The sequence below is a fragment of the Fervidicoccaceae archaeon genome, assembly GCA_038734945.1.
Classification (GTDB): domain Archaea; phylum Thermoproteota; class Thermoprotei_A; order Sulfolobales; family Fervidicoccaceae; genus ARK-14.
The window spans coordinates 173,015-230,685 of the sequence record JAVYOA010000009.1 but is presented as its reverse complement, the minus strand read 5'-3'; the positions used below and the strand labels follow the sequence as shown (position 1 = coordinate 230,685).

Below are 57,671 nucleotides of genomic sequence, written 5' to 3'. Positions count from 1 at the left end.
TTCCCATTTCTCCGAGAAGTGAAAGGATTTCTCCATAGTTGCCCTTCACAACGCTGATATTTCCGCTGCTTAGCAGCATAAGAGATATTTCTGTTCTAAGCTTTGTGGCACCTGCTCCAACTGGATCTAGAATTACAGGCTTCTTGTTCTCGCTAGCTATTCTAGCTGCCTTGAGCATAGAGTAGATCCATCTTTCATCAAGTGTTCCAATATTGATAACTATAGCATCGGCCATGGAAACTATATCATTGAGCTCCTCCGGAGAATGGGCCATTATGGGAGAAGCCCCTATTGCTAGAAGCGCATTTGCTGTAGTATTCATTACAACGTAATTTGTTATGTTGTGAACGAGAGGCCTCTTTTCTCTGAGCTTCTCGAGAGATTCGCCTACCCAGCTCATTAAAATCACCTATAATCAATTAATCAAGAATAATATAAATAAATTATTAGTATTAATATCTGAAAATCGTTGATTAATCTGAGTGCTAAGTTATTTTTATTATGTGCTTGAAACAAGCGTAGTAGTTCTAGTTACATTCTCCATCTTTCTCAGAGCTGAGACGAACTTCTCTACTGATTCTATTCTCTCAGCACTTATAACAACAATTAGGTCATATTCTCCAAATAAAGAATAAGCCTTTCCTTCCTTGAGATCATGTGAATTCTTAATAAGTTCATTTATTTCCTGAGAGACTATATCCTCCTTTCCGATTTTTGTGTTTATTAATATGAAGGCAGTCAGGGGAGCCATCTCGATCATCTTGCTCCAGCTCTTTGTTCTAAGCAAAGCTTTATAATTTTTTTGATTCTCTAAGAGAAAAGAGGAATTAATTGATCTGTCTGCCGCCGTAGCTCAGCCCGGTAGAGCACCGGCCTCGTACGGTGAAGTAGTAAAATAGAAAGGAGGTCGCCAGAGAAAGCCGGGGGCCGCGGGTTCGATCCCCGCCGGCGGCTTCTCTTTATTTTAGAGAACATGCTGAATTATTTTATGATTGCCCTTTCTCCTGCTCTTCCTTCTTGCTTTCTTCATCGAGCTTTTTGAGCTCATTCTCTATTTCCTTCTCTATCTCTTCAATTGGCTTTGGAGGTGGAGTTGTAGCTAGGGTATATCCGATCCAAGCGAGAATTCCAAATATTCCAGCAATAGCAAGAAATCCTGTCAATTTTAGAAGTAAAATGTCATAAGTGGTAAGGAATACAAGGTATGCATAAAGAACTATAACTAGGGCAGAAATGGCAAGCAATGATATACCAATTGCTTTGTCTCTAACCATCAATTTTTACCTCCTTATGGACAATCAGTATAGATATTATTATTTTTTTCTCCATATAGTATTCTAACGCTAGTGAATTTAAATTTTCAAGCTAAAAGAAAAATGGTTCTCGCAATAAAATGAATATGTGAAAAAATATTTCAAAAATTTTTGAGAACTTATTCTATTAGATCAATAAACCGCTTTGCCAGGAAAATTAACTTATGTTTGATCTATCTCACAGGAAAAAATAACTTAAAGTGATCTCAGAATTCCTCCATCTACTGGGATGAAGGCACCTGTTATGTAGGAGGCAAAGGGGCTTATCAAAAATGCTACTGCATAGCCTACTTCCTCTGGTCTTCCTAGCCTACCGAGCGGAATTTCCTTGCTCATTTCAGCTAGAACTTCATCTATTTTTCTTCCCTCTCTCCTGGCTCTATCGGCTGCAAGTTGAATAGATCTTTCCGTTTCTATGTGACCTGGAAGGACAGCATTGACCCTTATCCCATATTGAGCAAGCTCTCTGGATAGGGTCTTCACAAGACCATGAACAGTTATCCTCAGAACGTTTGAAAGGGCAATGTTGGGTATGGGTTCCTTCACTGCTATACTGCTTAAAAATACCATGGAGGGATTACTTGATTTTTTCAGATATGGTATAGTCTCCCTTGCCAAGAAAATTGCCGAAGTAACAAGTAGCTTTATCCCCTCTTCCCAGTCTTCATAGCTTAGATCGCTGAAGTATCCCGGCCTTGGAGGTCCTGTGACGTAAACTAATGAATCAAGTCCATCTAAGTTCTGAGCAGTTTCTCTAACGAGCCTACTGATTTCTTCCTTCTTTGTTATATCAGCTACTACTCCAATCGCTCTGCTCCTGTGTGTTTCTGGCAATCTATCAAGTGCCTTGGAAACCCCTTCTTTTGTTCTTCCGTTTATAACAACTCTAGCTCCATTTTCCAATAGTACCTTTGAAATCCCAAAGCCTATCCCTCTTGTCGAAGCTGTAACGAGAACTCTTGTGCCGTTTATATTGAAGTTTGACATTCTGTTCCCACCTTTCTCACAAAATAGATGATAGGTTATTATGACTTATTAAATTAACAACGAAAAGATAATTAGGAAGCAAAGAAATTCATAACCGAAAGTGCCGCGGTAGCTCAGCCCTGGTGGAGCGCTGCCCTGGTAAGGCAGAGGTCCCGGGTTCAAATCCCGGCCGCGGCTTTCTTATTAAAATATTTTTCTTATACTGAAAATTTAAACCCTAAATGATTTTCTAAATTAGGTTAAAAATAAAAATTAGAATAAAAATTATAGGTATATTAGGTATATAATGATAGAATTTTATTTGAAATATTATTAAAAAATTTGAGATAACTTTATATATTTAAATTTTTTTAATAATATTTTATCTTAACTTGAAAAATAGGGGGTGAAGTGCTGTTTGGGATTGAAGAATATACTAGGAATGATAATGACTTTTCTGGGGGCAGTGCTTCTCCTTCATGGCCTCTACATAGGATTGACCCACAATCCGAGAGGAATTTTTGGGGAGGACTCTCTAACCTTCATTGTTGGAACTTATTTGCTCATAGCAGGCCCAGGATATTGGCTCGGTGAGGTTCCAAAGGAAGTACTTTCAAGAGTGAGGAAAGAGGCACTTGGAGCTAAGGAAGGGGAGCAAAAATGAATGTCTTGCTTCTTTTATTGGTAGCTGTTGTTTGGTATATTGCTTTTTATTTTACGTATGGTCGTTTTCTACAAAAAAGAGTAGTAAATGCTGACGACAAAAACATAACACCTGCTCATAGGCTTTTTGATGGTATTGATTACGTTCCTGCCAACAAATATGTGCTCTACGGACATCATGTAGGAGCAATAGCAGGAACTGGGCCCATTGCGGGACCCACTATGGCAATGGCTTGGGGATGGTTGCCGGCTTTCCTGTGGATCCTTCTTGCTAATGCAGTTATAGGAGCTGTTCATGACTATCTTGCTTTGATGTCCTCGATTAGATATGAATCTAAGACCATAGGAACTGTTGCTGGAAAGGTTCTCTCAGACAGAGTTAAGTACATATTCCTTTGGTTTATGCTGTTCTCGTTAATTCTTATTATTGCTGCTTTCGTCATCTTTGATGTTAATGTTTTTATGACTAGGCCTCAGGTTGCTACAGCGATTATGCTTTTCATGCCAATAGCCATAATTGTTGGAGTGCTAATTTATAAGCTGAACTTTCCCCTGCCCTATGCTGTTGCAGTAGGACTTCTGCTAATTATTGGAGCTATTTACGTTGGATACCACATTCCGTTGGTCATTACAAACTACAATGTATGGGTAACTCTCCTGCTTATATTTGGATGGCTAGCTGGGTGGCTTCCACTTTGGTATCTGCTGCAACCGAGGGACTTCCTGAACGTATACATAATGTGGGGAGGGATAATAATTGGAGCCGTTGCATTGATTGTATCAATGGCTAGTATACAAATACCTGCAGTAACATCACTAACTCAACCTCTTGTAGGATACAAGCCATCTCCAGTATGGCCTGTAATTGTCCTCGTTATAGCATGTGGAGCTCTCTCAGGTTTCCATAGTTTAGTAGCTTCTGGAACCACAGCAAGACAGTTGAGCAGCGAACTCGATGCCCTCATGATAGGATATGGGGGGATGTTCACTGAGGGTCTAGTAGCTCTGGTAGTCGCTTTTTCCGTTGCCAGCACTCTTCCCCAAAGTTTTCAAATGCTCTCGTCAACAACATCTTGGCCAGCTGGAGTTGATAAAAATCCATTCACGTTTGTTGTTGCTAATACTCTAGGAGCATTCACCCAAGGATACGGAATTGTTGTTCACAATGCCTTCGGTATTGACATAATATACGGAGCAATATTTGCTGGTCTATGGTTTGCAACTTTTGATTTCGCTGTGCTTGATACCGCTAATAGATTAGCAAGGTTCACATGGATGGAGATCATTGAGCCTCTTAGAAATAGAACACCGACGCTGCATTCTATATTGAACAATCGATATATAGCATCTCTGATTCCACTGGCAATAGGGGGTAGCCTCGCATATACAGGATCGATCTCATATGTTTGGCCAGCTTTCTCGGGAGCAAACCAGCTATTAGCTGCTCTTGCTCTAATTACTACATCCTCGTGGGTCTTTTACGTATTGAAAAAGCCTATGAAGGTAGCACTAGCAATATTCATACCAGCATTCTTCCTCTGGGGAACTGTGACAACGGCTTTAGTTTGGTATCTGCTGAATGTAGCATATCCAACTTTCACAAAGGGATTAGCTGCTGGCAATATGTCAACGATGTACATGGGATTAGCTCTGACTGTTATAGTGATTATACTAGTAGCTCTCGACCTAATGCTGATGGCAGAATTCCTAAATGTTGCTGCAAAAAGGAGGAAAAATAAAAATGCTACTGCTTAAAAAAATTAAGCTCTTTTTTTCCTCTTTAGTTAGTTTTTTTAGAATTTATTCAGGACAACAAGCGATCTCCTCTCTAGAAGGAATGTATTCAGAGCTTGTGAATATTTTTTCCGTTATTGCTATTGGAAGCTTCGTGGGTCTTCCTGTTCCTGCTTCAATAACAATCAGATTGATCCCACTGCTGAATGAAGATATAAAACACATGATAGCGAAGGCAAATCGCCTGGATGATGAGTTTGGAGATTTGTTCGGTATACTGAATATGGAGGCTTGAGATTTTGCTGCTGAGCTCGAAGGAGGGCTTGAGCAGGGTAATATTGGTAACAGGAAAGGGGGGTGTGGGAAAAACAACATTTTCTGCCCTTCTTTCCCTTGCAATAGCACCATATGAAAAAGATGTTCGTGTTGTTTCAATAGATCCCTCTCATCACTTGGGAGACGTTCTTGAGACAGAGCTCAGTCACGAAGAAAGGAAAATTCTCGATAATTTAAGAGCTGCCGAGTTGAATATGGATATTCTGGTTGAAAATTACTTAAGAAAGGAAAGCGAGTTTCTCAAAAGAACTTACAAAGCAACCAGTGCGTTGAATCTGGAGAAGTTCTTTGATGTTTTGAAGTATGCACCTGGGATTGAGGAGGAGGCAGTTGCTGAGCACTTGTTTTCCTATTTCAAGGAAGATGTGGTTACAATTGTGGATACTCCACCAACGGGACCTACCCTAAGGATTTTGAGCTTTCCGTGGATCCAGGAAATGTGGTTACAGAAGCTCATTGAGCTTAGAGCCAAAATAGTTGGGTTGAAGGAGTCCATCGACTCTATAAAGATGGGAAAAAAAGTAGAGATTGACGATAAAATATTGTATGAGCTATTGAAAATGAGGGAAGAAGTCTCCACAAAAATAAATTTGCTGAGAGACTCAAAAGAGTTTGGAGTTTTTGTAGTGACAATTCCTGAAAGGTTACCTCTTTTGGATATGGAAAGATTAATTGTAGAGCTAAAAAAGAAAATGGTGAAAATTATCGGAATCGTGCTAAACAAGTATAATGAAAGCAGAGACAGAGATGTTTTAGAGAGAATTAGAAGTCAATATCAAGGTATCCCAATAGTCTTGATTCCGTCTCATGATAGCTCGAATATTATTGGTAAGGAGAGATTACTTCACCTCTTGAGAGAAGTGAAGGTGATAGAATGAACATAGAATATGTACTTCTTGCTATCATAGTAATTTTGGCCATTCTCATGCCGATTGTTTTCTTTAGAGAGCACAATAGGAACGTTAGGAAAATGAAGGAGATAAGTGAAGGACTAGAGAAAATGCTAAAGCCTAAAGATAAGATATACACTTTGCTGGGAACTTCTCTCGGGTTCCGAGCACTTTATAGGCTGGATAGAGATGGAATAAAGAGAGCAGAAGCCGTTCTCCTCCTCTTGCCCAGGCACTCTCTGGTCTACTATCCGATTTCCAAAATTACTTCGAGATACGATAAGCTTATTCTTAAAGTGGAGTATGTGGAGAACTTGGATTTGAAGCCAAGCACAATAGAGAGAAAAAAGAAGTTCTGTAAGGAGGGAGAAAAAATTAGATATGCGGGAAAGAACTTCACGATGTGCGGGAAAGATGCTGGAAAGCTTTTCAATATGCTGGGATTTCTGAGGAATCAGAAGGACTTTTTACGAATAAGCTATGAGAATAAAATACTATTTGTTGAATTCAAATCCTCATCTATAAGCGTTCTCAACGATCTCGATAGCATTTTGAGAGAAGCAGCAAAATTCGTGATCTCTAAACCATAAAGTAAACTGATTTAAAGTACTTCGATCAGCTATTTTTAACCTTGCTAAAAAGCTTATTAGGAATACCGTTCAAGTGAGCTCCATGAATGTGAGCGTGCATAGCAATGATAAGTGCTCGCATTAAAAATGAAATTTCAGCAAAAAATGCTCATCTATTATTCATAGGAAGAGGTGCATTCCAATGCCCAGATGGACAGTAATAGAAGTAATAAGAAGCTCTCCGGAAAAATACATGGAAATGGTCAGAAAAAGAGGAATGGATGTTTCAATAGTTCATGAAGCTATCGATATAGATAGTAAGCGAAGAGAATTCATGAAAGAAATAGAGCAATTAAGGAAAGAGCATAATCTCCTCAGCAGGGAGATCTCCAAGAGCAAAGATGAAAGTACAAGAAAGGATCTTTTGCAGAGGGCCAAAAGTATTGAGGAAAAAGTTGCCATGAAGGAAAGAGAGCTGGCAGAGATAGAGAGCAAGTGGATGGAGACAATGAAGAAACTCCCCAATATATTAGCAGATGATGTTCCAGTAGGTTTTTCCGATGAAGAAAATGTGCCTGTTAGGTTCTGGGGAAAGCCAAAAGTTATGAGAGAAAGCCTAGAGGAATTCTTAAATCAGACAAAAAGGTGGGGTTTTGAAATTGAGTATGAATTAATTGAGAATAGGAAAATAGTAGGACATGCAGATATGCTAGAAAAAGTTCTGAAGATGGGGGATACTCTTCAGGCAGCAAAGGTTGCTGGATCCAGATTCTATTATCTTATTGGGGATATAGTTTGGCTGGATTTCGCTATAAGCATGTATGCTCTTGATTTGCTTACAAGAAAGGGCTTCACTCCCGTTATTCCTCCATACATGCTTAGAACCGAGGTGCTTGAGGGAGCAATTGACTATTCCTCATTCAAGGATATGATATATAAGATTGAGGGAGAAGATCTTAACCTGATAGGAACTGCAGAGCATCCTCTCATGGCCCTCGCCTTTGAAAATCCTCTGAAGGAACAGGAGCTTCCTTTAAAGCTTGTTGGTTGGAGCCCTTGCTTCAGAAAAGAGGCAGGAGCTGGAAATAGAGATATAAAGGGGATATTCAGAGTTCATCAGTTTCACAAGATAGAGCAATTCATATTTGCCCATCCAGAAAACAGCTGGAAGCATCTGGATGAAATGGTTGAAAATACTGAGGAAATATTGAGAGGACTCGAACTTCCCTATAGGGTTGTGAATGTTGTGAGTGGTGAACTTGGGCTTCCAGCTGCAAAGAAATATGATATTGAAGTCTGGTATCCATCTCAGGGAAAGTACAGGGAAATAGCAAGTATTAGCCAAGTGCTGGACTGGCAAGCCTTCAGGGCTAATTTGACGTATCTAAGAGCTGCTGATGGAAGGAGAGAGTATCTCCATACGCTTAATGGTACGGGAATACCAACATCAAGGGCAATAACTGCCATCCTTGAGAACTTCCAGGAAGCAGATGGGAGAGTGATAATACCAAAGGTCCTGAGAAAGTACTTGGAACCTATTGAGAAGGCGCCTGTGGATGAGCTCAGGCCGAAAGAGAAATAAAGCAAATTGGGGAGAAAGAGCCGTAATAGTTGGAATAGATCTCTCACTTCGTAGAGAAACTTATTTATGCATATATCATTGGGGAGGGAGGAAGTTCATTTTTAGAAAGGCAATGAGCAACGATGATATAATTCAATATTCAATTGCAAAGTCCAAAAGGTATAGAATAATCGTGGTTATTGACGCTCCCTTATCAGTTGAGAAGAAATATAGAGATCTAGATAGGCTGGTTACCATGATTGGAGGAAAAGTTCTTCCTGTATCGTTTCCAAGCATTAGGGAACTGGCAAAGAGGGGGATCGAAATTTCCAAAGTAATGAAAAAATTACGAAAAGATGCAATAGTTGTTGAAACTCATCCCAGAAGTGCAGCCAGAGCTATGGGGTTTCACGATGCAAGAGAAATGGCGGAGAAGATATTGACCCTTAAGCTGAGCAAGGACTATGCAGATGCAGCTGCTTGCTGCATTGTGGGAATCATGCTGCTATTTGGAAAGGTTATTGAAATTGTTTCGAGCGATGGGAAAGATGTTTTTGTTTTGCCGGTGTTGCTATGATGGATGAGTGCCTCTATATATTTGATGTGGATGGGGTTCTTCTAGGGAAAGAAAAAGAAAAGGATCCTGTTCAGGGAATGCTATTGCTCAAGGAGAGAGCGAAGAAAGGAAAAATAGTTGTAATAACTGGGAGGCCTCTCAAGGAGAGAAGAAGAATCATGGATGAACTGAAAAGCAGAGGTCTCAGTCCAGGTGATGTTTATCAGTTCATTTTCAGAACAGAAGATGAGGATCCAAGAAGTTGGAAGCTAAGGACTCTGAGAAATCTGGCAGAGGAAGAGCATATTTGTGAAGTTCACGACGATGATGAATTATTACTCTGGTCTCTTAAGAAAGATCCCCTCTTTAAGGGCACAAGGCTATTCGTGTATGTAGAGGGAAATCCTTCTCCTTTCTAGGATATGAGTTTCCATCTTCTCTCCTTAGCATCGAAATATATTACTCCAGTTCTCTGCATCTCTAGGAAAAGATCCCTTAGCTCTTTCATTTTTTCCGACGCCAAAATTGGATCGCTCTCATCGATGCTCTCTATCTGCTTCAAGAGCTCTTCGAATTTCCTTGGATGAATCAGATACGTCTCACTGCTTCCCTTTAGCTCGATTGCTCCAAGAGCTCTGAGCCTCTCGCTTATCCTTCTGCCCTGCTTTGTTTTAGCTAAGTCGACGCTCTCTCTCACGAACCCCCTTTCTTTAAGTAGCTTTAGAGCTTCATCCATTTCATCAGTAATTTTAGAGGAAAATGGTGATTTCATTTCCTTTATAGTTCCTTCCAATCCTTCTAGTCTTTTCTCAATTGCAAAGATACTTTGCTCAATTTCTTCAAGCTTTTTCAGAACTTCGCGGCAGCATTCATCTTCCTCACTTTTCACATCCGTGAATTCCTTCAGCGTTTTCCTTACCATGTTCTCTCACCCTCCGGAGCACTTTAGAAAATAGTAAAAGAGAGTTAAAGCAACCAGATCTGAGATCGATCCGAGGGACTCATTTGCCGAATTGCTATAGCAGCAATCTCTTGAGGCGATTTCGGCTCTTTCTATCCCCTTTCTCCTATAAGTTAGGTAATCTGTGAAAATGCAGCAAAGGCTGGAAAATAGAGAATCCAGAGCAGACGAACTTGGTATTCGACAAGATAGTTTTTTTACTAAGCTAGCTGAGAGAGATCGCGTATATGGAAATCCTCTCGATGTCTCAAATGATACAGGATCAAATGGATTGAGCCTCAAGATATCAACCAATCTCATTCTTCTTTCCTTTGCTTCAAACATCTGTAGGACAGAGGGAATAATAGAAGATGAGAATCTTCCAATAAAGCTTGGGGATGAGATTCTTATTGCCTTGATATAGTTCTCAGGGTCCATTGTATATAGAAGGCTTGTCCCACCTTCTGCTGCTGTATCCGGACTCAGGCTGCTATTGAATAGAGCTCCATAGGAATTCAGGTAGAGCAAAAAGATCTCTCCAAAAGCTAAGTTTGTACCAAACATTTTGCTCTGCTCTTCAACAATTTCTGTGAACCCTTTTCCGCTGCCATCCTCGGAGTAGAGCTTCTCCATAATCATGCTTCCCAGATCATATCCGAAAACCACGAAATCCTGGAGCTTCTTGTCGTCATGATCTCTTTTCCTCGAAACGTTCAAGGCTACACCCCAACCTGTAGGTTCCAGCATGACTGCTAGAGCAATTGCCCTCTCAATCTTTCTCTCGATGTTCTTCATTTTTTCTTGCTCTCCCTTCGATTTTCTCAAGTGCTGAAAGCAAGGTCTCATCTTCGGCAACCCTCTTCAATCTATCGATGAAGAAAAGGAAATTTCTTATCCTCTCTTCTCTTCTTCCTATGTCGAATCTGCTTGCTTCTATTAGAGCTTCAATCATTAACCCAGTAGCTCTCGTGAGGGGAAAAACGCTGTTTTCATCTATCCACTCTTCTTCTAGAGACAAGATGATTTTAGCAGGATCCCCCATTGCAGCTGATTCTACGACAGCTCTGACAATCATATATGCTCCTTCTATCCTTGGAGGATATTCTTCCCAATGGATCTTCACTCTGCTGCCCTCAAAAGCATTTAGCAGAAGCCCTGGAGAGCTGGTGAAGTTGAGGAAAATTTCTTTCTCTACTAAACCGAAATTCGAAAGGAGCAAAGAATAAATTCTGCTTCCTGGATAGACGTTTGCTTCTCCTTCTTTCTCAGATAGGATTTTTACTCCAAGAAAGGCAGGCCTGTTTCCCAATGCCCTATGCAGAGCAAGAGATTCCACATAGAATCCCTTCAGTTCGTTTCTCCATTTTCCTGGAGAAGATAGCTGCTTCATTTCAAACAACCTTCCTAAATGGAATCATGAAGTGCTCCTTCCTCCATAAATATATCGAGAGCTCATTCTTGTTCTCCTCACTGACAACTTCAAGCTCGCCTTTAACTAGTGCTATCTCATCCTCTTCGAACAGCTCGCAGAATCTTCCTCTATCGGATTGTATTGATATCCTAGCACCAGTTGAGATTTCCTCGGCAATATATTTGCATGGATATAGATAATTTGCTCTGGCATCAAGAATTTTTACCTTTCTTTCAACCTCCCCAATCTTTCTCACTTTTCTTTGGCATTCAAGGGGCTTCTCTGGTATTGCTGGAATGAGCCTTATGTAGACATCAATTCCCCTGTACTTGCCCTGAAGTCTCTTTCTAGCTTCTCTATCTATAAGTTCCATTGTTATTGGCTTTTGTCCTCTCTTAATAAGGAGCTCAAAAGCTTCTCTCTCAGAATATTTTTCCAGTAAATTTTCTCTTTCCAAGATGCCGTATATTTGCTCGCAGGTTCTTCTTCCATAGACTACGATATCTATATCTTCTGTCCTTTTTCCCACCAATAGGCCTCCAGTAACACCAATATCCTCACTTCCGCTTAAATCCCTCAGCCTTTTCATGAGCTCAAGGGCTCTCATAGCAACCTTGTCGCTTTTTATTTTCGGTCCTGATCTAGGATCCAGGATTTCATCGAATGAAGAGGGAAATAGCAGGGGGACTAGCCTTCCAAAACACTCAGAAAGCTCCAGTCCAGTTGGAAGAATTTTCTCTGCGATAGAAATTGATTCCTCTGCTTCCTTAATAGCGGTAAGAGAGCCCATCTTCTCAAGATATCTTGGGATAACTAATCTCTTGCCAGATATATCATAGTAAGTTCTTGCAATCCAATAGCTGCTCTTCAATCTACCTATAAAACCCTCTATCATTTTAGATCCTTATGGATAAGCTCTTAAGCTCGGGGAAAAAAGCTTTCCTTAGGTGCTCGGGATGAGGATCCTTTATGCATATAGCGAGCAGGACATAGCTGGAGTTGGAATTGCCAAGAGCTTGAAGGGAATGGTAGGTGATGAAGCTGTTAGAGGGTTTGCGGAAAGCGTTGTTGAGTTCAGCTTTCTGGAGAATTTCAAGGAATTTGATTCTTTCCTCATTCTATCGAGACACAGAAGTGAGTCGAAGATTCCATGTCTGACTGTACACTCTACAGGAAATCTCCTGAAGACTGCAATTCTTGGAGGAAGGGGGGAAGAGCTCTCAATGAGCTTCCCCAGACTCAATGGCTTTCTTCTGAAGGGGTTGAGAAGGAGGGCTGAGAAGGCTGGACTGCTGGGAGAGCTGAGAGTTACATATGAAGCTACGCATCATGGTCCAAGCAACCTAAACAAACCAATAACATTCATTGAGATTGGAAGCGATGAAAGTATGTGGAAAAGGGAAGATCTCCATTTTCTTGTAGCCGAAACAGTCTATGAGGCTCACGAGCTGCTCACAGAGAATAGCCTGCCTGAATGTGAGAAGGCAATTGGATTTGGGGGTGGCCACTACAGTGAAAGGCATACTGAGCTCACTTTGACAAGGGGGGTATGTTTTGGCCATATAGCGCCTAAGCATGCGATTAGGGAGGGGTTGAGCGAGAAGGTCCTTTCAGAAATGTTCGACAAAAACTATGAGGGAATAGAGAGCGCATATGTGGAGAAGAAGGCTGGAAACAGGATATTCAGAGAACAGATAGAGAAAGCTGCAATGCTGAGAAAAGTTAGGGTAAACTACTTTTAACCGCTCCTATGTCCTCCTCCATGATTTCTCAGTTTCCCAGCTATTTCCCTCCAATAGTGACAAGCAACTTTTCTGCTTCCATTAACTGCTTCGAATTCAGGTTCAATTTCTCTGCATTTTTCACTAGCAAATGGACATCTTGTGTTGAACCGGCATCCCTTCGGTGGATCAACAGCACTTGGTATCTCTCCTTTCGATTCAATCCCTGGTGGCTTGAGTTTCTCCTCCTCCTCAGACAGAGTTGGAATTGAGGAAATCAGCATCATTGTATATGGATGCAGAGGCCTCTCGAAGAACTCTCTTGTTTCTGAAAGCTCGTATATTTTCCCTAGGTACATTATAGCAACCTCATCAGCTACGTTTCTCATCAGGCTTAAATCATGAGTTATGAATATATATGTCAGCCCCATTTCCTTCTGGAGCTTCATGAGAGTTGTGATTATTTTTGCCTGCACGCTAACATCCAGAGCACTGGTAGGTTCATCGAGAATTATCAGCCTTGGCTCACTAGCGAGGGCTCTCGCTATAGCTACTAGCTGTCTCTCTCCCCCTCCAAGATCTCTTGGATATCTGCTCACATAATCTGATGGGAGCTGAACTTTCTCCAGTAGTTCCTTTGTTGCCTTTCTCAATTCCTCATATCTTGTTATCTTCATGTGAACTTTCAGGGGAAGCGATAGAATTTCCTCAATAGTTTGCTTTGGATTAAGACTTGTACTGGGATCCTGAAATACCATTCCTATTTGCTTCTTAATGAAAAGAGGCCTCCTTCTTGCATCAGTGCTTATATCAACTCCATTGAAAATCACTTTTCCTCTTGTTGGGGGGTATATGCCCGCTATAACATGTCCAGTAGTGCTTTTTCCGCTACCACTTTCTCCCACCAATCCAAGTGTCCTTCCCTCCTTCACCGAGAAAGTGATGTCATCTACAGCATGAACTATACCTTTTGGGGTCTTGAAGTGCTTTGTAAGAGATATAACGCTGAGAATTTCGCTCATGCTATTTCATCTCCAAATCATATAAATAGCACGCTACTCTGTGATCATTTTCAACTTCCACCATTCTGGGAGGCTTATATCTACAGGCAGGCATAACATGGGGACACCTGGGATTGAACCTGCAGCCAAAAGGAGGAGAGGCATAGTCAGGAACTCTTCCAGGAATTCCCTCTGAAATCCCTCCTCCACTCAGCTTTGGAGCGCTAGCCAGCAGCATTCTAGTGTAAGGATGCTGAGGATTTCCAAAGACCTTCTCAGTTTTTCCCTCCTCAACAATAGTCCCCGCATACATAACATATACTCTGTCCACCATTCTTCTCACTGCTCCGAGAGCATGAGAGACTAGAACAATTGAGAGCTTTTTTTCAGTTACAATCTTGTGAATTAGCTTGAGAATCTGGTCCTGAATTGTGACATCTAGATTGGTTGTTGGCTCATCTGCCAGAAGAAGATCTTTTCCTGAAGCAAGTGCCATTGCTATCATAACCCTCTGCCTCATTCCTCCGCTGAGCTGAAAAGGATAGCTGCGAAGTATTCTCTCTGGCTCTGGGAGCATAACCTGCCTAATGAGTTCCTCTGATTCTTGCTGTAGCTCCTTCTTGTTTATCCGCCTCCCCTCTTCTTCATACTTTGCTCTTATTATATCGGAAAGCTGCTCCCCTATCCTGAAAACTGGGTTGAGAGCAGCTGTAGGATCCTGAAATATCATTGAGATTCTTGTTCTCCTGATTTTCCTCAGTTCATCTCTACTCATCTTCAAGATGCTCCTTGAATTGAAGAGAATGTCTCCACCTTCAATTACAGCATTTTGGGGAAGAATTCTCAATATGGACTTCAATGTTGTTGTTTTTCCACATCCGCTTTCTCCAATTATTCCAACTTTTTCTCCCCTTTCAACTCTGAGTCCTATCCCGTTCAGAACATGATATCTGCGACCATACACTGTGTATGAGACGTGAAGCCCCTTGATCTCCAGAAGGGTTTCTCCCATTTTCCAACAACCTCACTCGCTGAAAAATGCATCCTTCAGACCGTCTCCTAGCAGATTGAAACCCAGGATTATGTAGACTATAGCACCTGCTGGGAATAGAGAGATCCACCAGTAATATGGAAGATACTTTGCTCCCTCTGCAACCATTGTTCCCAAATCTGGTGTTGGGGGCTGAGCTCCAAGACCAAGGAAACTCAAGCTGGCTCCAATCAGAATTACCCATCCAACATCCAGAGTGACTTTGGTTAGTATGCTTCCCATTATGTTCGGAGCTATCTCTCTGAACAGTATGTGCTTTAGACCTGCTCCTATCAATTGTGCTGCTTTCACAAATGGTTCGTTTATAACTGCACTAGTTGAGCTGTATGCTAGTCTTGTGTACCATGGCCACCACATGAGAGTAATTGCTAACATTGAGTTCACTAAATTTGGAGAGAGAACACTAGCTATTGCCAATGCTAATATCAATGGGGGTACTCCGAGAAATATGTCTGTTATTCTCATAATTGCCAGCTCAATCTTTGTATCTCTGAAATATCCAGCAATCATCCCAAGCAAAGTTCCGGGAACAACGACTATGCTTAGAACAACAGCAGCAAGAAGAAGGCTGTAGCGGAAGCCATATATTGTTCTACTGAAAACATCCCTTCCATAGTCATCAGTTCCAAATGGATGCTTCAGGCTTGGAGGCTGAAATGCCTGTGAAAAATTCATGTAGAGACCAACGCTCTCTGGATATGGGATAATGTATGGAGCGAATATAGCCCCAAAGATTACGGTTGATACAATGAAGAGGCCGAGAAGAGAGAGAGGATTGCTTCTGAATTTATACCATCTCCTTCTCAGAACCTCTTTTCTTTCCATGCTTGCTCTCTTCGTTATAATGCTCAACATCTCCAGAGCTACCTCCCTTCCTCGGAATATCTTATTCTGGGATCTAAGTAAGCCACGAAGAGATCGACGAGGAGGTTTATCACTGCGAAAGTTATGCCGACTACCATTACCACACCAACGATGCCGTTCAAGTCCTTTCTCAGCATAACGTTGACTCCATACCTTGAAAATCCTGGCCAATTGAAAATTGTCTCCACCAGGAAAGCATTTGCTATTGTCCCAGCTACATCAAGACCCATGACTGAAACTGTGGGAATGATGCTTGGTTTCAAAAGATATTTGAACATTATCTTCCTCTCCGACACGCCGTGGCTCTCCATGTTGATTATGAAGTCCTTAGTGGAATTATCTACAATGCTTGATCTCGTTATTCTGGCCTCCTGTCCCATCATCCCAAGGGCCAGCGAAATGCTTGGAAGGAGCAAGTGCTTCAAAGCATCTATGAATGCTGGAAAGTTTCCAGTCAAAAGAGAGTCTATTGTGATGAGACCTGTAATCGTATGAGGAGGAGCAATGTTGTTTGACAGCCTGCCGTAGGCTGGGAAAATGTTCAGATAATAGGAAAATATGAGCTGGAATAATATGGCGAAGATAAAGCTGGGAACGGCAACACTTACATAAGAAAATATTCTAGTTATATGGTCAAGAAGCTTTCCAGCGTGCCTGCCAGCTAGGACTCCCAATGTTATAGCTCCTATTGCATTGAATATGGCAGCATAGAGTACCAATTCAAGTGTGGCTGGATAAAATTCCCTTATATCCTGAGATACATCTCTAAATGTATAGAGGGACTGTCCCAAGCTTCCACTCAGAGCGTCCTTCAACCAATAGAAGTACTGAACTAGATATGGTTGATCGAGATGAAGCTGCTTCCTAAGAGCTTCTACTGCCTCCTCGCTAGCCCTCGGTCCAAGCGCTAGCCTAGCGGGATCCCCTGGTAAAACTCTTGATATGACGAAGATCAGAATGGAAAGTCCTAGAAGAACGAACGCTAAGCTGAGTGCTCTCTTGAGTAAATACTTTACCCAGCTCACTTCTCCACCCCCATTTCCTTTAGCCTTCTCTTCTGTTGTCTGAGTCTATCAGTTAGTTCAAAATCCACCTCAAGGGTTGTTGGATTGAGCACTACACCGTAGACTTCCCTCGCAGTTTCTAAGGTTATGTACTCATTCTTAACATCCATAGCTACTAACCTTGGATCCCTCTCAAGAGGATCTCCCCATCCACCTCCTCCCCCACTTCTCAAACTTACAAGCTCTCCTTTCTGCATCTCATGATTAGCAATCCTCCTGACTTTTCTCTCACTGCCGTCCTTCCCAATAATCACAGCATAGTTTGGAGTGCCCTGCATCCCACCATTTACACCCCATGGTGGGAACTTGCTCCTACCAATGGAGAGAGTTAAATATGCTTTGCTCGATAGAACTCTGTAGTCCTTTATTACTCCAAAACCTCCTCTATACTTTCCATGACCTGTTCCATCGGAAACATTGAGCTCGAATCTCTCCACTCTTATCGGATGCCTTCTCTCATAAACTTCGTTGCTAGCAATGTAGGTTTCTCCGTCACCACATGCAACTAGTCCACTTTCTCCATCCCCTCCATCCCATGCTCCCCATCCTCCCGGCTGAGGCTCTACAATAGCGAATGGTTCCCCTGTTCTATCATCAATTCCTCCTAGTATCGTAGCTAAGATTGAGAGGAAGTGTCCTGCTGAGAGCTTCTGAGGTATGTGTGGGGCAAGAGCCTTCCAGACAAGATCGGTGGCATAGGCCATGCTTTCCCAATAGGTAGATGTTGGAGCAGGAAAAACTGGATTGAAGATGCTGCCCTTTGGTGCTATTACTCTTATTGGCCTGAAGAATCCCCCGTTAGGCTCAGCATGAGGATCAGTTACAGCCATGTAGGTCTCTCTCACTGCTGATACTGTTGCTGGATATGGACTGTTTATTGACCCCTTGACCTGCTGGCTGCTGCCTGTGAAGTCAGCTACAAATTTTTCCTCATCTATTGTAACTCTTACTTTAACATAAACTTCGCTATTTCCAAACCCATCGTCGTCTATGTAATCTTCGGCTTCGAAGGTGCCCTTTGGGAGCTCCCTTAGCTTTAGCTTAGCAGCTCTCTCCCCATCATCCAGGATCTTTCTCATTGCCAGCCTGACAGAATCTATTCCGTACTTTTCAATTAGTCCTTTTATTCTTCTTGCTGCTACTCTCATGCTAGCGATCTGAGCTTCCATATCTCCTCTCGTGAGTCTAGGCAATCTATTGTTAGCAAATATCAGATCGAGAACATCTCTGTTTGGTTTTCCCTCTGAGTAGATCTTTATTGAGGGAAGTAGAAGCCCTTCCTGGAAGATCTCTGTGCTGTCGCTTGTCCAACTACCGAAGTGCATTCCGCCGACCTCGCTCCAGTGACCTTTGTTGATGACTAGCGCTATGAGCTCATCTTTATGAAATACTGGCAGAGTTAAGGCCACATCGTTCAGGTGGGTTCCTGATTCGTAGGGAACATTGCTCGCTATGACGTCTCCTTCTTTCAAGTCTCTTCCAAATTTTCTTAGCACTTCAGCTGCTACGAAATCCAGAACACCGGAAAAGCCTGGGACTCCTGGAGCTTGGGCCACAAGTTCTCCCTTGCTATCTGCTATTCCAACAGCATAGTCCAGGACTTCGTATATTACGGGACTCATTGCAGTTCTGCCAAAAGCATAGAACATTTCCTCAGCTGATACTACTAGATTCCTCTTCAGAATTTCCAATGTGAAAGGATCAATCATTGCAACCACCTCGCTATCAGATTCCCGTATTTGTCCGAGTGTACTTTCATTTCCCTCAGAACCAGCATAGTTGAGGTTGGATCCTCAATAATAGCCGGTCCGAATATATCCTTCTCTGGAGGAATAAGTGGTTTGTAGTAAACGGGGATGCTGATTGTTTCGCCATCTACGAATGCTTTCCTTTCGCCGGAAACTGCTTCCTCTAGAGTAGACGCTCTTGTATCTTTTATTTCGGATAGCTGAACCTTCTTTACAATGACATAGCCCGTAACGTGGAAATTAACTATCTCAATTGGATTGTCTGGGAGGGAGAACTCATACTCTTTCCTATGTGCTTCGTGAAATATTTTTCTTATTCTTTCAATGTCGTTCTTCTCAATTTTTTTGAACGGTAATGTGACTTTTACAGTGTGCTCTTGGCCGTAATATCTTAGATCAGCATTCCTTACAATAACTACCTCTCTCCCCTTAAGTCCTTCTTGCTCAAATATATTGTACAGACTTTCTTCTAGCTCTCTGAAGCTCTCCTCTATTTTCTCTGTTTTTTCCTCAACAAGGGGCACAACATCGGTTTTCACTGCATCATGCCTAATATCAGTAGCGAGCAGACCCCAAGCTGAAAACACTCCTGGAGGTATCGCTGGAACTATTATTTTCCTTATTTCAAGCTCTCTCGCGATGAATGGAGCAAATAGAGGGCCAGAACCTCCATATGCTACTAATGCAAAATCCCTGGGATCATACCCCTTCTGTATGCTTATTATTCTTATAATGTTGGAAGCATTCTCATTCGCTATCCTGATTATTCCCCAAGCGGCTTCTTCGGTTGATACATTGAAGAAAGTTGCTATTTTGTTGACTGCCTGTATGGCAGCTTCCCTGCTAATCTTCAGCTCACCAGCCAACAAATAGCTTGGATTCAAAATGCCAGCTACCACGTAAGCATCGGTAACTGTGGGCTCGGTTCCTCCTTTCATGTAGCAAGCAGGACCGGGGAGGGCGCCTGCTGCTTTTGGCCCAACCCTCAGGTTGCCAATTTCATCTATCCAAGCTATGCTAGTTCCACCGCTTCCAACCTCAACGGTTTCGACAACTGGAACGCGAATTGGATAGCCGGCTCTCCATCGATCCCTCTCCACGAAGTACTCAGTAGTTACCTTTGGAACCAGTCCTTCAACCAAACTTGCTTTGGTCGTCGTACTACCTCCGTCAAGTGCTATGATATTTCTCTCTCCTACCAACTTTGCTATCTGAATAGCGCCAATAACTCCGGCGACAGGTCCTGACTCAACGCTGGTAATAGGATATTCTGCCACATAGGAAAAAGTACCCATCCCTCCATTGCTCAGCATTGCATATGAAGTTCCAAGAAAGCCCAAGGACTTCAGGGATTTTTCCAGTTTCTCCAGATATCTCTTCATTTTTGGCTTCACATACGCGTTCAATACTGCTGTTGAAGTTCTTTCATACTCTCTCCATTCTCTAGTAATATCATAGCTTGTTGTTACAGGGATCTCTGGATAGTTTGACTTTATCCAATACATCGCTTCCTTTTCATGCTTTGGATTAGCATATGAGTTGAAGAAGGATATTGCTATCGATTCTACTCCTTCTCTCAACAAGACTTCAACCTCCTTTCTCAGTTCATTTTCGTTAAGAGGAGTTATCACTGATCCATCGCTCGAAATCCTCTCGCTAATTTCTCTCCTGAGGTATCTGGGGACAAATGGTTCTGGCTTTCTGTATCTGAAGTTGTACATATCCCTCCTATTGGATCTCTGTAGTTCGAGAACATCTCTGAATCCTTTGGTAGTAAGTAGCCCAACCTTCGCACCGCTTCTTGTCAAGATGGTATTTATGACGAGAGTTTGACCGTGGATGAATGCATAGGCCTTGGAAATGTCTATTCCGCTCTTCACGATCGCTTCAATCACTCCTTCAGATGGGTCGTTTGGGGTGGTCTCGACCTTTTTCCATGTAAGCTCTCCTGTCTCCTCGTTGTAGGCTACAAGATCCGTGAATGCGCCCCCAATATCGACTCCTATTCTGATGGGTTTAGAGAGCAAATTGAAGTGACCTCCGAGTTGACTTTTATGCATGTGGGATAAAACACTTTTAAATGTTTTTTATATTATAAATTAATTAGAATAATTTTAAAAAAATGTTCTAATTGTAACATTAAATTTAAATACTATATGGATTATCCCATTACAGAACTTTAAAGAGCAGGTGATATTCTGGATGCCTTCTTCAAAGTTAATTCTTGGTGTTGCCCTGGCAGTTGTAATTGTCATAGCTGCTACATTGCTCGTAATCAACAGAGGGGGCCAGCAAACTACAACCACTACTAATACTGCGGTTTCAAACACCACAACCCAACCAACAGGAGGCAGCGTTCTCAGAGTCTCATTTGCATGGCCAAACTATATTGATCCAGCAGTGGGAAATGACTACGCAAGTGCAACAACTATAAACAACCTATATGATCCACTCGTATATCCCAAACCAGGAGGAGGAGTCATACCATGGGTAGCAGAAAGCTGGAATGTTAGCAGTGATGGTCTAACTTGGACATTTCACATAAGGAAGGGTATACTGTTTCATGATGGTTCTGAGCTCACAGCCAACGATGTTGTCTTCAGCATGAACAGACTATTGACAATTAAGGAGGGTTTCTCCTATCTCTTCCTCCCATATGTCGATTCTGTAAGTGCGATCGACAACTATACTGTAGTTTTCAAGCTGAAGGCCCCCTATGGTCCATTTCTCGACTCTCTTACCAGATTCTACATTTTAAACAGCAAGCTGGTCATGCAGCATATAATTTACAATAGTACTCAGTACAATTATGGTCAATATGGAGATTACGGAAGGAACTGGCTTCTCACGCATGATGCAGGGAGTGGGCCATATATGGTCAAAAGCTTTCAGCTCGAATCGCAGATAATTCTTCAGAAATTCGACAAGTACTGGGCAGGTCTCAAACCAAACTCCCCAGATACAGCTATCTTCATAGGCACTACGGATCCATCAACTATTAGAACCTTGATGATGAAGAGAGAGCTGGAGATAAGTGATCAATGGCAACCAAAGGAGAACTACGATTTCCTTTCTAATGTTGCTGGAATAAGTATAGCCAACATCCCCTCTGGAGACGTCTTCTATCTCATGCTTAATACAAAGCTTCCACCAACTGATGACATAAACTTCAGGAAAGCAATGGCATGGGGATTCGATTACAACACAGTTATCAATCAGATATTTCCAGGAAGCCCAAGAGCCTGCGGGCCTATTGCTCCGAGTCTCCCCGGTTCTCTCCCTAATGCAACTTGTTATACATACAATCCAGAGAAGGCTCTTGAAGCACTTAAGCAGAGCAAGTACTATGGACAGCTGGACAAGTATCCCGTAGAATATCATTGGGTAGCAGAAGTTCCAGATGAAGAAAAAGTTGCCCTACTCTTCAAAGCAAATATGCAACAGCTCGGGATAACAGTCAACGTTGTGAAGAAGCCATGGCTCTCAGTAGTGCAGGAAATGGCAAACTTATCAACTTCCCCCAACATCGTCTCAATTTTTGATGGTCCAGTTATTTATGATATCGGTCCTTTGCTCCTTGCAAGATATTCGAGTCAGAGCCTAGGGACGTGGGAGCAGAATGAGTGGCTGATGGACACAAAGTTAGATTCAATGATAATGGATGCTCTGAGAACTATAAATCAAACTGAAAGATATCAGAAGTACTATCAAATTCAGCAGTACATAATAGATTTGGTCCCAACCATATTTACATTTGAGCAGCTAGAAAAGCACGCATATCAAAGCTACTATGTTGATTGGCCACAGGCAAGAGGAGAAGGCGTAATGCTCTATGGATATTCCATTGATCTCAGGACCATACAGGTTTTCCCAGAGAAGAGAGCAGAGTTGCTTTCTGGAACTACTACTGCTACCAAGTCCTTGAGTCAGGTGGAAATAGCATTGATAGCAGTGCTTTCCTCTCTTCTATATATGTCAGCCTTCCTGGTAACTGCTATTCAGAAGGGCAGAATAAATTAGTTTTTTATCCTTTTAATTAAAGATGAAGTTATCTTATTGGATGTTAAGAGAGAGGGTTAAAAGTTGGTTGGATTTGAAAAGGCTAGAGCGAGACGGATTCTCTCTCACGATCTCTCTGCAGTTTTAGTAGTAGCAGGTCCTAACTTTTTCTATCTGACGGGAAAAAATATAAAAAGCTTTGAGAGACCGTTGCTTCTCTTGGCAACGAGAGATGACTGTCTAGTTGTAGCTCCAAAATTTGAAGAAGAGAGAATCGCTGACATAAACTGTGGGGATACTATTTTATATAAGGATGGCGAAGATCCCTTCTTTTTTCTCTCTCCAGAAACAAGGTCCTTAGGGATAAGGAGCAAGGACAAAATTGGTCTAGATCCGAATATGAATATTGATACCTACTTCAGCGTTGCGAGGGTACTTTCGGATTTTTCCCTGGTTAGCGCCAAAGAAGCTATCCTATATGAGAGAATGAAAAAGGATGACTATGAGCTGGAGAGCATAGTAAAAGCCTCTTCAATATTGGATAGACTTTTCAAGGAGGCAGAAAGCATGATTTCTGAGGGGGTAACTGAAGCTGAAGTTTACATGAATTTAATTCTCCTCTCAAGTAAGCTTGGTGCCGATGAATCGCAGCTCTTCTCTGTTCAGAGCGGACCAAACACTGCTCTTCCTCACCATGAATATTCTGATAGGGTTATGAAGAGGGGTGATTTGGTATTGCTCGATTTGGCTCTCTCAGTCGATGGATATTATGCCGACTTGACAAGAGTCTATTCCTTAGGGGAACCCAGTGAGGAAGTAAGGAGAACATTTGAAGTTGTGAGTAGTGCAGTAGAGAAGGGAATGAGCTCAGTCAAGGTTGGACTCCAGGGAAATGTTGTGGATTCGGCTGTGAGAGAGGAAATTAGAAGAAATGGGATGGAAAATTTCTTCACTCACAGAACAGGCCATGGATTGGGAATAGAAGTTCATGAGCTCCCAAACATAGCACCAGCATCGTTGGATACAATAGAAGAGAGAAGCGTTTTCACTGTTGAGCCAGGAGTGTATTATGCAGGAAAATTCGGCATCAGGCTCGAGGTGGATCTGATTGCTTGGAAGAAAGGGATCGATCTGGTCGGAGAGTATCCCCTGGAGCTCAGAATCTTATAAAGTCCTGAAAGCTATTTATTAAAGAAGCTCTCGAGCCTTGCCATTCCCTCGATATCTTCCCAGCTAATGTTTATTGTTCGAAGCACCTGCTCGAACGTTGTCTTCGTTATTTCTAAATATTTGTCAACATCGACTTCTGAGAGCTTTGCTAGGGAAACGGGCTTTACTCCATCTTTTCCCTTTACCTTGACATAAGAGATTATGTCCCCCTTGACGAGCTTTTTATCGAAGTTCTTCAGTAGCATAGCAGCCTTAACGTGCTGCGGGGTATTCTTGACATAACCATCAATGTCCTTATTGAGCATAACATTGAATGCCAATTCGTCTAGCATGAATCCCATGCCTTTGAGCTTTCTATATATATCCTTCACTTTTCCTCTTATTTGCTCGTGTACTTTTGTGAAGTCGCTTGGAGCTTTTATCTCCTTCAGCAATGATATTACTTCGTTAAAAGAGTTCTTGAGAAATTCAGGCTGGTTCCTTTTCTTTCCAAGCAGTCCCTTTATGACAATCTCGTCTCCGGGTGTTACTGCGAGATAGTTCTTCTTCAGGCCAGAAAAAGCAACATATCTGAATTCCTTGTCAACATCCAAGTCCAAAGAAAATTCCTTCTCTACCTCGCTTATCAGCCTTGACAAAGATTCCTTTTCAGGATTCCATATGAACATGCTATCGGTGTCGCCGTAGAGAACCTTCAGACCAAGAGAAACGGCCTTCTTTATTGTGCTCATAATCGTGAACCTTCCAATTGCTGTCACGCTCTCAGCCACTGGAGGTGCATAAAGAGAGAAAGCATCGCTTCCAAACACGCCATAGCTGGCATTCAGAAGTACCTTCAATGCCGATTGAACAGCATTGTACCATTCTTTTTGCTCAGCGCTGAGACCTTTCTCCTTGCCTTTCTTCTTATAAACTTTTACTCTCAGATCTCTCATCGTCCCTATTATGAGGGAGGTCATCCCCTTTTTATCCATGCATACAACATGTTTCACATCTGGAATCTCCTTCTTATTCTTACAATCATATGAGGGGTTCACAGTCTCATAGCTCAGATTCCATACCTTCATTATAGATGGATACAGACTTGCAAAGTCAAGAACAAGAATATTGAAAAATACTCCCACAGGGGGATCCAGTACTATTGCTCCAGCGTATTTCTTTCCCTTTATGACGGCCTTGCTCTTTATTTCTCTTTTGTACTGCAGGATATCTTCCTGTCTAGGTATTAGATAGTTCCTCCTTCTGTGCTCCCAATAGAGCATGTTTCTTATCCAGTTGCTTATCTGTGTTCTGCTCAGCTCCTCAATTCCAGTCTTCGTGAGACGGGAGAGAAGAATCAGAAGTTTCCACGTTAAATTACTTTTCCATGTTGCCAGAGAAAGAGTTATCTCGGCATCTCTTAGGTTGTACTCAATCAGCTTTGATATTCCCAGCATGCCTGGATTTTCGTCGATCTTAACCTTTCCAATTCCTATAATGCTTTGAGCCACACTGTCAAGGGTGTTCTCTCTGTAATTTCCACCGAATGCATAAGTTTTAAGGGCTTTGTTTTCGAAGACCTTGTAGAGATCTATGTGTATTCCTCCTTTCAATGTATAGTATTCTTGAAATTCCTTTATTGGAACCTCTTGCGGTTTAAAACCGAGAACTCTTGCTCTATTCCTCATATAAGGCAAGTCGAAGTTGTCTCCGTTGTAGGAATAAATAACTTGATACTGTCCAATTATTCTAAAGGCCTCAAGGAGCATTGCGCGCTCGCTGTCGAATACTTCAATGTCAGCATCAGCTGATATCCTGCTTCTAATTGGAGATTTTGAAGCATGCGGATATGCGAGGGCAAGGACTTTTTTCCTACCATCATTGCCAACTAAAGCTATTGAGAGTATTGGGTATGGGGCAGTAGCAACATTAGGTAGTCTATTTGCATATGGGGAAAAGACTTCAACGTCAATTGCCACCATCGAGGGAAGAGGAGGGGAAAGCTCAAACAGTGTGCTCAATTCCTCAGCAAACCTCTTGACCTCCTCGCTCTCCCCCTCGAAGACCTTCTTGAGCTCATCCTTAGATGAGATGCTTACCTCAACTGGAGAGAGAGTTTTTCCACTGACTTTGTATTTATATCCTGGTATGAGCCCTCTGTCATAAATGAAGTTCTGATGATATTTTATCTTGCTTTCCCAACTTTCCTTGAAAATTCCTCTAAGCTCTCTCACAGCCAGTGGGTCATTAACTACTATCTTTGTGAACTTCTCTCTCTTCATAGTTAGAGGATTAATCTTCTCAATTCTCTCGATAGCATAAACTGCTTCCTTTGATTTTTCTCTGAGCAGTTTTCTTTCCACTTCTTCAGGTTCTTCTGCTACAATGAAGTACGGCTTATGCTGGGTCTTATCGTACCAATATGCCAATCTCTTCCTCTTCTCGTCATAGAAGCATAGAAGAGCAGCATTTCTATCTGGGTCATAGTAATATGATAGAAGATGCCCTTCCTCCACAATGGCCTCATCTACAATGCTGAACCAAACTATAAATTTGCCTCTCTCATTTTTCTCTTCATTTTTAGATTCAATTGCAGAAGGAGAGTTGCTTTTTTCCTTGCTGCTGTTAGCTAGTTCCATTGCTATTGCTTTGGCATCTCCTCCTATTTTTTTCTCTTCATCTTTCCTGATGAAATCCATGAGGGTGGTGTTGTTTCTTTTTTTCTTAGCAGCATAGGTCATTTTGCCTTTACCTTTCAATAAGCAGATCTTAATTTTCTCTCTAATATTGCTTTTACAAAGATTGTTTATTTTCTCATGTAAAAGAGGTAATACGGTAAAATTGCCTCAATGAGAAGAAGAGTTTTAAGCTGGAATTATTTTCATGATCGTTTCCTCATTGCATCCTGTTCTAACTCTCACATAATTAGAAAACTTTTGCTCGAGCCTGTCGTCCTTTAAATCAACTAGAAGATTTTTCAGACGCATGGCCTTAGACCTAGTGGAAACTATTATAAAATTATTGAGGCTCACAATCCTCAGAAGTGCTAGAGGTATTTGCTGGTTTCCTCTGCCAAGGAGGAAACCAGAGCTTCCCAAAGGTGAAACAATTATTCTAAGCATCTCTGGATCCTTTATCTCTTCTAGAAATCTGAGAAGATCCTGGGAAGAGCAATCATCACAGTACGTTTTCCCCTTCCATCCAGCTGAAACGCTCAGAATATCTTTTCTTCTTATTTTCAGCTTCTCAGCTATTGCTCCAGCTGTTCTTCCAGGACCGATTATAAGTGGAATGCTATTGTCAATCTCTTCTGCTATACATTCTGCCAATTCCTCTATTTCATCTTCTCTTGAAGCATATGGATCCTTGCTATGCTGATGAAGGGTTTCTTCTCTTGATTCAATTGTTTTAGCTAGAGCTGACCTCACTATGGAGAATTGTCCGCTTCTTCTCAGCTTATCTTCATCCACAACAATTATCTCCCCCTCAGCTATATAGTAGCTATCATTTACAAAGGAGAGAAATAGCCTTGTTGCTGCATTGATGCTCTTGGCGAATATCGAGCTGTAAATTTTGGTTCCCCCAGGAACCCCGAAAATTGGAATTTCTCCATTTGCTCCATCGTAAATGTCCCAAGCAGTCCCATCTCCACCTACAAATACTATTAGATCTGCCTTTTCTCTATATGCCGATTGTGAACAGATCTTCGTATCTTCAGCTTTGCTTGGATATTTAGGTCTGCATATTATCCTGGGATCGATTCCTATCTCCCTAGCCGAAATCTCTCCCATCAAGCCCCTAGGAGCAAGAAGCTCAAAGCTTTCTCTGGCTTTGAAGAGAGCTTTTTTGATCTCCCTGGCAAAGATAATGGAAGTCTTAAAAGAAGGGCCCATGTAAACGCCAATTTCTCCCCAGGATACTCCATCGCTTCCTTTCAAGGACAATGGTCCTCCTATGCCTGCCACGGGATTAACAATGAGAGCTATTCTCTTCATTTGCCATCATCTTACACTAACAAAAAGAGGAAAAAATATTTGTATTTAGAAAACTAGAACCCCTTTGCCGTGAGCACGAAGAAGATCGCGAAGAGCAGGGTTATTATCAGCACTCCCGGTTTCAAGTCTCTGAATTTGCCCGAGAGCAGCTTAATGAGCGTATATGTTATGAAGCCAAGCCCTATTCCAGTAGTAATGCTGTACGAGAACGGAATTGATGTTATTGTGACAAATGCTGGGATAAGCTCGCTGTAGTCCTCTAGCTTAGCAAGATTGCCAGATAGGGAAAGAAAAAGCAAGCCCACCAGCATAAGAACTCCTCCAGTAGCGTAGGATGGTATTGCAGTGAACAGTGGAGTAAGCAGTACAGAGATGAAGAAGAGCAATGACACAACCAAGGCAGTGAGACCTGTCCTTCCTCCTTGCTCTATTCCGGAAGCGCTCTCTATGTAGATAACTACCGTAGATGTGCCAAAGAATGGCGCTAGTATTGATGCAAAAGCATCAGTTATAAGAGCCCTGTTTATTCCTACTATTCTTCCGTTCTCAAGAAGATTTGCCTTGGTAGCGAGTCCTGTTATCGTTCCTATGCCATCGAAGAAATCAACTAGGAAGAGAGAGAAGGCTATTGGAAAACCTATGCCGAATAGAGATAGATAGAGATAAAATGATTTTGGCAGCTCGTTTAGAATAGATGTTGTAAGGGAGGGGGCTACAACAATTGAAGATGGTAGGGAGATCATTCCAAGGAGGGCTGCTACAAATGTCGATGATAGGATTGCTATTATGAATCCTCCTATTACCTTTTTTACTAGAAGTACTGAGGCGACTAAGAAGCTGAGCATTCCTATATAGAAGGGAAGGCTCGTTAGAGCACTTGAGTTGAATGTTATTGGAGTAGCTATTCCCCCCTTGACGATCCCAACATCAGCAAATCCTATTAGCGTTATGAAAAGACCTATTCCAATGCCGATTCCTAGCTTGAGAGATTCGGGAACGGAGTTTATTATGAATTCTCTGATTTTTCCTATTGAGAAAATTAAAAATAGAATTCCGTTGAAGAGAACAGATATTAAGGCCAAATATATAGCAAGCTGAGAAGCAGCCGGTCCTTGAACTGCCCCGCTAGAGAGAATGAGTTCGTTGAATAGAGGGATTATCGTGTAGGCCACAAATGCGTTTTCTCCCATTCCTGGGGCAAGGGCAAAAGGCAGTCTCGCGTATAGAGCCATAACTAGCGTGGCAACAGCAGCAGAAATAGCAGTAGCCGCTGTAAATCCCAATCTGACATTATAGAGGAGATTGAGATATTGTTCAGGCAGAGGATCCCCAATTGGTATTCCAAGCGACTGATGAAGAGCAATTGAAAAACCTTCTGTAAGTATTGTAGGATTGACAAAAAGTATGTATGCCATAGACAGGAAAGTAGTTATTCCTGCTATTATTTCAATTTTTATGGTTGTATTTCTTTTATCGATTTCGAAGAATCTATTCAGCATGTTTGAGAGGCTCATTTAACGTTTCACCCTCGAACGAGGATCATAACTTATGACCTGAGCAACTAAATCTGTTCCGAAAGAAGAAGCGAAGAAATTCAATAATATGATATGTTGATCATGTGTTAGTTTATAATTTAAAAATTAGCTAATATAATGCAGAAAAGAGCTCATTCTATAATTATTTTAAAAAATTTATGAAAAGGAGTCTAAGCAACATATGCTTCTTTCTGCTTTCCTTTTTTAATCCTTCAGTATTACGCTTTTCATGAAATTACAGACCTAAAATTTCTTTGATAAGGGCTGCTCTAATAAACATCCCATTTCTAGCCTGCTCAAAGTACTTAGCCTGAGGAAGGGAGTCCACATCTGTTGCCAACTCCCAAACTCTTGGGAGGGGATGCATTATTATTGGAATTCTTTTCAATTTTAACAGAGTTCTTCGATCCACAATATAGCTTGATTTTAGCCTTTCATAGTCTTCCTGATTGCTGAACCTCTCCTTTTGCAGTCTAGTTACATAGAGAACGTCAAGGTCCTCGCAGATTTCCTCTAATCTTTCGAACTCCTGAAAAGTTACCCTTGATTTGATTTTTTCCTTTACCTCGTCTCTTATTCTCAGCTCCTTCGGAGAAATGTAGAAGATCTTTACTCCCTTGAAGAAAGAGAGAAGATATGAGAGAGACGGTGCGGTTCTACCATACTTCAGATCTCCCATGAAGCCGATCTTCAAACCATCGAGCGATCCTATCTCTTTCCAAATAGTATAGGCATCCAGCAATGCCTGCGTCGGATGCTCATTAGTGCCATCTCCCCCATTTATGATAGGTGCTCTCAGCTCATCCTTGATTTTGTGTGGAAAGAACGGCTTGCTTTGCCTCAACACTATCAGATCCGGGTCGTAGTTATCTATGATCTTCAGTGTATCGATGTCGCTTTCTCCCTTCTGGAGGGAGCTCGTTTCAGGTAGAAAGTCTATGTAACTCCCTCCGAGCTTGAGCATTGCCATCTGGAAGCTCAGCTTAGTTCTCGTGCTTGGCTCCAAGAAAACTGTTGCCAGTATTCTTCCCTCAGCAATTTTGAGCTTTCTCTCACTGAGCTCTTTTTTCAGATAATCAGCAACGGCAAATAGATGCTCTACAGTTTCTCTATCGAAGTCAAATGATGAAAGTATGTCTCTTCCCTTTAGCTCTTTCATTTTTTTCCCCTCATTTCAGCTGCCTTTAGAACAGCTCTCACGATATTTACATAGCCGGTGCATCTGCAGAGATTTCCTCTCAAATACTCTCTCACTTCATCTTCACTTACTTTCTCTTTTTCTTGCAGAAGACTGTACGTCATAACAGCGATTCCTGGGGAACAGTAGCCGCACTGCACTGCTCCCTCCTCAGCAAAGGTCTTCGAAATTATAGAGAGATCTTTTTCATCCAATCCTGAAGCCGTCCTGACATCCTTTCCATTGACGTCCACAGCCAGAGTTAAACAAGAAAGATGGGGTTCTCCGTCTATGAGAACAGTGCATGCCCCACACTCTCCTATCCCACAGGAATATTTGGGAACGTTGACTCCAAGCCTATCTCTGAGGACATTCAGTAGAAGCTCATTCGGCTCAATGTCAATCGAGACTTTTCTTCCATCGAGATTAAAACTGATCATCAAGCTCCATCACCTCGAAGTCTAGAAATTGCCATGTGAATTGCATCGGAAACCAAGATAGGAGAAACTTTTCTTCTATAGAATGCCGTTGACCGTATATCATCAATTGGGGAAATTTCACTTGCGACAATGCTGGAAGCTTTTGAAATTACCTCTTCTGAAGCTTTCTTTCCGATTAGCTCAGCAGCAGCTTTCTTAGCCAAGATTGGAGTTGGTGCCACGGAACCCAATGCTATCTTTGCATCTTCCACCACATCCCCATTCATTTTTATATACACTGCTGCACTGGCTTTAGCAAGATCCATGGAAGTCCTTGCCAGTTTCAGGAACGATGAGGAGCTGTTGTAAGGAGGAAGCGGTATATCTATCTCAATGAGCATTTCACTTGGCAATAGAGAAGTTTTACCTGGAGATAGGAAGAGCTGATCTATTGGAATGGTTCTCTTCCCCCTAAGGCTGACAGCGATGACTTTTGCTTCGTGGACAAGAAGGGGAGGGGCTGAGTCTGCTGCTGGAGATGCATTGCAGAGATTCCCAGCAATTGTGGCCATACTCCTTACTTGAACACTCCCCATTGATTTAACAGCATCGTAGAGAGCTGGAAGCTTCTGTCTAATCTGCTGGGATCTCTCAAGATCTCTCCATGTTGTTAGAGCTCCTATCTTTATAAGTCCTCCTTCCTCAGATATGTATCTAAGTCCCTCAATTCTCTTTATGTTAATGATGTGTTTTGGCTCGATTGACCTGCTCTTCATCTTGACCAGCAGATCTGTTCCACCAGCTAGAATCCTAGCAGCATCTCCAAGTTCATTCAAGAGCTTCAGAGCTTCATCGAGGGTTTTTGGTTCATGGTATTCAAAGGATGCTGGTATAACTCTCGTGTTGATCCTATTGAGCACGCTCATTGCGTCTCACCACCGGTTAGGGACTGAAGAATCTTCTCGGGGGTTATTGGAAGCCTGTAGAATCTAATGCCAATAGCGTTGTAGATGGCATTGGCCACAGCTCCTGCGACAGGATTCAAAGCTGCTTCGCCCAATCCTTTTGCTCCGTAGGGGCCTGTAGGTTCACTTGTCTCTGCAAAAATTACTTTGAAGTCCTCCAGTTTTGGAGCATCCTGGAATGTTGGTATCTTGTAGTCGACAACCATACCTCTGTTCAAAAGCTCTCCTGTTCTCTTATCATATTCTGTGTCCTCCAGATAGGCCATGCTCCATCCCATAACGAATCCGCCATGCAGCTGACCCTCTGCCAGCTTTGGATTGATGACAGTTCCAAGATCTGCCCCGGCTACTACCTTTTTAGGGATAACCTTTCCTGTATATGTATCGACTTCGACTTCGACGAAGAACACAGTGAATGTGGGGGGAGCTGATGTTGCTCTATAGCTTATCGTGGAAGCTATGGTTCCCCAGTTTCTCTGCCAACCTATTCTAGCTACTTCTGATAGAGGAATTTTCATATCCTTCATGCCTTCTATGTAGACAACTGCTTGCTCAAGGCTTTCATCGTAGCCTAACCTGAACGATTCGGGGTTTACAGCCTTGGATAATATTCTGGCTGCATACTCAAATATCTTGGATTTGACGGCAAGAGCTGCCCTCCTCGCAGCCTCTCCTCCAACATATGTCCCTCTTGAAGCATGTGTGCAAACGTCATAGGGGGAAATGCTTGTGTCAGATGGGACTACATTTATTAGCCAAGGAGGAACGCCAAGCTCCTCAGCAATTATTTTTACGTGGGCTTCCAATGTGCCGCCGCCGTGATCCTGTAGTGCTGTTATGTAATCAAGGCTTCCATCCTCGTTTAACTTCAAAGTAGCTCCAGTATAATCGATCACTTCCCCAGATATTGGACCGCCTGCCCCGGATGTGTGGAAGGATCTGCCAAATCCTATTCCGGATCTGAATCTTCCTCTTTTCAAGTGAGGCGGCTGTCTTCTATCCCAGCCAATTAGCTGTTTTCCTCTCTCTACAAGTTCCCTGACTCCATCCGACTTTATTATGCTCCTTACTGAGGGCCCTTGCCCCCAGAAAACATCCCCTAGACCGACGTAGTTCTTCAGCTTTAGCTCAAGAGGATCAATTTTCAGCTCCTCAGCAAGCTCATCCATAATTGTTTCAACTGCCCAAGAGATTTGGGGGGCTCCATATCCCCTGAAAGCACAGGATGGTGTTTTGTTTGTATAAACTGCTAGACCTCTGTATTTGATGTTTTTCCATTTGTATAGGGATACAAACCACCCCAGCGCTGTTCCAAGCAATGGATAAGCTTGGACTTGATGCGCTCCTATGTCCATTATGTTCTCAAGTTCTCCGAACGTCAGCTCCCCACTCCTCTTAGCACCAATTCTCAGCTTCAGATACATCTCGTAGTCAGAGTGATCATACATGTCTTCCTCTCTAGTCAGGGAAATTTTTACAGGTTTTTTTGCTTTGAGGCAGAGAGCTACGCTTATGAGAGTTACCAAATTGGTTTGAATGCTGGATCCAAAGGATCCTCCTATTGGAATTCTCTTCACAGTTATGCGAGATAGAGGGATTCCGAAAACTTGGCCTACCAATATCCTTGTATTGTGAATTGTTTGTGTTGTTGTATATATTGAAATCCTTCCATCGGATTCAGGAAAACAAACCGAAACCTTGGGCTCAAGCTGGAAATGATATCTTCTGCTTGTTTTGAAATTTCTCTCGAGAACTATCTCTGCTTCCTTTTCCCCTCTTTCTATGTCTCCTTCTGAATAGTTCAGGGATGCTCCTATGTTTCTCTTTATTTCGACCTCCTCTTCTCCCTTCAGTATTTTTTCTCTAATTGGAGGAGATGACTCCTTCAGTGAATCAAAGGGGTCGATTATCGGTTCCATAATTCTTCTGAACTTGAATTTGATGAGCTCAGCAGCTTTCTGAGCTAGCTCCTCTGATGAAGCAGCTACTGCTGCTACAGGATCTCCCAGATATCTTGGGGTTAGAGTTAGAATGCTCCAATCCTTGAATGTTACCTCGTTTATGCTAACCAGCCTTATGTTGAAGGGCTTGCTCGGAACGTCCTTTGGAGTAATAACCACAGCTCCCATCCTTTCGGCTTCAGAAGGATCTATTTCTTCAATATCGGCAAACGGGTAGGGACTGTATACTATTCTTCCGTAGAGCATTCCCGGGAAAGATATGTCGGAGGCATATGTCAAGCTTCCCCTTATCTTGCTATCAGCATCTCTTCTGGGAATATCTGTCCCAATAAATTTGAACTTTCCTTTTTCTTTCTGCATTCTTTATCACTAAAAAAAACTGTGGGCTCCTTTTATTTAATTTTTATATTTTATAAGCAAAAAATGGATTATGGTTTTGTGGGGAGGTTGAAAGCATGAATGTTTTGATAAAGGGTGGACACATAGTCACTCCAGAGCTGGTATTCGATGGTGATATTCTAATTTCAGATGGCAAGATCGAAAAAATTGGGAAGCAGCTATCGAGAGAAGGGACAGATGAGGTTATAGATGCTACTGGAAAGCTTGTTTTCCCGGGAATAATTGATGAGCACGTGCATATGAGGGAACCAGGACTTGAATATAAGGATGATTTTGAACATGGAACAATGGCTGCTGCTGTGGGGGGAGTAACTACTGTCGCTGAGATGCCAAATACTATACCGCCTGTTGATAGTAGAGAAAGAATTGCTGAGAAAGCTGAGCTATTGAAAAAGAAGGCAACAGTTGATTTTGCTCTCTACGGAGTCCTAACAGATGAGAGCGTAAATAAATTGGAGTATATGCTCAAGGAAGGTGCGATCGCATTTAAGGCATTCCTTGGCCCTACTACTGGGAATCTTCCATCTCCGGATAATTCTACGATTTACAGGGCTCTGGAGCTCTCGAAAAAGTACGATTTTCCAGTTGTTTTTCATGCTGAGGATAGTTCTCTCATTAGCCTGTTCACCGAGAGAATGAAGTCATCAGGAAGGAATGATCCTTCAGCTCATCTCCTTTCAAGACCTCCTATTACGGAGGAAATCGCCGTAGCAAAGATTTATATGATAGCAAAGGAGACTGGGGGAAAGGCGCATGTAGCTCACATTTCCTCAAAGGGAACTCTGGACTTTTTATTGAAAGCTTTCGAGGAGGGTGTAAGAATGACGGGGGAAACTTGCCCCCACTACCTCTATTTTGATAGAAGCCATTACAGTACTTTTGGCAGTAAGTTGAAGGTGAATCCTCCTATAAGAGAGGAGGAGCATAGAAAGGCATTGCTAGAGGCCATCAAGTCTGGAGTCATCTATTCTGTGGGCTCAGATCATGCTCCACATTCTCCTGAGGAAAAAAGCAGGGAGAGCATATGGGATGTTCCGGCTGGATTCATTGGGGTGCAGTTGCTGCTTCCTTCTCTCCTCAACTTGGCTCTAGATAACCTGATCTCTCTGACCGACATTCCAAGATTGCTCTCAAGGAATCCAGCAAAGCTTCTGGGAATATGGCCGATGAAGGGAGAGCTGATTCCTGGAAAAAGCGATGGAGATATAGTAATAGTAGATAAAAATGGAGAAACAATTGTAAAGGAGGAATGGTTGATAACAAAGAGTACCATTACTCCCTTCATAGGAATGAAGCTGAAGGGAAAGGTTGAAAAGACGTTGCTTAGAGGAGAGATAATAGTGGAGAACGGAGAAATAAGAAGGAAGGGTTCTGGAAGGCAGTTGAAGAAATTCACTTAGACTCAGAAGACAGGCTCTTCATTATTGCATTAACAATTTTTTTATAGCCAGTGCATCTGCATAGATTACCTTCAATGCTCTTTCTAATTTCAGCTTCATTCGGATTTGAATTGGACGCAGCTAGGGCATATGCTACAGTAACGAACCCTGGGGTGCAGAAGCCGCACTGAACTGCCCCTTCCCTGGAGAATGATTCTGCTATCTTTCTGCCAAGAGCTTCCTGAGAGATCTTCTCAATAGTCATTATTTCCCTTCCATCAGCCTGGACTGTTAAGATATTGCATGAATAAACGGGCTTTCCATCCAGCAGCACAGTGCATGTGCCGCACTCAGCCCTCTCACACCCTCTCTTTGGCCCCTTAACCCCGAGCCTTAATCTCAATGTATCCAGGAGGATTTCATTGGGAGGGACATCGACCTCAATTTTTTCTCCATTTAAGATAAAGGAAACTTTCAGAGCAGCTCACCTCTTGAGCGTTTTATCGATTCTATAAGAGCTCTTTTTATAAGTACCTTGGAAACCTTCATTCTATAATCAGCGGAAGCCCTTACATCGCTGATAGGCGATATGTCCCTTTCGACGAGCTCGGCTGCCCGGTAGGCTAATGAGACATCCGCATTTCTTTCAACCAGTTCCTCCTCGACGCTGAGGGCTCTTACAGGTTTGGGTGCCACAGATCCGAGGGCTATCCTAACATCTGAGAATTTCCCATCCTCTATTTTCAAGGCAACAGCAACAGAGACTACAGAGAGGGTAAAAGCATTTCTCCTTCCCAGCTTATAGTACCAGTAAGAATATCCCTCAAGAGACGGGACTTCTATCTCTGTTAGCATCTCGTCATCTCTCATTACCGTTTTCCTAGGACCTATGAAGAAGTCCTTAAGAGGGACAATTCTGGAACCTGCTGTTGAGGCCAACCGGACTTTTGCTTCGTGGACAAGAAGGGGAGGGGCTGAGTCTGCTGCTGGAGATGCATTGCAGAGATTCCCAGCAATCGTCGCAACGTTTCTTATTTGCCAAGACGCCATCTCTCGTATAGCTGATGCCAGCAATGGCAACCTCTCTCTGATTACAATATTTTCGAGCAATTCCTGAAGCCTTGAGCCTCCCCCTATTCTAATTATATTTTCGTTTGGCCTAACATATCTTATCTCATTGATCCTGGATATATCCAATAGTTTTTTTGGAGCTTGCCTCCCAGTCTTTATATCGATTAGCAGATCTGTTCCTCCTGCCAGCAGCTTCCAATTCCCTTCCTTCAGTAAATCTAATGCCACGCTTAAGCTATCTGCTCTAGTATATTCGAAGCTTGGCAGTGAATAGAACAAATTACTCACCTCCCCTCTATTAATTTTAGAACTTTTTCTGCTGTAATAGGTAGTTCCACTACTCTTTTTCCAATAGCATGCGATACGGCATTTGCTATAGAGGCGGGAGCAGGTATTAGAGCCATCTCACCGACTCCTTTTGCTCCTAGAGGACCATACTTGAATCTGTCCTCTATGAAAATTGGCTCTTCTATTTCTGGAGCATCGAGTGACGATGGAATCACATAATCAGTTAGGTCTTTGTTCACTATCTCTCCTCTTTCATTGAAAGAGAGAGATTCCATGAGGGCCATTCCCATGCCCTGGACAAACCCTCCCTCGATCTGACCCTCTACCTGCACTGGATTTATCACCTTCCCAGCAGAAATTGCTGGATAAACTTTGAGAACTTTCACTTCTCCGGTCTCCGTATCTACCTGGACCTCAGTTATTAATGCCATGTAGCTATAGGAAATATAGGCAAATCCCTGACCAATATCGTCGTAAAACTTTCCTTTCGGTAAAAAGAAATACCCTGAAGCTGTCATGTTGATACCGCTAGAATATGCTTTCTTAATAAGCTCGGTCCAACTAATCCTCTTAGAGGGATCAGATTTCGATGATACTATCCCGTCGCTAATTGAAATATCCTCTGGTTCAGTTTCCAACAGCTTTGCTGCAAGAGCATTTAGTCTCTCTCTAAGTTCTATAGATGCAACATAGATGCCGATAGCACCTATGCCTGTACCTCTAGAGGCATGGGTTGCACCTCCGTCGGGAGCATCTGAAGTTCCAAAGTAGACGTGAACCATGTTGAGAGGTGCTCCCAGCACCTCAGCGACTATCTGTCTGTGTGAAGACGAAGGAGATCCCTGTCCTATTTCAACAATTCCTACGAGAACCGAAACGGAACCGTCTGGTTCTATTTTAACAGTTCCTGCAGACCAGTCGGGAACACCTCTAGATGTACTTATTCCATGCCAAGCCACTCCTATTCCAATTCCCCTCCTGAGTGTGCCTCTCTCTCTTGAATATGCAATTCGTTTTTCTCTCCATTCTGCTCTTTTTGCAACAGCCTCTAGGGCATCCTTAATTCCTACAGAAGAATCCAGCTCCTGCCCAGTGATCGTTCTTGCTCCAGGAGTCAGAATATTCTTAAGTCTAATGTCAAGGGGATCAATTCCCAGCTTCTCAGCAAGAATGTCCATTTGGCTTTCCGCTGCGAACTGGACCGAGGGGTTTCCAAAGCCTCTGAATGATCCCTGATAGATTTTGTTAGTATAGACGCAATAACCGTCTACCTTCGCATTGGGCACCTCATATGGCCCTGAGGCATGCATGGTGGCTCTCCAAAGTATGAATGGTCCTCTGTTTGCATATGCCCCTGTATCATGAATTATTTCCACTTCTATTGCCTTCAACTTTCCTTCAGCATCTGCTCCGCTCTTGTACCTTATTGTTGTGGCTTCTCTTTTTGGATGAACTGCAATGCTCTCTTCTCTTGAATATATTATAAAGGATGGCTTTCCTGTAAGATATGAAACAAGAGCTGCCTTCGCGGATGTGAGCGGGCCCTGATCGTCTTTTCCACCAAATCCCCCTCCTAAATATGGAACGATAACTCTTATAGAACTCGCCGGCAGACCAAGTACCTTGGAAACAATTTTTTGTGTAAGATGAGGATACTGAGAAGGAGAAATTATTGTGAGCTTTCCTTCGAGGCCTGGAATTGCTATAGCGGCCTCAGTTTCCAAATAGGCATGCTCTTGATGAGCTGTTCTATATGTGTTTTCAACAACCACATGAGATTCGGAAAATCCCTTTTCAACGTCTCCCTTCCTCACCTTTGTCCTGAATGCTATGTTGGAGCCGTTCTCCTCGTGAACTAGGATGTTTTTCTCTCTGATTGCCTCCTCTGCATTAATGATATAGGGAATGGGTTCATAGCTTACGCTTACAAGCCTGGAAGCCTCTATAGCAGATTCGAAATCTCTAGCTATCACCAAGGCTACTGGTTCACCAACATATCTGACCTTTTTGTGAGCAAGAAGTGGTTGATCAGGGAGCGAATAACCTACCTGATTTTCTCCAGGTATATCTGAGGCCCTGACGATTCGCAAAAATCCATTTACTCTTCTAGCTTCAGAATCATCTATGGAAACTATCCTGGCATGAGGATGCTTGCTGAGGATCTGCTTCACAAATAGCATGTCTTTCATATAGAAATCCTCGGTAAATTTTGTTATACCCATAGCCTTCTCTAGACTATCTGTTCTTTCCACCCTTTTCCCAACCACATAGAATTCTGATGCCTGAAGCCATTTGTTCATTAGCCTTTCCAAGTCAATAGAAGCCAAGGGATACCCACCTTTATTGCCATAAAATATCATTTTTAAATGTTTATATTTAAAACTATAGTTTGCTTACTTAAACAGCTGCAGCCATTTGGCAAACTTGCTGTTTTTCAGAAAATTTTTGGAATGACGATGAAAGAAGCTTATATTCTCTTCAGGTGGAAATAGTCTTATTCGATGGCCGGGTGAAGGTTTTGCAGCAAAGGGCCCTCGCAGTTGAAAATCTCAGCGTTGAGGTGAATGGGAAACTAGTAATAAGAAATGCTAGCCTAGATGTGAATCCAGGCGAGATAGTTGTCCTCATGGGACCGAATGGGAGTGGAAAGACCTCTCTCCTAAAGACAATTATGGGATTGCCCAATTATAGAATTAAAGAGGGGAGAATTCTCCTTTACTCAAAGGACATAACAGATCTCCCGCCCTGGGAGAGAGCTCGCAATGGTATAGCAATAGCCAACCAGTCTCCTCCTCCTATCTCACTGAAAACTAGCTGGCTATTCGAAAAAATTTCAAATATTTATGGAACGCAGAGTGAAATACAAAGCATAGTGTCCGAAACAATGATTCCACATCTTTTGGAGCGACCTGCTTTCTCTGGATTCAGTGGAGGGGAGATGAAGAGAGTTGAAATGGCTACGATTCTCCTTTCAAAGCCGAAAGTAGCACTCCTAGATGAGCCCGACAGTGGAGTTGACATTGATTCTGTTAAGAGAATTGCGAGGTTAATAGATGATCTTGCTATAAGGGGGGTAGCAGTCCTCTTGGTCACACATGCTGGATTGTTGAGCAGATTTCTCAGGAAATTGGGGAGAGGATATATCATGATAGGAGGGAAGATTTCTCCCGGCGGTGATGCTAAGAAAATGCTCAGAACCGTGATTTCTGAAGGCTACAGCAACTTCAGTGTGGAGGGGGAGGGTTAGGAAATGAACAGGGAAGAAAATAAGCTTAGAGATGCTATTTCCAGAGCAAAGGAGCTTGGACTTGACCTAGAAAAGGGAGGGGGGGTTGTTTTAAACGAATCCTTCGCTTACAAGAAAATTGCTAAGAGATTGGAGCAGCTGGGAGTCATTTATATGGAAATACATGAGGCAGAAAAGGAGCATCCGGATATCTTTGAAAAATTTGCCTTCAAGAGAATTCAGGGAGACTTAAGGCGTGTTGACAGTGGGATATTTCTATATGTGCCTAAGGGAACTGTTGTTGAAGAGCCAATATTTAATTGCTTTGTTCTTGGAAGAGGAGGGGTGATTCAGAAAGTATATAACTTGACGGTTGTAGATGATGGAGCAAGTGCTGTTGGAGTCTCTGGTTGTTTTACCTTAGTCAATGAAGCTGTTCATTCGAGCTTAGAGGAGATACATGTTATGCGGAACGCTAAGTTCACCAAAATAATGCTTCACAACTGGCTTCCAGGCATAAACGTTTCGGCATTTACTGCTGCAGAGATCGAAGATAATGGTGTCTATCAGGATTTGTACATAAACTATTCTGAAGCCAAATCAATTTCCTTCAATACAGCAATTCATCAAGATGGAAATAACTCAGCATCGAGAATAGATCAGATTGTTGCAGGTAGTGGGGAAAGCTCACTTTCTTATAGTACGGAAGTTTTTCTGAACGGATCTGGATCTTCATCCCAAATGATATCCAGGCTTTTGGCGAGGAACAGGAGCAAAATAAGGTCAAAGGCTAGGATATTTGCATCAGGAAAAATGGTAAAAGGGCACATTGAATGTAGAGGAATAACTCTTGATGAGGGCTCGGAAGTAATATCTATTCCAGAGCTTAACTCGAGATCCAGTGATGCTGAACTAACTCATGAGGCTAGCATAGGGAAAATAAAGAGAGAGGAGCTTGAGTATTTGGAGACAAAGGGTTTCAGCGAGGACGAGGCGATTTCACTGCTAATAAGGGGATTTTTGGAAACAGGTTTCTCAGAGCTTCCGAGAACAATGAAAGGTGCTGTTGACTCAATATTGGAAAGAATTAGCAAAGCAAAGGGATGATTTCCATATGAAAAAACGATCAAGGTCCTAAGAGGCCCCTTATTCCAAATACAGTTCCAAGCAAATCTCCAAACAGATAAGAAGCTAGAGCCGTCCCCATCATTAGAACAACGGATTCGAGGAATTCCCTTGTAAATTTCTTGTCCTGCAGGACAGAAGCGTAGAATGTGAAGCCCGCTATCATAGCTATTCCTAGACTAACAGAGATGGCAAAAGCAGAGAGCATGTGCCTTATGATAAAATAGGGAAGAGCAAGAGCAACGACAGCAAGTATATAAGCCACTCCTGTCATCAATGCGGAGGTCTTGGGAGATTTTCCTGCTTCATGTTTTGCTTGGAGATAGGCTGCTGAAGCCATAGATATTGCTGCAGATAATCCAACTACAAGGCCAGCTATGCCAGTAACTATTGTGGACTCAGTAACACCTAGAAAACCGGCATGCACTCCATTGATCTCAACAATAGCATCTGCAAGGCCTAGTATAACGAAGCTCATATATTTCACGATCCTCTCATCTATTTCTGATATCGTTTCCCTCTCGTGCTTTTCCTCTTCCTCTATAATTTTTTCAAGCATCTTGGAGAACTGCTGTGGAAGCTTCTGTGCTATGCTCTCATATGCCTCCACAACTTCGGCTTCATGTCTTTCCAGAAAAAGCGAAGTGAATGTTAGTCCAAATAACTTTCTCAACATCAGCATAGTTAATATTTTTCTTTTGATTCCTGTTGTCCTGCATTCTGATCCTATCAAGCTTTTCCAGAATTCATAATGCTGTCTTTCCTCCAAGCTCATCCTCTGGAGAACTTCTCTTTTCCTTGAATCCTTCTCCTGCTTGGCAAGAGCTTCATATATTTTGCTATCAACGTATTCGTCTATGCAGAACTTCTCCAAGCTATTCTTCAGATCATCCATTGCCTGGCCCACCAGCTATTCCAGCTTCTTCTCTCTTCTCTCCTCAAGCTCTCGATATTCCTCAAGGAGCTTTTTAATGGTTTCATTAATACATGTGATATCGGTGGAGTCATAGAAAACTCTGGAGAAGAATTTGGAAAGGCATTTGCTCGAATGAAATTCCAGTACGATATTACCTCTCGTTAGTACATACCCCTGACCCTCATGAAATACCTTACCACATACAATGCATTTGTGCCTGATAGCCAATTTAGCTTACCTCAGTGTGCCTAAATTACTCATATGTGATCTTTCGAGCCTGAAAGGATTTTTATTTCAAATATTGTGGACGTTTCGGGTTATGGTTTTTTTATTGTGAGTGCTATTCTTTAAGTCTTTTCTCATTGCTTCAATATCGTCAAATCTAAATTCGTAATCTTCTGGGATATCGAACAATAAAGCTAGGATCAAAGGCAGTGAAAATTATTTTTACCCAAATACTTTAATAGTATCTTGGAAGCGCGTTGATGATAGTGTAAAGAAGCTGACAGAATGATGTGGGCCTGTGTTGCTGAGCGCTTTGCCAATTGCTTCACGATGATGAAGCTTAGAAGGCTCGAGCCAGCTGGCAATGAAGGCGTTATCCCCGCCTGAGTGATAAAAGGTCAAAGCTAGGAAAACGGTGTACAAAATGAAGTGCTTGTGCTGGAACAAGATAACGGTTTTCTCCAAAGACTTTCTCTCTCATTCCCTGATCATAGAGAAGCTATCCGAAGCTGGTTTAAATTTTTATCATGATGATAAGCTGCTAAGCGTGAGATTCAATGTACAATGCGAGAGGGTAGAGGAGCTTTTAGGCAAAATTCTTCAGAACACGCTCGAGGGCTACTCATTAATAGATATAAAGTGCTGGGGGAAGGAGGCTGGAAAACTGCAAACCGGAGCATTTATAGAGACTGATAATATTTTTTCCTTTTTTGTTGCGAAGAGGTCTGAGAAAGAGATTAAGATCAGAGTTCTTCCATTCAGAATCGAGAAGAAGATGCATTTAAATACAAATAATAAGTTCCACCAAACTCTCTCCATTCCAGAGAGCTTCTTCGTTTTCCCCCTTTCCACTCTTCTTAGACTGCTTCCAGAAATCGAGAGAGAAGTCAGAAAGCTAAGCGAAGCCTCTTCTAAAGAAAGCTAAATATATTTAGTAAAACTTATAATTCTATTTAGTTAGTAGAGAAGCTTTAAAATGATGATTGCCCTATCTATGACGCAATATGCGGATGAGTCCAAGAATCCCAGCTGAGGGATAAGAATTGATTTCCTTCCAAGTCACCGAGACTGATATCGATGTGATAATAACTCTTCTGATTTCATTTCTGGAAGGGGGTCTACTTGGCCTGGAGAGGTATAAAGTTAGGCTAGAACATATTGAAAAGGAAAAAGTTGGAGAAGAAATCCCAGGCGTGAGGACATATGGACTAATGAGCTTGCTTGGAACAGTAATTGCTCTCGTACTCAGTGGAAAGATTCAGGTCTCTCAATACTCAGGTCTCTTTCTCTCTGCTCTCAGTCTGGTATTCATTGGGCTGGTTCTCGCTTTCTACATACGCTATAGAATGTTTGTATCCGGAATGACTGGCTTGACGAGCTACTTTGTCTTCATATTGACTTTCGTTGTTGGATTTCTAACAGGCTATGGGTTCTATATTATTTCCATGAGCTTGACTTTCCTAATTGCCGGCATTCTTGCTATAAAGAAAGCTGTAACAGCTTCGGTAGAGAAATTGAGCTATGAGGATTTATCGGCCGGACTTGAACTTGGATTTATAGTGTTCATACTTGGACCCCTAGCATTTGGTACTAACTATGTTATTTGGGGTCTAAGTCTCAAGGGTCTGTACATATTCTTTGCTTTAGTGCTTGCCATTTCTTATTTGAGCTATATGACGTACAAAATCATTGGCTCAAAGTCTCTTCCCATTGTCTCCTTCCTAGGAGGTCTAATAAACAGTGAAGCGACATTGATGAACTTGCTAAAAATGAATTTGACAGAAAAAATACTTGTGCCAGTTGTGGCTGTAGATAATGCTGCCATGATAATAAGAGTTGGAATAACAGTTCTTGTAAGCGCCCTTGCGTTTCTAGGACCAAAGGACTATGTGCGGTTTGCCTCAGTTGTCCTAATTGGAGTTATGCTTAGTCTAGCAATTCTTTTCTCACTAGCGTATTTCATTTCACGCAGACTGAGAGATGGAAATGGTAGTGATAGAGAAATGAAAATAACAAGCCCCCTCAATATGAAGCTTGCCCTGGTTGGAGTCTCATTATACGTGTTTATACTCATAGTAGTGAAGCTGGTGGCAATGTTTTTCGGTAGCTATGCTATATTTATAACATCATTCATGGGGGGTCTTGTCAATGCTTTGGCAACAGTCCTCTCCCTTCTATCATTGGGCAACACTGTTGACATGAGAATAATCAGCACAGGATCGCTTCTCTCCATATCAGCAGCTATTGCGAACAAAATAATTTATGCGTTAGTTTCATCCAGGAAAAAAGAAGATGTTGAAATTGTGATATTGTGCTCAATTCCCCCAGCTGTCGTGCTGGGAATCTACTCCATTCTCGTGTATTTATATGGATAGCTGCTGAAAAGATATTATCCTTAATAATCTCATGCGTGCAGTATAAAGAACGAGGTGTAATGTGAGTGGGGGAAAAAGTTGGAGATCTCATCATCGTCAGCTCTGGTGATGTGAGCGAATATGCGCTGAGGGCAATTGTCTCACTCAGAGGGCTTGGGGAGAGGGAGGTTGTTGTAATTAAAGGAAGGGGGGATTTCATCGAGAAGGCAATAGATGTTTACAATGAGATGAAGATGAGGATGGGGGATTCTCTCAAGCTTGTGAAAGTAAGCATAGGATCGGAGAAAGTAGGGAGACGAATTCTTCCCTACATTGAAATAAGGGTAAAAATCTGAGAGATTAGGCCAGAGCCTCTTCAACGAATCCTCTCGACAATGAAGTCGAGATAGATTTTCTATCCAGAACTCCTATTGAGTTCAATTTGTTGTACAGCTCTTTTAGAACATCTTCATAGGTACTCTGTCCACTTTCTATAGAATCCATTCTCTCTTCAAGCTTTTTTGTTGCTTCTTCCATAATGAGATCTGGGAAACTCTCAGTCAAGAATGTGTGAACTTCGATTCCAATTGAGGTTGGTATGACAAAGCTTCTTTTCTTGGAAATCACGATGTAGCCATGTCTTCTGAGGCTGTCTATGATTTTGGCATAAGTGCTTGGCCTGCCTAATCTCCTTTCCTTCATCATTTTAACGAGAGTTCCTTCGGAATGAAGCGGAGTTAGAGAAGATTTATATATAGAAACCCCTTTCTCGAAAATTTTTAATCTTCCAAGCGAGGATATTTTTATGGCTTCTGGAGAGAACGGCAGAGCAATTATGGATGCGAATCCCTCGGATATTTCTCTAAGTAAGATTTCCTTCTCATCATAATCTCCATTTGGTGATGCTATTTTCATTATGATTTTTTCGACAATAGATGCTCTTGCTTGACTGGCTATGAATCTTTTGAAGATTAAATCGTAAAGTTCTAGATGGGCTTTTGTCAGGTTTATTGGTATTTTAAGGGTTCCATCCAGTATCCCCTTTCTCAGATCATCGATTCCAAGGGGTCTAGTTGGCCTTATGGCCTCATGTGCTCCCTCCTCTCCCCAAGTTCTGGGGTAAAATAGTTCCGGCTTCTTTAGAACTTTCTCGAAATATTCCTTTGCTACTGATATGCCTTTATTAGAAATATGAGTGCTGTCCGTTCTGTGATAAGTAATTAGGCCTGCCTCGAAGAGATCCTGTAGTATCTTCATTGCCGTTGTTGAGCTCAATCCCAATGATCTGCTGGCATCGAAGAGGAGAGAATCAGTTGTGTAGGGAGGCAAGGGGTTTATCTGCTCTGTTTTTTTATCACATGAAATTATTTCGAGATACCCATTTCTTTCAATGAGTGCTGCTAAATTTTCCGCTTCTTCTTTATTCTTTCTAAAGAAGGAAACTTCTATACCAGCTTCTCCTTTAGCTCTAATGAAGAACCCCCTATCTCTTTTCCACTCAGCATATCTGCTTATTGTCCACCCAAGTACTGGGGTCTGCACTCTCCCTGCTCCCAGCCATGGCTTTCCATATTTTTCTTTTAAAATTGAAGAAAGGGGGAAGCCTATCCACCTATCGGTTATCCTTCTCATTATCTGAGCAGAAACTCTACTGATATTTACTTCTCTGAGATTCCTAAGAGATCTCAATATAGCATCCGGGGTTATCTCATGAAACTCAGCTCTGCTTATTTTCTTGGAGAAGGGCTTAAGCATCAGATAAACGTCCCAGGCTATTTTTTCACCCTCGACATCTGGATCTGTTGCTATCACCACCTCCTCCGCTTCAAGGGAAAGCTTTCTCAATACTTGTATGATCTCAGTCGATCTTACTAACTTGTTCTTTTCTCCACAATAAGGACATGACAGCTCAATGCTGGAGAATGATTTTTTGCAGGAAAGGCAAAAGGTTATTGGAGCATAGACAGGAACGAAATCTGCATCTTTCACTATAACTCCGTAAGCCCCAATTCCATCGTTTACTGGAAGATCGAAAACATGTCCCTTCGTTGCTACTATTGTCACCAGATAAGTGTCAAGGGTTTCTTCATCGATTATTGGAACTTCGTAGGCAGTAATTCTTCCAAATTTTCTTCTTGATGGTCTGCCGAAATACCAGGCAATAGTTCTTGCCTTGTTGGGTGATTCTACTATCATGAGCAGAGATTTAGCCGGTCTAAAGCTCTTTATCCCTTTTCCTCCTTTTCTCGATTCCTCGAGAAGCTCTTTTATTTTTTCCAGGTCAAGCTTGCTCAAAGGAGATAAGACAAAGGACCTGGAGAATATTGACATTTTTCTCTGAAAAGCCTCTAGAACCCTGATATCGGATTCTAGTATTATGCTGAGTCCCAACGTCATCTTTTCATCGAGAAATCTGCTGGTTCTTCCACTAGCCTGAATATAAGTAAGGGGATCAGGATTTATCATGTAAAAATCATCACTGCTCTCTCTGAATATAATTGCAGTTCCCACGCTCAAGTAATCTCCCACTTTCATAACGTTTTTCAGGACTTTCTCAACACTCTCAATTCCCTTCATTATTTCTTCAGCGATTTCCTTTAGCCATCCTCCTAAAGCATCTATGCTTCCATTCATGAGGGATATTCTTAGGACATTTATTTCTGATGGTGTCAGCTTAGCAAGCCTCTGTGCTAGACTGATATATGATTCCTTTATAGATGAATCTATGTCTGATAAATAGGCGATAACCTGAAGGAGCCTCCTTGGGCTAATCAGGGAGCTTCGCAGTGGAACTCTATTCTTAGGGACTCCAACAAATATAGCATACTTGATTTTATCGGGAATATCCACTCCTCTAACAGCTACTCCATAGTAGCTCGAGATGCCAATAAGTATGTCGACGTCTCCCTTCCTTAGCTTTTCTATGGAGCTTTTTCCAGCAATCGCTAGATCAGCCTTTATTCCATTAGATAAGAGGTAGTTTGCTAATTCTTTGGCCTCAGAAGTTCCTGCATCCTTTGATATGAAAATTAGCCCTCCGCTCCCAAGAGCCCTAACAAGATCCAGAATTCTCTTTTTCATGCTCTCTTTACTTGCTTGGATCTCGTAGCTATCAATCACATTTCTCATATAGGCATGAATTCCTCCTATTTCAAAACCTAGGAGCTCTTTGAAGAGTTTAGGTCTAATTCCTGATTGTCTTCCAGTAGCACTGGATATTAGGAGTTGCCCTCTAGCTCTTTCTCCTTTGGCCCTAGCAATGAGAATTTCGAGCTCCTCGAGCTCTCTCTCCATCTGCTCAATTTTCTCACTGCCTCTTCCCGCTGCTTTGAGGAAATATAGCTCATTCCGAAGCTTTATTGCTCTCATCGCTGCTTCAATTTCCTCGCTCTTGAAACCTGAGAGTTCAAGAACCCTGTTTACATTGAGAGAATCTTTGAGTAGAGAATCTGCATCATCTACCACTATGAGACCAAAAAGTTTGTTCTTAAGTATGTTGAACTTTCTTGAAAGGAAGCTAGTGGTTGTGATCAATATGTCAAAGTCTCCACTTTCAATTTTCCTGATATTTTCTTCTTTTTCTCTCTTGGAAGCTTTACTCAGATAACCCAATATTCTGAGCTCTGCGCCCAATGTTCTTGAAAATGTATGGAGCCTCTCAAGTGACTGCCTCAGCAAGGATTCTGTTGGAACCAAAATGAGGACTCTTGTTCCCTCGGAAGCTTCATAAAGTGAGTATACAAGTAGGAGGGTGGTTTTTCCTACTCCAGTGGGTGCTGTTATAGCAAAGCTGTCTCCTGATAGTATCCTGTATGCCCAAGTTCTCTGAAGGCTCCAGAATTCTTTTCCAACACACCTTTTGAAGAATCTTTCAAAGCGATCAAGCTCCTCATGGAGTTCAGCAAGCATTGAATAGCTTCCTTCCGCTGTACTCGAGATCTTCTTCGAAATAAGCTTGAATCTTTCTCCAGGAGTAAGAAAGGATATATGTTTCGCTTCTTCCTCCCCAATACTTGGAAGGCAAGAAGAGCATGGCAGTCCCATAGCAAGTCTAACTGATGAAATGGGGCCACCACAATTTGGACATGAATTTGCATATACAGCCTTAACCAAAACTTCAGCACCCAACGTCAGTTTTCTCCGATCCTATCGCTTCTCTTTTCAAAGAAGAGCAACGTTTTAAAGGAAAAGATCGAGGTAATTTTCTTAATACATAGCAGCGCTGAAAGGGAAGGAAGTTTTAAATACCGTGTTTTATCTCCTTATACTGGATAAAACGAAAAACTGTGGTGAGAACAAAAATGGCAGCACAAGGTCCAACCCCGAGTAATGTCATCCTTGTTGGAAAGAAACCTGTAATGAACTACGTGATGGCCGTCCTGGCCCTCCTCAACCAAGGAGTTGATGAGGTCGTAGTGAAGGCAAGAGGAAGGGCTATAAGCAAGGCTGTGGATGCGGTCGAAATAATAAGAAACAAGCTGCTGGCTGAAAAAGTGGAAGTCAAGGACATAAAGATCGGCAGCCAAGTAGTCCAGGGCCAGGATAGAACTAGCAGAGTCAGTACAATAGAGATAACCCTAAAGCTCGGAAGAAAGCAGTAAAGCTATTACTGATTCCGGGCAATGCCAATAAGTTTTTTCTTTTCAACAAAGAGAACAAAAGCGCAAAGATAATATTTATTTGAATATAATTAATTTGTTGGGTAAAGTATATGGGCAAAATTGAAGATGCTAAAATAATTGGTGGTATTGGGTCTCTTCTGTTTCTCCTGGGGGGAATGGGGGCTCTTGGAAAGTTCTCATTGTTCTCCATCGTAGGTCTAATAATGATGGCCATCGCAATTAAATATATTTCCGATGAAGTGAGGGAACCAGCAATATTCAACAACTTTTTATATTTCCTAGTCGTTTCAATTGTAGGTTTAATAATTGGCTCAATAATAGGATTGGCATCTTTTTTTCAAGCTATGTTCATAGGAAAGCTGGCAATTATACTCAGCATACTCGCACTGCTGATCATTTTCTGGATAGTCTCAATTGTATCGAGCATATTTTTGAGGAGAAGCTTTGAATTAGTAGCAACAAAAACTGGGAACTCCATGTTTTCGACTGCTGGAAAGCTATATTTTATTGGTGCTATTCTTCTCATAATCTTTATTGGATTGTTGATAATATTCGTAGCACTGATCCTGACTGTAATTGCTTTCTTCTCCTTAAGTCCTCCAAAGAGCTCTCCACAGATGCCATCACAGCCTTCCGTTCCTGTTTGAAGTAATCTCAGTTATTTTTTCTAGAAATATTTCCATTTCTTCTCTGCTTCCTACCGTGACTCTCATCTTTTTTGAGAACTTTGCTCTGAATTTCTTTACATCTGATAGACATAGAACTTCTATTCCGCTTCTCTTCAGTTCTCTTTCCACAGTGCTGCATTCAAAGGGCAAGTCAATAAGCAAAAAGTTGGTATAGCTCTTTGGAGACCAAATCCCCCTCTCCAAGAGCTTTTCTCTGATAAAGTCTCTAGTTGAAATTATCGAGTCAACGTTTTTCCTCATATACTCCAAGTCCCTCAGGGCTCCAAGTGCCATTGCCTGTGAGACAATGGGGACTTCATATCCTACTCTCATGCTGTTTATCGTTTCCTTAACATGCTTATTAGAAATAGTATATCCTATTCTGGCACCAGCAATGCTGAAGGCTTTTGAGAGTGTTCTAACGATCATGATGTTTTCTAATTCGTAAGCCAATTGAGAAAAAGTCAATCTAGAGAACTCATAATACGCTTCATCAAGTATTAGAAGTTTTGCGTACTTGCTCAGCTTCCTTACAATCCCTTCATCCTCCAAAAGAATGTTGGATGTTGGATTATTTGGATTGGATATGTATACGATTGAACCCTTCGAATTCTCTATTAGTCTCTCCACCGGCAATGTATAGTTTTCTCCCTCGAGTTCCACATCCTTCATATCAACCTTGTAGACCTCAGCCAAATCATACATAACATGAAAAGTGGGAAAAGGTGCAATGAATTGTAATGTGTTGACCTTAGCATAGATAAGTGAAAGAAGTAGCTGATAGGATGAACCAGGAAAAATTTCTATCATTTCTTTATCTACGCCGCTGTACTTTGCTAGCTCTTCAATAAGATTTTCTCTCAGCTCCTCTATTTCATATCTGTTTGAGCTGCTGATATAGTTCATAGCCATTTGAATTGACAGAGGCGAAGGAGGAAAAGGGGACTCGTTCAATTTGAGGTTGATTTCCATTCTCTACCTCCTCTCGAGTGTTTAAATGAGTCCAAGAGCAACTATAATTAGAAGGATCCCTGCTATTAGAGCAACTATGTTACGAACGAGAGAAACTTTTTCCTGAGGTATTGCTCTCATCGTTAGCACAACGATTTCAAGGAAAATAAACAGAGGAGCGACAAAAATCATTACATATGCTAAAAGGTAGAGTAGCTTAGCCACTCCTGATATGCTGGAAAGCATGGCAAGAAATACCACATATGGGCCTGCAGAACATGGAATAAGAGCAATTGAGAGAATTAGACCAAATATGAAGTGAAGAGCTGGAGATTTCTCTGCCCATCTTCCAACTGAAAACAATTTTCCAAGAAATCCTTCTTCCTCCCTGCACACTTTGCATTTCATTTTTCTAATCTGAGAATATATTGAAGTTGCCAAGAGAAGGAAGCCGTATGCAATGAGAATATATCTCATTATTTGTGATGGTACTCCTCCAAAGGAGGAAATCACCTTGAGCAGCCCAAGTCCTAGCAAAATATAACCAAAGAAAACTCCAAGGGTAAACATGAGTCCTGATAGAGCTGCCTTCGTCTTGGATTTCCTTGTAGCTATAGTTATCAGTAGAAGTGTATAGATTGATATCACACAGATATTTACAGCATCAGTGACAGCAAGAGAAGCAAGTGTCGCTAGAAAGCTTCTATAGCTGATGCCTTCTCCTGTTTGGGCTGTTGTGCTTGAGGGAGGTTGCGTGGTAGTCACTGAGTGAGCAGGATACAGAAACGTATCGATGATAAACTTCTGAGCAACGGAAGAGCCATTTATATACCCCCAAAGCGTATCCCCGATGTAAACTGGGAATTGGGTTTCACTTGGCTTGGAATTTGCTATGTTGCTCCAAAATGTCACATTTTCAACTTCTCCGAGAACTATGCCGAGAATATAAGTATTGTTGTATATAACAAATGTTTGAGGAACGCTGAGGGGAAAGCCGGAAAAGTTGGTCCAAGAGTAAAATCTTACTAAGCAGGACTGACTAGTCGCTATATCGCAAAAGTATGTATTGTTGGGAAAATTCTGAGCGAAGAGATTGAGAAGTGCAGTGCAATGGGGGCATGTGCTTTGACCAAATTCATAAAAGGTTACTTCCGAAGGCACTGCAGGAGCTGCTAAAGTCACTATGGGCAAAGCGAGAAGTTGGATAGCCAAAATAATAGCAAGTAATAGCCCAGTCTCTGTTCTCATCTCAGATCACCAATTCATTGTCAAACTGCTCATAGATATAGAGCATAACCAAGAAAGTATATAAAAGTTCGTGGACTGGCAACCACTCCGAATAACTTCTCAATTCTTATCTGAACTTCTCTTTTTATAAAAAAGGCTCCGTTTTAAATCGCTTTAAAACAGAAAAAGAGGATTCGGTCTATCTTAGTTTTCAAGAGAAAATCTCAGCTTATTCAGTATTAAATATGACCCCTAAGCTTCATCACTTTATACAGCCTTTCAACAGATAGAGCAAACGAAGCATCTCTCATTGTTACCAGTTTGTCTGGATTGCTTTCTCTGAACCTTTTCCATGCGTTCATAACTCTCTTGAAATTGTCGAGCATTATTGCTCTAAGCCTTTCTCTTGTTTCTTCTTCGCTCCAGTTTAACCAGCTAAGATTCTGCACCCATTCCAGATAGGAAGCTATCACTCCACCAGAATTAGCAAGTATATCTGGGATCACTGCTAGAAAGTCCTTTCGTGAATATAGGAGTTTCTCTGCCTCTGGCATAGTTGGTCCATTGGCTCCCTCAACAATCAGCCTTGCTTTAATCCTTGGAACCTTTTCCGGAGTTATTACGTTCTCCAGCGAGGCAGGCACTAGAATGTCAGCATCAGCATAGAGAGGGACATCTGTATCATTGAACTTTTCCCCTCTTGGGTAATATCTCACATCTCTCAGAACTTCCGGTCTGCTCATTGCTAGTTCTATATCTATACCTTGCGGATCATATACGCTTCCATATATATTTGAAATTGCTACAACTTTGGCACCCTCCTTTGCTAGCCAATAGGCGGCATAACTTCCAACGTTTCCAAAACCGTGAACGGCGACTTTTTTACCCTCAATTCCTCCCATCATCTCGTCCATGGCTGATTTAGCTATAACAGCGACTCCAAAGCCCGTTGAATATATTCTTGCCTGGTTGCCCCAAAGCTCTGGAGGTTTGCCGGTGAAGACTCCCGGTACGTTTCTACCCGTTATTTTGCTATATTCGTCCACCATCCAAGCCATTACCTGAGGATTTGTATTGACATCTGGGGCTGGTATATCTATTTCGGGACCAATGAAGGGGTGAAGAGCCCTTACATAACCCCTGCTGAGCTCCTCGAGCTCTCTTTGGCTTAACTTTGTAGGATCGACCTTTACTGCTCCCTTTCCACCTCCGTACGGTATATTAGCTAAGCTGTTCTTCAGGGTCATTCCCAAGGCCAATGCCATGTCTGTTTCCAGCGTCACCTCCGGATGAAATCTTATGCCTCCTTTGTATGGGCCCAAGACGCTGTTGTGCTGAACTCTATATCCCTCGAAAACAACAATTTTTCCACTATCCATCTTTACAGGTATCTTAACCGAAATTACTCTTTCTGGTTTGAATATTAAGTCGTGAAGCTCTGATGGAAGGTTTGCTATAGATATTGCCTCTCTGAGAACCTGTGACATCCATTGAAGATATGTTGACATATTTCATCACTTTCTACATAATAAAAAAGTATAAACCGATATTTATAACTTTCTTCTTTTAATATATCAGTACAACAAATATTTTAATGATATGAATTATAATTGAAATTAATTCGTTTCAGTAGAAAAAAGAACTTTATTCTTAAGAAAAAAATGAAAAGGTTATTTAGCTGTCCATGTTAAATAACTAAAATTGTTAGTTTGTCGAAGTTGAAGAAATGAGAAAAATAAAGTTGTGGTTATCTAATTGAGGTGAACAAGACAGTTGTCAAAGAAACGATACAGATTGCTTCGCTCTTTGGGCTTCCTGCACACATTCTTTATTGGTCTGGGCGCTATTATAGGAGGATCAATAGTAGTGCTTATAGGTCCCACAATAGCCATGAGCGGCACGCTTGGAGCAATTCTAACTTTGTGCTTCAGTTCCTTAATTGCTCTTCTTACGGCCCTCGTTTATACTGAAATAACTTCTGCTATCCCAGAAGTAGGAGGAGGTTATCTTTGGGCAAAGCTTACAACTCCCAGGCCTATTCCCTTCTTTGCTGGATGGATAAATTGGTTGGCGCATACAATGGCTGGAACGTTTTATGCTTTATCCTTCGCTGTTATGCTCGCTCAATTTCTCCAGAGTATGGGCATACCGTTAGCTCTAAATCCATATTTGTTTGAACGATTGGTTTCCATACTATTGATATTTGTATTTTCCTATTTGAATTATAGTGGAACTTCTAGAGTTGGGTGGTTCTCAGTATCAATTGGATTGTTTTTTACAGCAATCATTCTCACATACGGAATTCTCGGAACCTACAGAGGAATAGCTACGGGGGACCTGAGCTCAGCGATTTTTGATAGTATTCGGTTTACAAATATTCCATCTATATTCATTGCCATGATAACAGTGGTCATTGCTTTTGAAGGATATGAGATACTGGCTCAAACAGCAGAAGAGGCAAAGTCACCTCTCAAGAGCCTTCCAAGAGCTATTCTGCTTACCCTACTTTTTGCTACATTTCTCTATCTGCTTGTAACAATAGCCACTTTGGGTATCCTTGGGAAAAATGCTTATCCTTTTTCGCTCAAGCACAGCGATAGAACAGTTATGCAGGCAGCCTCCTTACTTTTCAGCTTTGGTGCCCCAATAATAGCATTTGGGGGTTTAGCGACTGTCCTCTCTTCTATAAACTCTACTATGTTTTCCTCATCGAGAGTCCTACTAGCAATGGCAAGAGCTGGAGAATTCCCGAAGTTCTTCGCTGAAATACATGAGAAACATAGAACTCCTGCCAACGCTATCCTTTTTTCCTCCATAGCTATGTCAGTGATGTCCTTCTTCATGGATGTTGTTATCTCAGCTTTTATCGTAGGAATACTCTTCAATTTGCTTTTTATCATTGTGAATTACTCTGGCATAAAGCTAAGGCTCATGTACCAAAACAAGCTGAACTACGGTTTCAAAACGCCGTTTTTCCCATTCATACCTCTTGCAGGACTATTAGTGAAGCTTTTTTTCTTCTTTGCTGCCCTAGTTTTGAGCCCGATAGCAACTCTAATAACACTGGGGCTTGTAGCATTAGGCATTTTCCTATACAAAGGTTTTATTTTCAAATATGAAGTCGAGCACGAACTTCCATTGATAATGGGACATGGAAGCCTTCTCAGAAGAGATTATAGAATAATGGTTCTTCATCCTGCAACGAGGAAAATGGGAATAATACAGATAGCGGCGCAGATAGCTAAGGAAAAGAACGGTGAAATAAATATTCTTCATCTGATAAAGATGCCTGAACAAACCCCCCTCGTCTTTGGAACGAAGCTAATGGAGAGGGATGCTAAACCGCTTAAGGATATAACAGATCACTTAAACGATATAGGAATACCTAGCAGGTTCATTATAAGGGTTACGCATTCAATACCTGATGCTCTTCTGGCATCAACTGAGCAGGAGAAAATTGACCTCTTGATTGCTGACGTTGAAGATGAGAGAAGAGTTGTTACAAGACTAACTCTCCCCTCGGGCGGTATTTCAGGAGTGCCCATTTCTGGTTGCGATCTAATTCTTGTCAATACAGAATATCCATTCGTTTCCTACAATAAAGCGAAGAGCCTAATAGTGCTTGCTAGTGAGAACGAAACAAACATAGCTGACAGATTGAAAGAAATTTTCCCAGATAAGGAGGTTTCTGTAACGGTTGTTGATCCAAGAAATAGAAAGGAAATACTTGCTAAGCTCGAAGAACTGAGAAAAACCGAGGGAGAAGTCGGAGTAGTAGTATTCAGCTACACTATCTGGGAATCCATTAAGAGATTTAGAAGGAGGATCTTCCTCCCGTTTTTTGTTTTCAAAAGAGGTTCCTTCTCAGTTGAGGAGTTTAAATCGATTTTCCATGGATGGAGTTGAAGGCGATGACCCTGCTTGAAGCTTTTCTTGAGATTTTTCTGGGCATAGGGCTAGTAGTTTTTTCTGGGATTCTAATAGAGGAGTTGGTAGATTGGCTTTCATGGAAAATAAACAGATCAAGTGCCAGCATAGCAATGATTCTCGCTCCGATTTTCACTTCCGCGCCTGAAATGGCTATTTTCTCATTAGCTTTGTTAAGAGGTGAGAAAAATGTTGCTTGGGGGACCATAGTTGCCCAGCCATTTATGGCGAGCACAATTATTTATCCAACTGTGGTAGCTGTAGCTATAGCTGCTTATTATCTGAGGAGAAGGACAACTAGGACCATAAGAGTTCACAGGTTTGTAGCAGTTCCTCTAATTGCTTTTACGATTCCTCTCATCCCTATATTGTTTCTTCATCCAGAAACTCATGGAATTTATGGGAGGATTTATGGAATTGGATTGATAGCAATATACTTCATCTATTCATATTTTATGATGAGAGGAAAAACATCGCTGAAGGAGGAACCTCTCTTAAAACTGAGAATGCCCCTCCTGCAGATAGTTACCTCAGTTTTTGTCCTCTATTTTGGAGGAGAAATGATGATTGGAGGCATAGTGCAGCTGGGAAAAATCGTTCAATTGAGTGAAACTGCCCTCTCAGTCTTAATCGTTCCATTAGCTACTGTTGTACCTGAGTCCATTGTTGGATTGCTCTTTATAATAAAAAACAGAGACGATGAGGGAATAAGCGCGATTGTGGGTGAGAAGGCACTCTATGGAACTTTCTATCCAGGACTTGCCATGGCTCTAGGAGCGTATACCCTCGATCGTGCCTCAACTGCTGCTATCGAAATTGCTCTTATTGTTTCTCCTATTGAATCCGTTGCTATCTGGTTCGGATATTTCGGTGTAACAGCACCTCTCGGTATATTGGGATATATATGGTATCTGCTCAGAATTTTAATGATATAACTTATAATTTCATTGTTTTAACATCTATTTGTGGCTTTTCTGTTATGTAGAACTTGCTGGAACTTGCTAGTCTCTATATCTTTCATTTTTAATTTTTTAAAAAATTTAAATATGATCGTTTAAAATCACAAATACATATATCCATCTTAAAAGGTGGATATCAATGAAAATAAAGGAAGCTATTGGCGCGCTGACCTCCTCCCCGCCCTAAGGGGCGAGGCTTTCGGGATTGTAAAAAAAATTCTTGAGAAAAGAGTTGTGAAGGCGAGCCCAGATAGGCTCACACCAGCCTATGAAAAATTCGATGGAATAGATTATGCTCCAGCGAACAAGTATGTACTCTATGGACATCACTTCGCAGCAATAGCAGGAGCAGGGCCCATTACAGGTCCAGCAATCGCAATGGTATGGGGCTGGGGTCTCCCGCTTCTATGGGTTCTCGCAGGCAACATCTTGATTGGAGCTGTTCATGACTATATGGCAATCATGGCAAGCGTTAGGCATGGCGGATTATCTGTGATGAGCGTGAGTGAAAACATTATGGGGAGAAAAGCCAAGTATATTTTCCTAACCTATGTTTGGTTTGCTCTCGTGCTCGTCCTTGCTGCCTTTTTGAGCGTGGCCTCATCTACTTTTGTCAGCACACCTACAGCAGCCACAATAGCAATCATATTCATGCCGCTCGCTCTATTGTTTGGAATTCTAGTCTACAGAACAGGGCTGAGCGTTAAGCTAGCAACAGGTATAGCTTTGATTATTCTCGTCATAGC

The 57,671-nt window shown here is 41.9% G+C and carries 51 protein-coding genes and 2 tRNA genes (2 of these 53 running past the window's edge); 24 read left to right on the top strand and 29 right to left on the bottom strand.

Going from position 1 to position 57,671, the window contains the following annotated elements; translation table 11 throughout:
- A protein-coding gene (gene thiM / locus QXR92_05595; GenBank protein MEM0319472.1) for a hydroxyethylthiazole kinase crosses the window boundary here: on the bottom strand, positions 1–400 show its start. The gene continues 410 nt to the left of window position 1, outside the view; the window shows 400 of its 810 coding nt (coding positions 1–400); the start codon lies at positions 398–400; the stop codon falls past the left edge of the window.
- Positions 401–499: 99 nt separating this feature from the next.
- Positions 500–760, bottom strand: coding sequence for an Lrp/AsnC family transcriptional regulator (locus QXR92_05590; protein ID MEM0319471.1), 261 nt, complete (start codon positions 758–760; stop codon positions 500–502).
- An 82-nt stretch (positions 761–842) separates the two neighbouring features.
- Between QXR92_05590 and QXR92_05585 the strand changes: the two genes are divergently transcribed.
- Positions 843–954, top strand: a tRNA-Thr gene (locus tag QXR92_05585).
- Between the two features lie 32 nt (positions 955–986).
- Here the strand turns inward: QXR92_05585 and QXR92_05580 are convergent.
- Complete coding sequence (locus QXR92_05580; protein MEM0319470.1) at positions 987–1,274, bottom strand: transcriptional regulator; 288 nt, start codon at positions 1,272–1,274, stop codon at positions 987–989.
- Between the two features lie 234 nt (positions 1,275–1,508).
- Positions 1,509–2,300: an SDR family oxidoreductase gene (locus QXR92_05575; GenBank protein MEM0319469.1), complete on the bottom strand. Its 792-nt coding sequence runs from the start codon at positions 2,298–2,300 to the stop codon at positions 1,509–1,511.
- 102 nt (positions 2,301–2,402) lie between these two features.
- Here QXR92_05575 and QXR92_05570 point away from each other — a divergent pair.
- From QXR92_05570 to QXR92_05530, 9 genes are all read left to right on the top strand, one after another.
- Positions 2,403–2,477: transfer RNA gene (locus QXR92_05570), tRNA-Thr, on the top strand.
- A 220-nt stretch (positions 2,478–2,697) separates the two neighbouring features.
- Positions 2,698–2,943 carry a hypothetical protein gene (locus QXR92_05565; GenBank protein ID MEM0319468.1) on the top strand — a complete coding sequence of 82 codons (246 nt, stop codon included), beginning with the start codon at positions 2,698–2,700 and terminating at the stop codon, positions 2,941–2,943.
- Positions 2,940–4,697 carry a carbon starvation protein A gene (locus QXR92_05560; protein ID MEM0319467.1) on the top strand — a complete coding sequence of 586 codons (1,758 nt, stop codon included), beginning with the start codon at positions 2,940–2,942 and terminating at the stop codon, positions 4,695–4,697. The genes QXR92_05565 and QXR92_05560 overlap by 4 nt, the downstream gene beginning before the upstream one ends.
- 82 nt (positions 4,698–4,779) lie before the next feature.
- Positions 4,780–4,971, top strand: coding sequence for a hypothetical protein (locus QXR92_05555; protein MEM0319466.1), 192 nt, complete (start codon positions 4,780–4,782; stop codon positions 4,969–4,971).
- Between the two features lie 4 nt (positions 4,972–4,975).
- The gene (locus QXR92_05550; protein ID MEM0319465.1) at positions 4,976–5,890 is read left to right on the top strand and encodes an ArsA family ATPase; all 915 of its coding nucleotides are present in this window, start codon (positions 4,976–4,978) and stop codon (positions 5,888–5,890) included.
- On the top strand, positions 5,887–6,492 hold the full coding sequence (locus tag QXR92_05545; protein MEM0319464.1) for a hypothetical protein: 606 nt from the start codon (positions 5,887–5,889) through the stop codon (positions 6,490–6,492). The genes QXR92_05550 and QXR92_05545 overlap by 4 nt, the downstream gene beginning before the upstream one ends.
- A 181-nt stretch (positions 6,493–6,673) precedes the next feature.
- Positions 6,674–8,053 carry a serine--tRNA ligase gene (gene serS / locus QXR92_05540; protein MEM0319463.1) on the top strand — a complete coding sequence of 460 codons (1,380 nt, stop codon included), beginning with the start codon at positions 6,674–6,676 and terminating at the stop codon, positions 8,051–8,053.
- Positions 8,028–8,609, top strand: a complete 582-nt coding sequence (locus tag QXR92_05535; protein MEM0319462.1) for a DUF429 domain-containing protein — start codon at positions 8,028–8,030, stop codon at positions 8,607–8,609. Before serS ends, QXR92_05535 begins: the two co-directional genes overlap by 26 nt.
- Complete coding sequence (locus QXR92_05530) at positions 8,609–9,007, top strand: HAD family hydrolase (GenBank protein MEM0319461.1); 399 nt, start codon at positions 8,609–8,611, stop codon at positions 9,005–9,007. Before QXR92_05535 ends, QXR92_05530 begins: the two co-directional genes overlap by 1 nt.
- Here the strand turns inward: QXR92_05530 and QXR92_05525 are convergent.
- Genes QXR92_05525 through QXR92_05510 form a run of 4 tightly spaced genes read right to left on the bottom strand, consistent with a single transcriptional unit; the run spans position 9,004 to position 11,834 of the window.
- Positions 9,004–9,510, bottom strand: coding sequence for a hypothetical protein (locus QXR92_05525; GenBank protein ID MEM0319460.1), 507 nt, complete (start codon positions 9,508–9,510; stop codon positions 9,004–9,006). The two genes, QXR92_05530 and QXR92_05525, sit on opposite strands and share 4 nt — an antisense overlap.
- A 6-nt stretch (positions 9,511–9,516) precedes the next feature.
- Entirely contained in the window at positions 9,517–10,323 is an 807-nt protein-coding gene (locus tag QXR92_05520; GenBank protein MEM0319459.1) for a triphosphoribosyl-dephospho-CoA synthase, read from the bottom strand.
- On the bottom strand, positions 10,298–10,918 hold the full coding sequence (locus QXR92_05515) for a DUF447 family protein (GenBank protein MEM0319458.1): 621 nt from the start codon (positions 10,916–10,918) through the stop codon (positions 10,298–10,300). The genes QXR92_05520 and QXR92_05515 overlap by 26 nt, the downstream gene beginning before the upstream one ends.
- 1 nt (position 10,919) lies before the next feature.
- Positions 10,920–11,834, bottom strand: coding sequence for a hypothetical protein (locus QXR92_05510; protein ID MEM0319457.1), 915 nt, complete (start codon positions 11,832–11,834; stop codon positions 10,920–10,922).
- Positions 11,835–11,895: 61 nt separating this feature from the next.
- Here QXR92_05510 and QXR92_05505 point away from each other — a divergent pair, with 61 nt between their 5' ends.
- The gene (locus QXR92_05505; protein ID MEM0319456.1) at positions 11,896–12,681 is read left to right on the top strand and encodes a D-aminoacyl-tRNA deacylase; all 786 of its coding nucleotides are present in this window, start codon (positions 11,896–11,898) and stop codon (positions 12,679–12,681) included.
- Here the strand turns inward: QXR92_05505 and QXR92_05500 are convergent.
- Genes QXR92_05500 through QXR92_05475 form a run of 6 tightly spaced genes read right to left on the bottom strand, consistent with a single transcriptional unit; the run spans position 12,678 to position 20,448 of the window.
- Complete coding sequence (locus QXR92_05500) at positions 12,678–13,682, bottom strand: ABC transporter ATP-binding protein (GenBank protein ID MEM0319455.1); 1,005 nt, start codon at positions 13,680–13,682, stop codon at positions 12,678–12,680. The genes QXR92_05505 and QXR92_05500 overlap by 4 nt on opposite strands.
- A gap of 1 nt (position 13,683) precedes the next feature.
- The gene (locus QXR92_05495; GenBank protein MEM0319454.1) at positions 13,684–14,673 is read right to left on the bottom strand and encodes an ABC transporter ATP-binding protein; all 990 of its coding nucleotides are present in this window, start codon (positions 14,671–14,673) and stop codon (positions 13,684–13,686) included.
- A gap of 12 nt (positions 14,674–14,685) precedes the next feature.
- Positions 14,686–15,567, bottom strand: coding sequence for an ABC transporter permease (locus QXR92_05490; protein MEM0319453.1), 882 nt, complete (start codon positions 15,565–15,567; stop codon positions 14,686–14,688).
- Positions 15,568–15,575: 8 nt separating this feature from the next.
- Complete coding sequence (locus QXR92_05485) at positions 15,576–16,601, bottom strand: ABC transporter permease (protein MEM0319452.1); 1,026 nt, start codon at positions 16,599–16,601, stop codon at positions 15,576–15,578.
- On the bottom strand, positions 16,598–18,349 hold the full coding sequence (locus tag QXR92_05480) for a hydantoinase B/oxoprolinase family protein (protein MEM0319451.1): 1,752 nt from the start codon (positions 18,347–18,349) through the stop codon (positions 16,598–16,600). Before QXR92_05480 ends, QXR92_05485 begins: the two co-directional genes overlap by 4 nt.
- Positions 18,346–20,448: a hydantoinase/oxoprolinase family protein gene (locus QXR92_05475; GenBank protein ID MEM0319450.1), complete on the bottom strand. Its 2,103-nt coding sequence runs from the start codon at positions 20,446–20,448 to the stop codon at positions 18,346–18,348. The genes QXR92_05480 and QXR92_05475 overlap by 4 nt, the downstream gene beginning before the upstream one ends.
- Before the next feature lie 142 nt (positions 20,449–20,590).
- Here QXR92_05475 and QXR92_05470 point away from each other — a divergent pair, with 142 nt between their 5' ends.
- Both QXR92_05470 and QXR92_05465 read left to right on the top strand, forming a co-directional pair.
- On the top strand, positions 20,591–22,408 hold the full coding sequence (locus QXR92_05470; protein MEM0319449.1) for an ABC transporter substrate-binding protein: 1,818 nt from the start codon (positions 20,591–20,593) through the stop codon (positions 22,406–22,408).
- Between the two features lie 63 nt (positions 22,409–22,471).
- A complete protein-coding gene (locus QXR92_05465) occupies positions 22,472–23,557 on the top strand; it encodes a Xaa-Pro peptidase family protein (protein MEM0319448.1) in 1,086 nt (361 codons plus the stop codon).
- Positions 23,558–23,568: 11 nt separating this feature from the next.
- On the opposite strand, the gene QXR92_05460 is transcribed toward QXR92_05465, so the two are convergent.
- The 7 genes from QXR92_05460 to QXR92_05430 all read right to left on the bottom strand — a co-directional run bounded on the left by QXR92_05460 (position 23,569) and on the right by QXR92_05430 (position 33,948).
- Positions 23,569–26,277, bottom strand: coding sequence for a DNA-directed DNA polymerase I (locus tag QXR92_05460; GenBank protein ID MEM0319447.1), 2,709 nt, complete (start codon positions 26,275–26,277; stop codon positions 23,569–23,571).
- A 123-nt stretch (positions 26,278–26,400) separates the two neighbouring features.
- On the bottom strand, positions 26,401–27,531 hold the full coding sequence (locus tag QXR92_05455; protein MEM0319446.1) for an NAD(+)/NADH kinase: 1,131 nt from the start codon (positions 27,529–27,531) through the stop codon (positions 26,401–26,403).
- 53 nt (positions 27,532–27,584) lie between these two features.
- Positions 27,585–29,045, bottom strand: coding sequence for an NCS2 family permease (locus QXR92_05450; protein ID MEM0319445.1), 1,461 nt, complete (start codon positions 29,043–29,045; stop codon positions 27,585–27,587).
- Between the two features lie 256 nt (positions 29,046–29,301).
- Positions 29,302–30,225 (bottom strand): aspartate carbamoyltransferase, encoded by a 924-nt coding sequence (gene pyrB, locus QXR92_05445; GenBank protein ID MEM0319444.1) that lies wholly within the window; start codon positions 30,223–30,225, stop codon positions 29,302–29,304.
- Positions 30,222–30,683, bottom strand: a complete 462-nt coding sequence (locus QXR92_05440) for a (2Fe-2S)-binding protein (protein MEM0319443.1) — start codon at positions 30,681–30,683, stop codon at positions 30,222–30,224. Before QXR92_05440 ends, pyrB begins: the two co-directional genes overlap by 4 nt.
- Positions 30,683–31,588, bottom strand: coding sequence for a xanthine dehydrogenase family protein subunit M (locus tag QXR92_05435; GenBank protein MEM0319442.1), 906 nt, complete (start codon positions 31,586–31,588; stop codon positions 30,683–30,685). The genes QXR92_05440 and QXR92_05435 overlap by 1 nt, the downstream gene beginning before the upstream one ends.
- A complete protein-coding gene (locus QXR92_05430; protein ID MEM0319441.1) occupies positions 31,585–33,948 on the bottom strand; it encodes a molybdopterin cofactor-binding domain-containing protein in 2,364 nt (787 codons plus the stop codon). Before QXR92_05430 ends, QXR92_05435 begins: the two co-directional genes overlap by 4 nt.
- A gap of 95 nt (positions 33,949–34,043) precedes the next feature.
- On the opposite strand from QXR92_05430, the gene allB reads away from it, so the two are divergent.
- Positions 34,044–35,387 (top strand): allantoinase AllB, encoded by a 1,344-nt coding sequence (gene allB / locus QXR92_05425; GenBank protein ID MEM0319440.1) that lies wholly within the window; start codon positions 34,044–34,046, stop codon positions 35,385–35,387.
- Here the strand turns inward: allB and QXR92_05420 are convergent.
- From QXR92_05420 to QXR92_05410, 3 genes are read right to left on the bottom strand one after another with little or no spacing between them, the layout of a single operon-like run.
- Positions 35,380–35,829: a (2Fe-2S)-binding protein gene (locus tag QXR92_05420; protein MEM0319439.1), complete on the bottom strand. Its 450-nt coding sequence runs from the start codon at positions 35,827–35,829 to the stop codon at positions 35,380–35,382. The two genes, allB and QXR92_05420, sit on opposite strands and share 8 nt — an antisense overlap.
- Positions 35,830–35,840: 11 nt before the next feature.
- Positions 35,841–36,716, bottom strand: a complete 876-nt coding sequence (locus QXR92_05415) for a xanthine dehydrogenase family protein subunit M (protein MEM0319438.1) — start codon at positions 36,714–36,716, stop codon at positions 35,841–35,843.
- Positions 36,717–36,721: 5 nt separating this feature from the next.
- Complete coding sequence (locus QXR92_05410) at positions 36,722–39,052, bottom strand: xanthine dehydrogenase family protein molybdopterin-binding subunit (GenBank protein ID MEM0319437.1); 2,331 nt, start codon at positions 39,050–39,052, stop codon at positions 36,722–36,724.
- A gap of 191 nt (positions 39,053–39,243) precedes the next feature.
- Between QXR92_05410 and QXR92_05405 the strand changes: the two genes are divergently transcribed.
- Together QXR92_05405 and QXR92_05400 are read left to right on the top strand one after the other, a co-directional pair.
- Positions 39,244–39,972, top strand: a complete 729-nt coding sequence (locus QXR92_05405; protein ID MEM0319436.1) for an ATP-binding cassette domain-containing protein — start codon at positions 39,244–39,246, stop codon at positions 39,970–39,972.
- Between the two features lie 3 nt (positions 39,973–39,975).
- Complete coding sequence (locus QXR92_05400) at positions 39,976–41,058, top strand: SufD family Fe-S cluster assembly protein (protein MEM0319435.1); 1,083 nt, start codon at positions 39,976–39,978, stop codon at positions 41,056–41,058.
- Between the two features lie 19 nt (positions 41,059–41,077).
- Here QXR92_05400 and QXR92_05395 read toward each other — a convergent pair whose 3' ends face one another.
- Positions 41,078–41,971, bottom strand: a complete 894-nt coding sequence (locus tag QXR92_05395; protein MEM0319434.1) for a ferritin family protein — start codon at positions 41,969–41,971, stop codon at positions 41,078–41,080.
- Positions 41,972–42,641: 670 nt separating this feature from the next.
- On the opposite strand from QXR92_05395, the gene QXR92_05390 reads away from it, so the two are divergent.
- The 3 genes from QXR92_05390 (at position 42,642) to QXR92_05380 (ending at position 44,927) form a co-directional block, all read left to right on the top strand.
- The gene (locus QXR92_05390; GenBank protein MEM0319433.1) at positions 42,642–43,142 is read left to right on the top strand and encodes a hypothetical protein; all 501 of its coding nucleotides are present in this window, start codon (positions 42,642–42,644) and stop codon (positions 43,140–43,142) included.
- A 118-nt stretch (positions 43,143–43,260) separates the two neighbouring features.
- Positions 43,261–44,592 carry an MgtC/SapB family protein gene (locus QXR92_05385; GenBank protein ID MEM0319432.1) on the top strand — a complete coding sequence of 444 codons (1,332 nt, stop codon included), beginning with the start codon at positions 43,261–43,263 and terminating at the stop codon, positions 44,590–44,592.
- A 65-nt stretch (positions 44,593–44,657) separates the two neighbouring features.
- A complete protein-coding gene (locus tag QXR92_05380; protein MEM0319431.1) occupies positions 44,658–44,927 on the top strand; it encodes a hypothetical protein in 270 nt (89 codons plus the stop codon).
- Positions 44,928–44,931: 4 nt separating this feature from the next.
- Here the strand turns inward: QXR92_05380 and rgy are convergent, their stop codons facing one another.
- The gene (gene rgy / locus QXR92_05375; protein MEM0319430.1) at positions 44,932–48,684 is read right to left on the bottom strand and encodes a reverse gyrase; all 3,753 of its coding nucleotides are present in this window, start codon (positions 48,682–48,684) and stop codon (positions 44,932–44,934) included.
- Between the two features lie 188 nt (positions 48,685–48,872).
- Between rgy and albA the strand changes: the two genes are divergently transcribed.
- Together albA and QXR92_05365 are read left to right on the top strand one after the other, a co-directional pair.
- A complete protein-coding gene (gene albA, locus QXR92_05370) occupies positions 48,873–49,172 on the top strand; it encodes a DNA-binding protein Alba (protein ID MEM0319429.1) in 300 nt (99 codons plus the stop codon).
- 110 nt (positions 49,173–49,282) lie between these two features.
- Complete coding sequence (locus QXR92_05365) at positions 49,283–49,840, top strand: DUF996 domain-containing protein (GenBank protein ID MEM0319428.1); 558 nt, start codon at positions 49,283–49,285, stop codon at positions 49,838–49,840.
- Here QXR92_05365 and QXR92_05360 read toward each other — a convergent pair.
- From QXR92_05360 to QXR92_05350, 3 genes are all read right to left on the bottom strand, one after another.
- Complete coding sequence (locus QXR92_05360) at positions 49,817–50,833, bottom strand: aminotransferase class I/II-fold pyridoxal phosphate-dependent enzyme (GenBank protein ID MEM0319427.1); 1,017 nt, start codon at positions 50,831–50,833, stop codon at positions 49,817–49,819. The genes QXR92_05365 and QXR92_05360 overlap by 24 nt on opposite strands.
- 21 nt (positions 50,834–50,854) lie before the next feature.
- Entirely contained in the window at positions 50,855–52,060 is a 1,206-nt protein-coding gene (locus tag QXR92_05355; protein ID MEM0319426.1) for a hypothetical protein, read from the bottom strand.
- Positions 52,061–52,278: 218 nt separating this feature from the next.
- Positions 52,279–53,547, bottom strand: a complete 1,269-nt coding sequence (locus QXR92_05350; GenBank protein ID MEM0319425.1) for a Glu/Leu/Phe/Val dehydrogenase — start codon at positions 53,545–53,547, stop codon at positions 52,279–52,281.
- 265 nt (positions 53,548–53,812) lie between these two features.
- Between QXR92_05350 and QXR92_05345 the strand changes: the two genes are divergently transcribed.
- The 3 genes from QXR92_05345 to QXR92_05335 all read left to right on the top strand — a co-directional run.
- A complete protein-coding gene (locus QXR92_05345) occupies positions 53,813–55,945 on the top strand; it encodes an amino acid permease (protein ID MEM0319424.1) in 2,133 nt (710 codons plus the stop codon).
- Positions 55,946–55,950: 5 nt separating this feature from the next.
- On the top strand, positions 55,951–56,901 hold the full coding sequence (locus QXR92_05340; GenBank protein ID MEM0319423.1) for a sodium:calcium antiporter: 951 nt from the start codon (positions 55,951–55,953) through the stop codon (positions 56,899–56,901).
- A gap of 153 nt (positions 56,902–57,054) precedes the next feature.
- Positions 57,055–57,671, top strand: the 5' portion of a protein-coding gene (locus QXR92_05335; GenBank protein MEM0319422.1) for a carbon starvation CstA family protein. It continues 517 nt past the right edge of the window; the window shows 617 of its 1,134 coding nt (coding positions 1–617); it begins with the start codon at positions 57,055–57,057; the stop codon falls past the right edge of the window.

Coding starts and splice junctions, on each gene's coding strand:
- QXR92_05590 (MEM0319471.1), bottom strand. CDS start 760: ATGATCGAGATGGCTCCCCTGACTGCCTTCATATTAATAAACACAAAA.
- QXR92_05580 (MEM0319470.1), bottom strand. CDS start 1,274: ATGGTTAGAGACAAAGCAATTGGTATATCATTGCTTGCCATTTCTGCC.
- QXR92_05575 (MEM0319469.1), bottom strand. CDS start 2,300: ATGTCAAACTTCAATATAAACGGCACAAGAGTTCTCGTTACAGCTTCG.
- QXR92_05560 (MEM0319467.1), top strand. CDS start 2,940: ATGAATGTCTTGCTTCTTTTATTGGTAGCTGTTGTTTGGTATATTGCT.
- QXR92_05555 (MEM0319466.1), top strand. CDS start 4,780: ATGTATTCAGAGCTTGTGAATATTTTTTCCGTTATTGCTATTGGAAGC.
- QXR92_05545 (MEM0319464.1), top strand. CDS start 5,887: ATGAACATAGAATATGTACTTCTTGCTATCATAGTAATTTTGGCCATT.
- serS (MEM0319463.1), top strand. CDS start 6,674: ATGCCCAGATGGACAGTAATAGAAGTAATAAGAAGCTCTCCGGAAAAA.
- QXR92_05535 (MEM0319462.1), top strand. CDS start 8,028: ATGAGCTCAGGCCGAAAGAGAAATAAAGCAAATTGGGGAGAAAGAGCC.
- QXR92_05530 (MEM0319461.1), top strand. CDS start 8,609: ATGGATGAGTGCCTCTATATATTTGATGTGGATGGGGTTCTTCTAGGG.
- QXR92_05525 (MEM0319460.1), bottom strand. CDS start 9,510: ATGGTAAGGAAAACGCTGAAGGAATTCACGGATGTGAAAAGTGAGGAA.
- QXR92_05520 (MEM0319459.1), bottom strand. CDS start 10,323: ATGAAGAACATCGAGAGAAAGATTGAGAGGGCAATTGCTCTAGCAGTC.
- QXR92_05515 (MEM0319458.1), bottom strand. CDS start 10,918: ATGAAGCAGCTATCTTCTCCAGGAAAATGGAGAAACGAACTGAAGGGA.
- QXR92_05510 (MEM0319457.1), bottom strand. CDS start 11,834: ATGATAGAGGGTTTTATAGGTAGATTGAAGAGCAGCTATTGGATTGCA.
- QXR92_05505 (MEM0319456.1), top strand. CDS start 11,896: ATGAGGATCCTTTATGCATATAGCGAGCAGGACATAGCTGGAGTTGGA.
- QXR92_05500 (MEM0319455.1), bottom strand. CDS start 13,682: ATGAGCGAAATTCTCAGCGTTATATCTCTTACAAAGCACTTCAAGACC.
- QXR92_05495 (MEM0319454.1), bottom strand. CDS start 14,673: ATGGGAGAAACCCTTCTGGAGATCAAGGGGCTTCACGTCTCATACACA.
- QXR92_05490 (MEM0319453.1), bottom strand. CDS start 15,567: ATGTTGAGCATTATAACGAAGAGAGCAAGCATGGAAAGAAAAGAGGTT.
- QXR92_05480 (MEM0319451.1), bottom strand. CDS start 18,349: ATGATTGATCCTTTCACATTGGAAATTCTGAAGAGGAATCTAGTAGTA.
- QXR92_05475 (MEM0319450.1), bottom strand. CDS start 20,448: ATGCATAAAAGTCAACTCGGAGGTCACTTCAATTTGCTCTCTAAACCC.
- QXR92_05470 (MEM0319449.1), top strand. CDS start 20,591: ATGCCTTCTTCAAAGTTAATTCTTGGTGTTGCCCTGGCAGTTGTAATT.
- QXR92_05460 (MEM0319447.1), bottom strand. CDS start 26,277: ATGACCTATGCTGCTAAGAAAAAAAGAAACAACACCACCCTCATGGAT.
- QXR92_05455 (MEM0319446.1), bottom strand. CDS start 27,531: ATGAAGAGAATAGCTCTCATTGTTAATCCCGTGGCAGGCATAGGAGGA.
- QXR92_05450 (MEM0319445.1), bottom strand. CDS start 29,045: ATGAGCCTCTCAAACATGCTGAATAGATTCTTCGAAATCGATAAAAGA.
- pyrB (MEM0319444.1), bottom strand. CDS start 30,225: ATGAAAGAGCTAAAGGGAAGAGACATACTTTCATCATTTGACTTCGAT.
- QXR92_05440 (MEM0319443.1), bottom strand. CDS start 30,683: ATGATCAGTTTTAATCTCGATGGAAGAAAAGTCTCGATTGACATTGAG.
- QXR92_05435 (MEM0319442.1), bottom strand. CDS start 31,588: ATGAGCGTGCTCAATAGGATCAACACGAGAGTTATACCAGCATCCTTT.
- QXR92_05430 (MEM0319441.1), bottom strand. CDS start 33,948: ATGCAGAAAGAAAAAGGAAAGTTCAAATTTATTGGGACAGATATTCCC.
- allB (MEM0319440.1), top strand. CDS start 34,044: ATGAATGTTTTGATAAAGGGTGGACACATAGTCACTCCAGAGCTGGTA.
- QXR92_05400 (MEM0319435.1), top strand. CDS start 39,976: ATGAACAGGGAAGAAAATAAGCTTAGAGATGCTATTTCCAGAGCAAAG.
- QXR92_05395 (MEM0319434.1), bottom strand. CDS start 41,971: ATGGATGATCTGAAGAATAGCTTGGAGAAGTTCTGCATAGACGAATAC.
- QXR92_05390 (MEM0319433.1), top strand. CDS start 42,642: ATGAAGTGCTTGTGCTGGAACAAGATAACGGTTTTCTCCAAAGACTTT.
- albA (MEM0319429.1), top strand. CDS start 48,873: ATGGCAGCACAAGGTCCAACCCCGAGTAATGTCATCCTTGTTGGAAAG.
- QXR92_05365 (MEM0319428.1), top strand. CDS start 49,283: ATGGGCAAAATTGAAGATGCTAAAATAATTGGTGGTATTGGGTCTCTT.
- QXR92_05360 (MEM0319427.1), bottom strand. CDS start 50,833: ATGGAAATCAACCTCAAATTGAACGAGTCCCCTTTTCCTCCTTCGCCT.
- QXR92_05355 (MEM0319426.1), bottom strand. CDS start 52,060: ATGAGAACAGAGACTGGGCTATTACTTGCTATTATTTTGGCTATCCAA.
- QXR92_05350 (MEM0319425.1), bottom strand. CDS start 53,547: ATGTCAACATATCTTCAATGGATGTCACAGGTTCTCAGAGAGGCAATA.
- QXR92_05340 (MEM0319423.1), top strand. CDS start 55,951: ATGACCCTGCTTGAAGCTTTTCTTGAGATTTTTCTGGGCATAGGGCTA.